General features: G+C 72.8%; 51 protein-coding genes and 5 pseudogenes (2 of these 56 running past the window's edge). 20 read left to right on the top strand and 36 right to left on the bottom strand.

Features of this window, described 5'->3' with window-relative positions; genetic code table 11:
* Positions 1–558 carry the 5' portion of an SGNH/GDSL hydrolase family protein gene (locus AB0L29_RS20765; protein WP_365829161.1) on the bottom strand. It extends 603 nt beyond the left edge of the window, so 558 of the gene's 1,161 nt are visible here — the first part of the coding sequence; its start codon is at positions 556–558; its stop codon lies off the left edge, out of view.
* 563 nt (positions 559–1,121) lie between these two features.
* Here AB0L29_RS20765 and AB0L29_RS20760 point away from each other — a divergent pair.
* From AB0L29_RS20760 to AB0L29_RS20735, 6 genes are all read left to right on the top strand, one after another.
* Positions 1,122–1,574, top strand: a complete 453-nt coding sequence (locus AB0L29_RS20760; protein ID WP_365829159.1) for an ATP-binding protein — start codon at positions 1,122–1,124, stop codon at positions 1,572–1,574.
* A gap of 198 nt (positions 1,575–1,772) precedes the next feature.
* Positions 1,773–2,075 carry a hypothetical protein gene (locus AB0L29_RS20755; protein WP_365829157.1) on the top strand — a complete coding sequence of 101 codons (303 nt, stop codon included), beginning with the start codon at positions 1,773–1,775 and terminating at the stop codon, positions 2,073–2,075.
* 300 nt (positions 2,076–2,375) lie between these two features.
* On the top strand, positions 2,376–3,623 hold the full coding sequence (locus tag AB0L29_RS20750; protein ID WP_365829155.1) for a cytochrome P450: 1,248 nt from the start codon (positions 2,376–2,378) through the stop codon (positions 3,621–3,623).
* Between the two features lie 424 nt (positions 3,624–4,047).
* Complete coding sequence (locus AB0L29_RS20745) at positions 4,048–5,247, top strand: CaiB/BaiF CoA-transferase family protein (protein ID WP_365829153.1); 1,200 nt, start codon at positions 4,048–4,050, stop codon at positions 5,245–5,247.
* 229 nt (positions 5,248–5,476) lie between these two features.
* Entirely contained in the window at positions 5,477–6,970 is a 1,494-nt protein-coding gene (locus AB0L29_RS20740) for a cytosine permease (RefSeq protein ID WP_365829151.1), read from the top strand.
* 564 nt (positions 6,971–7,534) lie between these two features.
* Positions 7,535–7,942, top strand: coding sequence for an SseB family protein (locus tag AB0L29_RS20735; RefSeq protein WP_365829149.1), 408 nt, complete (start codon positions 7,535–7,537; stop codon positions 7,940–7,942).
* On the opposite strand, the gene AB0L29_RS20730 is transcribed toward AB0L29_RS20735, so the two are convergent.
* Positions 7,896–8,336, bottom strand: coding sequence for a MarR family transcriptional regulator (locus tag AB0L29_RS20730; RefSeq protein WP_365829147.1), 441 nt, complete (start codon positions 8,334–8,336; stop codon positions 7,896–7,898). The two genes, AB0L29_RS20735 and AB0L29_RS20730, sit on opposite strands and share 47 nt — an antisense overlap.
* 542 nt (positions 8,337–8,878) lie before the next feature.
* On the opposite strand from AB0L29_RS20730, the pseudogene AB0L29_RS20725 reads away from it, so the two are divergent.
* From AB0L29_RS20725 to AB0L29_RS20700, 6 genes and pseudogenes are all read left to right on the top strand, one after another.
* Positions 8,879–9,133, top strand: a pseudogene (locus AB0L29_RS20725) (ArsR family transcriptional regulator); the annotation flags it as partial.
* Positions 9,134–9,695: 562 nt separating this feature from the next.
* Positions 9,696–10,160 (top strand): fluoride efflux transporter CrcB, encoded by a 465-nt coding sequence (crcB, locus tag AB0L29_RS20720; protein WP_365829145.1) that lies wholly within the window; start codon positions 9,696–9,698, stop codon positions 10,158–10,160.
* A 130-nt stretch (positions 10,161–10,290) separates the two neighbouring features.
* A complete protein-coding gene (gene crcB / locus AB0L29_RS20715; protein WP_365829219.1) occupies positions 10,291–10,665 on the top strand; it encodes a fluoride efflux transporter CrcB in 375 nt (124 codons plus the stop codon).
* A 285-nt stretch (positions 10,666–10,950) separates the two neighbouring features.
* A complete protein-coding gene (locus tag AB0L29_RS20710) occupies positions 10,951–11,628 on the top strand; it encodes a FadR/GntR family transcriptional regulator (protein WP_365829218.1) in 678 nt (225 codons plus the stop codon).
* A 149-nt stretch (positions 11,629–11,777) separates the two neighbouring features.
* Positions 11,778–11,996, top strand: a pseudogene (locus AB0L29_RS20705) (L-asparagine permease); the annotation flags it as partial.
* A gap of 32 nt (positions 11,997–12,028) precedes the next feature.
* A complete protein-coding gene (locus AB0L29_RS20700) occupies positions 12,029–13,051 on the top strand; it encodes an asparaginase (protein ID WP_365829217.1) in 1,023 nt (340 codons plus the stop codon).
* A gap of 355 nt (positions 13,052–13,406) precedes the next feature.
* Here the strand turns inward: AB0L29_RS20700 and AB0L29_RS20695 are convergent, their stop codons facing one another.
* The 3 genes from AB0L29_RS20695 to AB0L29_RS20685 form a co-directional block, all read right to left on the bottom strand.
* Entirely contained in the window at positions 13,407–13,838 is a 432-nt protein-coding gene (locus AB0L29_RS20695; RefSeq protein WP_365829144.1) for a DUF6234 family protein, read from the bottom strand.
* A 177-nt stretch (positions 13,839–14,015) separates the two neighbouring features.
* Positions 14,016–15,197 (bottom strand): serine hydrolase, encoded by a 1,182-nt coding sequence (locus tag AB0L29_RS20690; protein ID WP_365829142.1) that lies wholly within the window; start codon positions 15,195–15,197, stop codon positions 14,016–14,018.
* Positions 15,198–15,429: 232 nt separating this feature from the next.
* The gene (locus AB0L29_RS20685; RefSeq protein ID WP_365829140.1) at positions 15,430–15,831 is read right to left on the bottom strand and encodes a nuclear transport factor 2 family protein; all 402 of its coding nucleotides are present in this window, start codon (positions 15,829–15,831) and stop codon (positions 15,430–15,432) included.
* Positions 15,832–15,900: 69 nt separating this feature from the next.
* Here AB0L29_RS20685 and AB0L29_RS20680 point away from each other — a divergent pair, with 69 nt between their 5' ends.
* Together AB0L29_RS20680 and AB0L29_RS20675 are read left to right on the top strand one after the other, a co-directional pair.
* A complete protein-coding gene (locus AB0L29_RS20680; protein WP_365829138.1) occupies positions 15,901–16,506 on the top strand; it encodes a PadR family transcriptional regulator in 606 nt (201 codons plus the stop codon).
* A gap of 9 nt (positions 16,507–16,515) precedes the next feature.
* Complete coding sequence (locus tag AB0L29_RS20675; RefSeq protein ID WP_365829136.1) at positions 16,516–17,241, top strand: class I SAM-dependent methyltransferase; 726 nt, start codon at positions 16,516–16,518, stop codon at positions 17,239–17,241.
* A gap of 81 nt (positions 17,242–17,322) precedes the next feature.
* On the opposite strand, the gene AB0L29_RS20670 is transcribed toward AB0L29_RS20675, so the two are convergent.
* The 9 genes and pseudogenes from AB0L29_RS20670 to AB0L29_RS20630 form a co-directional block, all read right to left on the bottom strand.
* Entirely contained in the window at positions 17,323–18,144 is an 822-nt protein-coding gene (locus tag AB0L29_RS20670; protein WP_365829134.1) for an alpha/beta hydrolase, read from the bottom strand.
* Between the two features lie 388 nt (positions 18,145–18,532).
* Positions 18,533–19,276 carry a GntR family transcriptional regulator gene (locus AB0L29_RS20665; RefSeq protein WP_365829132.1) on the bottom strand — a complete coding sequence of 248 codons (744 nt, stop codon included), beginning with the start codon at positions 19,274–19,276 and terminating at the stop codon, positions 18,533–18,535.
* 129 nt (positions 19,277–19,405) lie between these two features.
* Complete coding sequence (locus AB0L29_RS20660) at positions 19,406–19,846, bottom strand: serine hydrolase domain-containing protein (protein WP_365829216.1); 441 nt, start codon at positions 19,844–19,846, stop codon at positions 19,406–19,408.
* Between the two features lie 58 nt (positions 19,847–19,904).
* Positions 19,905–20,336, bottom strand: a pseudogene (locus AB0L29_RS20655) (serine hydrolase domain-containing protein); the annotation flags it as partial.
* A gap of 80 nt (positions 20,337–20,416) precedes the next feature.
* Positions 20,417–20,566 (bottom strand): annotated as a pseudogene (locus AB0L29_RS20650) (EstA family serine hydrolase); the annotation flags it as partial.
* Between the two features lie 111 nt (positions 20,567–20,677).
* Positions 20,678–21,646 carry an acetylxylan esterase gene (locus tag AB0L29_RS20645; protein ID WP_365829129.1) on the bottom strand — a complete coding sequence of 323 codons (969 nt, stop codon included), beginning with the start codon at positions 21,644–21,646 and terminating at the stop codon, positions 20,678–20,680.
* 312 nt (positions 21,647–21,958) lie between these two features.
* Positions 21,959–22,543, bottom strand: a complete 585-nt coding sequence (locus tag AB0L29_RS20640) for a hypothetical protein (protein ID WP_365829127.1) — start codon at positions 22,541–22,543, stop codon at positions 21,959–21,961.
* A gap of 372 nt (positions 22,544–22,915) precedes the next feature.
* Entirely contained in the window at positions 22,916–23,635 is a 720-nt protein-coding gene (locus tag AB0L29_RS20635) for a ferredoxin reductase (RefSeq protein WP_365829215.1), read from the bottom strand.
* A 79-nt stretch (positions 23,636–23,714) separates the two neighbouring features.
* Positions 23,715–24,320: a sulfite oxidase-like oxidoreductase gene (locus AB0L29_RS20630; RefSeq protein ID WP_365829125.1), complete on the bottom strand. Its 606-nt coding sequence runs from the start codon at positions 24,318–24,320 to the stop codon at positions 23,715–23,717.
* Between the two features lie 334 nt (positions 24,321–24,654).
* Here AB0L29_RS20630 and AB0L29_RS20625 point away from each other — a divergent pair, with 334 nt between their 5' ends.
* Entirely contained in the window at positions 24,655–25,464 is an 810-nt protein-coding gene (locus AB0L29_RS20625) for a putative protein N(5)-glutamine methyltransferase (RefSeq protein ID WP_365829123.1), read from the top strand.
* Between the two features lie 28 nt (positions 25,465–25,492).
* Here the strand turns inward: AB0L29_RS20625 and AB0L29_RS20620 are convergent, their stop codons facing one another.
* Complete coding sequence (locus tag AB0L29_RS20620) at positions 25,493–27,574, bottom strand: SpoIIE family protein phosphatase (protein WP_365829121.1); 2,082 nt, start codon at positions 27,572–27,574, stop codon at positions 25,493–25,495.
* 258 nt (positions 27,575–27,832) lie between these two features.
* On the opposite strand from AB0L29_RS20620, the gene AB0L29_RS20615 reads away from it, so the two are divergent.
* The 3 genes from AB0L29_RS20615 (at position 27,833) to AB0L29_RS20605 (ending at position 31,163) form a co-directional block, all read left to right on the top strand.
* Positions 27,833–28,201, top strand: coding sequence for a hypothetical protein (locus tag AB0L29_RS20615; protein ID WP_365829119.1), 369 nt, complete (start codon positions 27,833–27,835; stop codon positions 28,199–28,201).
* Positions 28,202–28,563: 362 nt separating this feature from the next.
* A complete protein-coding gene (locus tag AB0L29_RS20610; RefSeq protein WP_365829117.1) occupies positions 28,564–30,579 on the top strand; it encodes an NADPH-dependent 2,4-dienoyl-CoA reductase in 2,016 nt (671 codons plus the stop codon).
* Between the two features lie 32 nt (positions 30,580–30,611).
* A complete protein-coding gene (locus AB0L29_RS20605) occupies positions 30,612–31,163 on the top strand; it encodes a PadR family transcriptional regulator (protein WP_365829114.1) in 552 nt (183 codons plus the stop codon).
* A 68-nt stretch (positions 31,164–31,231) separates the two neighbouring features.
* Here the strand turns inward: AB0L29_RS20605 and AB0L29_RS20600 are convergent, their stop codons facing one another.
* Both AB0L29_RS20600 and AB0L29_RS20595 read right to left on the bottom strand, forming a co-directional pair.
* Complete coding sequence (locus tag AB0L29_RS20600) at positions 31,232–31,771, bottom strand: hypothetical protein (protein ID WP_365829112.1); 540 nt, start codon at positions 31,769–31,771, stop codon at positions 31,232–31,234.
* Between the two features lie 364 nt (positions 31,772–32,135).
* The gene (locus AB0L29_RS20595; protein ID WP_365829110.1) at positions 32,136–33,155 is read right to left on the bottom strand and encodes a fibronectin type III domain-containing protein; all 1,020 of its coding nucleotides are present in this window, start codon (positions 33,153–33,155) and stop codon (positions 32,136–32,138) included.
* Positions 33,156–33,513: 358 nt separating this feature from the next.
* Between AB0L29_RS20595 and AB0L29_RS20590 the strand changes: the two genes are divergently transcribed.
* Entirely contained in the window at positions 33,514–34,218 is a 705-nt protein-coding gene (locus AB0L29_RS20590; protein ID WP_365829108.1) for a glycoside hydrolase family 75 protein, read from the top strand.
* Between the two features lie 222 nt (positions 34,219–34,440).
* Here AB0L29_RS20590 and dhaM read toward each other — a convergent pair whose 3' ends face one another.
* From dhaM to dhaK, 3 genes are read right to left on the bottom strand one after another with little or no spacing between them, the layout of a single operon-like run.
* Positions 34,441–34,851 (bottom strand): dihydroxyacetone kinase phosphoryl donor subunit DhaM, encoded by a 411-nt coding sequence (gene dhaM, locus AB0L29_RS20585; protein WP_365829106.1) that lies wholly within the window; start codon positions 34,849–34,851, stop codon positions 34,441–34,443.
* The gene (gene dhaL / locus AB0L29_RS20580; RefSeq protein WP_365829104.1) at positions 34,844–35,443 is read right to left on the bottom strand and encodes a dihydroxyacetone kinase subunit DhaL; all 600 of its coding nucleotides are present in this window, start codon (positions 35,441–35,443) and stop codon (positions 34,844–34,846) included. Before dhaL ends, dhaM begins: the two co-directional genes overlap by 8 nt.
* Positions 35,444–35,492: 49 nt before the next feature.
* On the bottom strand, positions 35,493–36,485 hold the full coding sequence (dhaK, locus tag AB0L29_RS20575; protein ID WP_365829102.1) for a dihydroxyacetone kinase subunit DhaK: 993 nt from the start codon (positions 36,483–36,485) through the stop codon (positions 35,493–35,495).
* A gap of 1,469 nt (positions 36,486–37,954) precedes the next feature.
* Here dhaK and AB0L29_RS20570 point away from each other — a divergent pair.
* Positions 37,955–38,164: pseudogene (locus AB0L29_RS20570) on the top strand (transposase); the annotation flags it as partial.
* 4 nt (positions 38,165–38,168) lie between these two features.
* On the opposite strand, the gene AB0L29_RS20565 reads toward AB0L29_RS20570, so the two are convergent.
* From AB0L29_RS20565 to AB0L29_RS20490, 16 genes are all read right to left on the bottom strand, one after another.
* Positions 38,169–39,398 (bottom strand): pyridoxal-dependent decarboxylase, encoded by a 1,230-nt coding sequence (locus AB0L29_RS20565; protein WP_365829100.1) that lies wholly within the window; start codon positions 39,396–39,398, stop codon positions 38,169–38,171.
* 170 nt (positions 39,399–39,568) lie between these two features.
* Positions 39,569–40,255, bottom strand: a complete 687-nt coding sequence (locus AB0L29_RS20560) for a M24 family metallopeptidase (protein WP_365829098.1) — start codon at positions 40,253–40,255, stop codon at positions 39,569–39,571.
* Between the two features lie 21 nt (positions 40,256–40,276).
* Entirely contained in the window at positions 40,277–41,491 is a 1,215-nt protein-coding gene (locus AB0L29_RS20555) for an FAD-dependent oxidoreductase (RefSeq protein ID WP_365829096.1), read from the bottom strand.
* The gene (locus AB0L29_RS20550) at positions 41,488–42,894 is read right to left on the bottom strand and encodes an FAD-dependent oxidoreductase (protein ID WP_365829094.1); all 1,407 of its coding nucleotides are present in this window, start codon (positions 42,892–42,894) and stop codon (positions 41,488–41,490) included. The genes AB0L29_RS20555 and AB0L29_RS20550 overlap by 4 nt, the downstream gene beginning before the upstream one ends.
* Positions 42,895–42,898: 4 nt before the next feature.
* The gene (locus AB0L29_RS20545) at positions 42,899–44,977 is read right to left on the bottom strand and encodes a molybdopterin oxidoreductase family protein (RefSeq protein WP_365829092.1); all 2,079 of its coding nucleotides are present in this window, start codon (positions 44,975–44,977) and stop codon (positions 42,899–42,901) included.
* The gene (locus AB0L29_RS20540; protein WP_365829090.1) at positions 44,970–46,346 is read right to left on the bottom strand and encodes a nitrate/nitrite transporter; all 1,377 of its coding nucleotides are present in this window, start codon (positions 46,344–46,346) and stop codon (positions 44,970–44,972) included. The genes AB0L29_RS20545 and AB0L29_RS20540 overlap by 8 nt, the downstream gene beginning before the upstream one ends.
* Positions 46,347–46,464: 118 nt before the next feature.
* On the bottom strand, positions 46,465–46,998 hold the full coding sequence (gene ssuE, locus AB0L29_RS20535) for an NADPH-dependent FMN reductase (protein WP_365829088.1): 534 nt from the start codon (positions 46,996–46,998) through the stop codon (positions 46,465–46,467).
* A gap of 83 nt (positions 46,999–47,081) precedes the next feature.
* Positions 47,082–47,942 carry a PAS domain-containing protein gene (locus AB0L29_RS20530; protein ID WP_365829086.1) on the bottom strand — a complete coding sequence of 287 codons (861 nt, stop codon included), beginning with the start codon at positions 47,940–47,942 and terminating at the stop codon, positions 47,082–47,084.
* Positions 47,943–47,953: 11 nt separating this feature from the next.
* Positions 47,954–48,682: a thioesterase domain-containing protein gene (locus AB0L29_RS20525; RefSeq protein ID WP_365829083.1), complete on the bottom strand. Its 729-nt coding sequence runs from the start codon at positions 48,680–48,682 to the stop codon at positions 47,954–47,956.
* A 38-nt stretch (positions 48,683–48,720) separates the two neighbouring features.
* Positions 48,721–48,960, bottom strand: a complete 240-nt coding sequence (locus tag AB0L29_RS20520; RefSeq protein ID WP_365829081.1) for an acyl carrier protein — start codon at positions 48,958–48,960, stop codon at positions 48,721–48,723.
* On the bottom strand, positions 48,960–49,532 hold the full coding sequence (locus tag AB0L29_RS20515; protein WP_365829079.1) for a hypothetical protein: 573 nt from the start codon (positions 49,530–49,532) through the stop codon (positions 48,960–48,962). Before AB0L29_RS20515 ends, AB0L29_RS20520 begins: the two co-directional genes overlap by 1 nt.
* Positions 49,533–49,832: 300 nt before the next feature.
* Positions 49,833–51,047: an acyl-CoA dehydrogenase family protein gene (locus tag AB0L29_RS20510; RefSeq protein WP_365829077.1), complete on the bottom strand. Its 1,215-nt coding sequence runs from the start codon at positions 51,045–51,047 to the stop codon at positions 49,833–49,835.
* Positions 51,044–52,660 carry an amino acid adenylation domain-containing protein gene (locus AB0L29_RS20505; protein WP_365829075.1) on the bottom strand — a complete coding sequence of 539 codons (1,617 nt, stop codon included), beginning with the start codon at positions 52,658–52,660 and terminating at the stop codon, positions 51,044–51,046. Before AB0L29_RS20505 ends, AB0L29_RS20510 begins: the two co-directional genes overlap by 4 nt.
* A 53-nt stretch (positions 52,661–52,713) precedes the next feature.
* Positions 52,714–53,775: a 2,3-diaminopropionate biosynthesis protein SbnB gene (sbnB, locus tag AB0L29_RS20500; RefSeq protein WP_365829073.1), complete on the bottom strand. Its 1,062-nt coding sequence runs from the start codon at positions 53,773–53,775 to the stop codon at positions 52,714–52,716.
* Entirely contained in the window at positions 53,772–54,743 is a 972-nt protein-coding gene (gene sbnA, locus AB0L29_RS20495; RefSeq protein ID WP_365829071.1) for a 2,3-diaminopropionate biosynthesis protein SbnA, read from the bottom strand. Before sbnA ends, sbnB begins: the two co-directional genes overlap by 4 nt.
* Positions 54,744–55,464: 721 nt before the next feature.
* Positions 55,465–56,129 carry the 3' portion of an AfsR/SARP family transcriptional regulator gene (locus tag AB0L29_RS20490; protein ID WP_365829069.1) on the bottom strand. It continues 250 nt past the right edge of the window, so only the last 665 of its 915 coding nucleotides appear in the window; its start codon lies beyond the right edge, outside the window; it ends in the stop codon at positions 55,465–55,467.

The raw sequence follows: 56,129 nt of genomic DNA, 5'->3' as shown, positions 1-56,129 counted from the left end.
GGGACGGTCGGCCTCGGCGCACTGGCTGATCGAGCTGCCGTGGTGCACCCACAGCGGCCCGCCGGCCGGCGCCCGCCGCAGCCTCGCCCCGTCGGGAACGCGCACGTCGAGCAGCTTCATGGCGGCGGCGGAGGGGAACCAGATCTCGATACGGCGTTCCTCGCCGGCCGCGCCCGGCTCGAACCGCACGGTGGCCGTGCCGCCGGGGCGAACGTCCCTGTCCGCCGTGTTCAGGTCCCAGAACAGGAGCGTCTCCGTCGCCGTCGTCACGGGCTCGCGCGGCACCCCGTCCACCACGAGGTCGAACACGCTCCCGGGGGAGGCCATGCCGGGGGGCAGCGCCCTGGTGAGTTCGACGTCCAGTTCCACCGCCCCGGCGTCGGTGAGGGCCTCCAGACGCACCCCCGACGGCATGGCGCTGGACAGGTCGAAGACGGGGTCGCCCAACCGTTCGCGGCCCCGGCGCGGCGAGCGGTGGAAGGTGACCCCGGCCGGGTCGGCGGCCACATCGACCGCGCCCACGACGCAGTCCAGGGCGGTCTCGAACACGGAACGCATCGATTTCCCTTCGCAGGTGCCTCCTTGAGGGATGTCCCGGAGCCGGCGTATCACGCCGGGCCGCCGGAAACGGGCCGCCGGAAACGACTGCCGGTAGCGGACCGACGGGAGCGGGTTCCCCCTCCCGCGGGCGGACGCCCATGCCACCGCCGGGGCGACGGCCGTGGCGGCACCCCGGCTCCCGTTCCGCCGGCCGCTCCTGGTCCCGGGCACCGCCAGGACCGGCCGTCCGGAGGAGAACCTCGCAGCGGAACGCCTCCGGCTGACTCCCGCCCACCGCACGTGCCTCGACCGTCTGTCCTCGCAGGCGTGGAGCACACCGTCGGCACCCGCGGCATCACGCACGGTCGTGACGGAACTCCACGAGACGTCCTGGCGGGCCGACATTCCGGGGAGAGCCCGCGAAGAAGGCATGAAGACCGGCAGTGTCGCCGTGTGCCGACGCGGGCGCGGGCCATAAGCGGACCAGGCGAGCACGAGGACGAACGGCGCCCCGGGAGTGACACCCATGTCCCGGGGAGACGGCCGGGCGCCGTGGGGGAACGGCGACGACGGGAGCGACCATGACCGGTGCGATGGCGGGAGGAGAGGGCAGGGGGGACCCCTCGGTGCCGTCGATACGGGCGAGGGCGGCCTTCGAGGGCGAAACGGAGTCGATCGCCGAGGCCAGACGGTTCGCCGCCGACTTCCTGACCCGGCTTCGGGAGCGGGGCGCCGCCGTCTCGCCGGGGGCCGCGGGATCCGTGCAGCTCGTCGTCAGCGAACTGGTGACGAACGCGATGAAGTACGCCCCGGGGCCGTGCCTGCTGGACCTGGAACTCGTCGGCGACCGCCTGGAGATCACCGTGTGGGACAGCAGTCCGGAGCTGCCCGTCGTGGCGCCTCCCGAGCCGGGCCGGGTGGGCGGTCACGGACTGGAGATCGTTGCGGCACTGACCCTCGGCCTGGAGGTGCGGCGGACGCCGGTCGGCAAGTGCGTCACCGGCCGGGTCGCCGTCCTGGCGGCCGGGACGTGAGCCCTGTCGGCAGGCAGGGCTCCACCACCAGGCCGCGACGGGCCGGCCGGTCGTCCCGCCGGGCCGCGGCCCCGCCGACGGCTCGCCCCTCCCGCCGACGCCGAACGCGTCGACGGCGGGCCGCAGGAGGTGGGCGGCGCCGGGCCCGCGGCCCGGCCGGAACCGCATGCCCGCGGCCCTTCGGGGAACCCGGGGGCCGTGGCGAGAACACGACGTTACGCGGTGGCGGCATCCGGCCGCTGGTGGGACGAGGAGGACGGGCGCTGGCTCCCCGCCGGGGAGGTGCACGCCTGGGAACAGGGGATGAACCAGACCGTGTGCGGCTTGTCCCTGCACCGGTCGCGGCTGTCGCGCTTCGCGTCCGTCCAGTGGGCCGACATCCTGCCCGAATCGGGCGGCGCGGCCGACGCGGTCCGGCGGGTGTGCCCTCGCTGCGCCTCCGCCGTGGGGCGGCGCGACCCGGCCGGCCGTGGCTGGCAGCGGATCAATCCCCGGCCTTAGGGCCTGTCGTCGAACTCCCGCCTGCCCCGCGACGCCCTGCACGCCCTCTCGCCGCACCGGGCGCAGACCCGAATCCCGTATGCGGGACCGCGCCCGGCACGCCGGGAGCACGCACCCGACGCCGCGGGGCCCGCCCTCCGGGCGGACGACGGGAGTTCGACGACAGGCCCTAGGAACGGCCGGCGAACCGGTGGCCCGGGCGAGGCCCCCGGCGAGTGGCGGGAGCACGGGTGCTCCTGGGGCGGGTGGGACTGGTAGGACGCAGGTGTCCCCGGGGGCGGCAGGGGAACCCGCCCCGTCATGGACGCACTCCACCGCCCCGTCGTCGACCGCTCGCTGTCCCTGCTGGCCGAGGGGTACGCCTGGCTGCCCAACCGGATGAGGCGGAGCCCGGACCAAGTGGTGCGCACCCGCCTCATGGGCCGGCCCGCGATGGCCGTGCGGGGACCGGAGGCGGTGCGGTTCTTCTACGACGAGCGGCACGTACGCCGCCACGGCGCCGTCCCCGGGCCGGTGCAGAGCACCCTGTTCGGCCACGGGGCCGTCCACACCCTCGACGGGGACGCCCACCGCGCGCGCAAGGCCCTGTTCCTGCCCCTGCTGCACGTCGACCGGATCGCCGGTGTCGTCGAGCACGTCACCGCCGCGTGGGACGAGGCGGTCTCCTCCTGGACCGGGCGTCCGCGGGTCGTGCTGTTCGACGAGGCGGGCGTGGTGCTCACCCGCGGGATCTGCCGCTGGGCCGGGATCCCCCTGGACGACGAGGAGGCGGAGCCGATGGCCCGCGACCTGGTCGCCATGGTCGACGGGTTCGCCACCCCCGGGCCGCGCCACCTGCGCGCCCGGCGCGCCCGCGCCCGGCAGGAGGCACGGCTGGCCCGACTGGTGGAGGACGTCCGGTCCGGATCGGTCGCCCCGCCCCCCGGCTCGGTCCTCGACCAGGTGTCCCGGCACCCCCACGCGACCGGTGAGCCGCTGGAGCCGAGGACGGCCGCGGTGGAACTGCTCAACGTGATCCGCCCCACCGTCGCCGTCTGCTGGTTCGTCGCCTTCGCGGCGCACGCGCTGCACCGGTGGCCGGAGAACCGGGAGCGGCTGCGGGCGGGCGAGACCGCGTACGCCGCGGCGTTCACGCACGAGGTCCGCCGTTTCTATCCGTTCGCGCCCTTCCTGGGCGGCCGGGCCGTCACGGACCTGTCCTGGCGCGGCGAGCACGTCCCGGCCGGCGGGCTCGTGCTCCTGGACGTCTACGGACAGAACCACGACGAGAAGCTGTGGGGCGATCCGTACGCCTTCCGCCCGCAGCGGTTCCTGGAGCGTCCGGTCGAGCGCGACGAGCTGATCCCGCAGGGCGGCGGCGATCCGCGGGCCGGGCACCGCTGCCCCGGCGAGGGCGTCACCGTCGGGCTGCTGGAGGCCCTCGCGACACGCCTGGCCCGCCTGGAATACACCGTCCCGGAGCAGGACCTGACGATCTCGCTGCGCCGCATCCCGGCGCGGCCGCGCAGCGGCTTCACCGTCACCGAGGTCCGCCCGCCCGCGCTCTGACGCCGAGGAGCGGACGGGACCCGACGGCATCGGGCGCGGATCCACCGACGTGCCGGCTCCCTCTCGGCTCTCCCGGCTCCCCCTCGGCTCTCTCGGCTTCCTCTCGACGAGCGCCTCCCCGGGGCCCGGCGCAGCGCCTCGGGCGGTTGCCGAGCCGGCTTCCCCGCCGAAGCCCGCCCGCAGGCGGCCCGCGCACCTGTGCACCGGCGTGCCGGACGGGGCCGTTCCGCGGGCGCGTGATCCGGCCCGTCCGCCCGCGCGACGGGCCGGACACCCGGGCCGCACCGGGTCCGCGGGCCTTCCCCCGGCAGCCCTCCGCGGCGAGCATGGTGTGATCGAGTACCGCCGCGGCGGCGCGCCCCGCACGGGTGTCCGTCCGTGCGGGCGCCCGGGGCGCGCCGCCCACGCCCCTGGAGGTCGCCGCATGACCGAACGCCCCGCGGACCTGCCGCTGTCCGGCATCACCGTCGTCAGTGTCGAGCAGGCGGTGGCCGCGCCCTTCGCCACCCGCCAGCTGGCCGACCTCGGGGCCCGGGTGATCAAGGTGGAACGGCCCGGGGGCGGCGACTTCGCCCGCCGGTACGACACCACGGTGCACGGCGAGTCGAGCTACTTCGTGTGGCTCAACCGGTCCAAGGAGTCCCTGACACTCGACCTCAAGTCCCGCCGGGGGCGGCACATCCTGGAGCGGCTGCTCGCGGGCGCCGACGTGTTCGTGCAGAACCTGGCGCCGGGCGCGGCCGCCCGGATGGGCCTGGGGGCGGACGCCCTGCGCGAGCGCTTCCCGTCCCTGATGCCGTGTTCCGTCACCGGGTACGGGTCCAGCGGGCCGTGGGCCGGACGCAAGGCGTACGACCTGCTGGTGCAGTGCCAGACCGGCCTGGTCTCGCTGACCGGCGACGAGCACGGCTGCGCACGGACCGGCATCTCGGTCGCCGACATCGCCGCCGGCATGTACGCCTGCTCCGGCGTCCTCACCGCGCTGTTCGTCCGGGCGACCACGGGCGTCGTACGGGCCGTGGAGCTGTCGCTGTTCGAGGCGCTGGCCGAGTGGATGAGCCAGCCCGCCCACTACACCCGCTACGGCGGCACCCAGCCCCCGCGGATCGGCACCCGGCACGCCACCATCGCCCCGTACGGCGCCTTCACCGCGGCCGACGGCAAGGACGTGCTGTTCTCCGTGCAGAACGAACGCGAGTGGGCCGCCCTGTGCGAGCGGTTCCTGCGGCGCCCCGGCCTCGTCGACGACCCGCGCTTCGCCACCGGCGAGGACCGCGTGGCCCACCGGCGGGAGCTCGATGCGATCGTCGCCGCCCGGTTCGGCGAGCTGGACAGCGGCGAGGTGGTGAAGCTGCTGGACGAGGCGGGCATCGCCAACGCCGGGATCAACGACGTGGCGGACTTCCTCGCCCACCCCGTGCTCCGCGAACGCAACCGCTGGCGGGACGTGCCGATCCCCGGGGGATCCGTGGTCTCCTCGCTCCTGCCGCCCGTCGACCTGGCCGGCACCACCGCGCGCATGGACCCCGTCCCCGCCGTCGGGGAGCACACCGACGACATCCTGGCCGAGCTCGGGTACGACGCGGCCGGGATCGCCGGGCTGCGGGCCGACCACGTCGTGTGACGGCCCGGCGGTGACGCCGTGACCGGGTCGGCGCGGCCCCGTCCGCGCCCTCGGCCGGCAGCCGGTCCACGGCCTCGTCCCACACGACTGCCCCTTCGCGCGGATCACGCGGTGGCGTGCCGGGTATGCACCGGTGGAACGGCACTCGCCCAGGGCCGCCGGGCCGCTCCTGACGCCCGGGACCCTCCGCCCAGCCTCCGCCCGACGCTCCCGGACAGGCAGGTCGACCATGACGGACCCTCTCGACGGCCCGCCCGCGGCCCGGCGGCTCCGGGTGGAGACGCACGGTCTGGACGTGATCGGGGACGCCGAGCGCAAGGGCACCCCGCGCACCCTGTTCTGGCCGTGGTTCGGGGCCAACGTCTCCGTCCTCGGCCTGAGCTACGGCGCGTTCGTCCTCGGCTTCGGGATCTCCTTCCCGCAGGCGCTGACCGCCGGAGTGCTCGGCATCGTCTTCTCGTTCCTGCTCTGCGGCCTCGTCGCGGTGGCGGGCAAGCGCGGCTCCGCGCCGACGATGGTGCTCGGCCGCGCCGCGTACGGGGTGCGCGGCAACCGCCTGCCGTCGGTGGTCTCCTGGATGCTGACCGTCGGCTGGGAGACCGTGCTGTGCGCCCTGGCCACCCTGGCCACCGCCACCGTCTTCGGGCGCCTCGGCTGGGGCGGCGGCACGGGGACCAAGGTGGTGGCCCTGGTCCTGGTCAGCGGGCTGACCGTCGTCGTCGGCGTGACGGGTTTCGACCTGATCATGCGGCTGCAGACCGTGATCACCGTGGTGACGGGCGTGCTCACGGCCGCCTACGTCGCGCTCGTCGCCGACCGCGTCCACTGGAGCGCCGTGAGCGCGATCCCCGGGGGCTCCGCCCAGGAGTTCATCGGCGCGCTGGTGTTCATGATGACCGGCTTCGGCCTCGGCTGGGTCAACGCCGCCGCCGACTACTCCCGCTACCTGCCGCGCACCTCCTCGTCCCGGGGCGTGGTCGGCTGGACGGCTCTCGGCGCCTCCCTCGCCCCGTTGCTCCTGCTGGTCCTCGGGCTGCTGCTGGCCGGTTCCTCCGACGCGCTCGGCACGGCCGTCGCCGCCGACCCGATCGGCGCGCTGACGACGATCCTGCCCACCTGGTTCCTGGTGCCGTTCGCCGTGGTCGCGGTGCTCGGCCTGGTCGGCGGCGCGGTCCTCGACATCTACTCCTCGGGCCTGGCCCTGCTCTCCGCGGGCCTGCGCGTCCCGCGCCCGCTGGCCGCCCTCGTCGACGGACTCCTGATGATCGCGGGCTCGGTGTACATCGTGTTCTTCGCCGACGACTTCCTCGGCCCGTTCACGGGCTTCCTGACCACCCTCGGCGTGCCCGTCGCCGCCTGGTGCGGCGTCTTCCTCGCCGACCTGGCCCTGCGCCGCCGCGCCTACGACGAGGCCGACCTGTACCGCCCGCGCGGCCGCTACGGCGACGTACCGCCCGTCCCGCTCCTGCTGACCCTCGCCGCCACCGCCGTCGGCTGGGGCCTGGTCACCAACCCGGCCGCGGGCGGGCTGGACTGGCAGGGCTATCTGCTCGGCCCGCTGGGCCTCGGCGGCCGGTCCGGCTCCTGGGCGTACGCCAACCTCGGCGTGCTGGCCGCCCTCGTCCTCGGCTTCCTCGGCGCCCTGGCGCTGCGGCGCGGCCGCGTCCGGTGGCAGGAGGAACAGGCACCGAGCGCCGCGGACGGGGAGCCGGCGAGCCCCTGAACGACGTCCCGGGCAGCCACGGACTCACCGGCGGTCCCGACGCCGCCACCGGACGGCTCACCGCCACCCGCCGTGCGGTGCGTCCCCGCCGGCCCCGGCGGGGCCCTGGCCGCACCGGCGCGGAGGCGCTCGCCGTCGCCGGGGCGTGCCGGCGCGGACGAGACGGGCCATTCCGCCCGGCACGGTCGTCACGGCCCGGCGTCGGCGCGTGCGGGCGCGGACGACGGCTTCCCCGCCGAGGCACCGGAGGTGAGGGACCCGGACCGGCCGCTCCTCCGGGTGACGGCCGTCGCCGCGGTACTCCGGCATGGGGCCGAAAAGCCCCGGCAGGCCCCGCGGTGACGGGTGCGCGCAGGCCCGTCCCGGCCGGGCCTCCCGGCGGGGCGGGACGGCCGCGACCGCCCCGGTCCGCCCCCCGGCTCCTCCACCCGTGTCCGACGATCCCTCGAACCTCATCGGTCCCGCAGGATTGCGCTACGGCCGATCGGGTACGCGAGGCGGAACGCGCCCGGCCCGATCATCTCCCGGGCGGGCCGCACGACCACCGCTACCAGGGGATCTGCCATGGAGACACCCGCCGACAACCACGGCCCCACGCCCGCCCAGCATGCTCTGGACGTGCTCGCCGGGAACACCGAGGACACGGCGGCGCTGGACGCGCTGGCCAACAGCGACGTCCTCGTCCCGGTGCCCGACGACGCGAACGAGGAGGACGCGGACGACCCCGCCCTGGTGGCGCTGCCGGTCCTGGAACAGCCGGACGGCGAGACGGTGGTGCCCGTGTTCACCTCGGAACGGGAGATGACCGGCCTGCTGCCGTTCGTCTCCCGCTACCGCCTCGTGCCGCTCGGCGCCCTCGCCGCGCAGTGGCCCGCCGACGACCTGTCGCTCAGCATCGACGGCAGCTCCGAGCACCGTCTGACGCTCACCTCGGAGGGGGTACGCACCCTGCTGGCACGTCCGCAGTACTGACGTCCCCCTCGCCCAGCGTGCGGGCCAGCGCGGCGCGCTGCAGCGGCAGCACCCGGGCGTGCAGGTCGCGGCCCTTCTGGGTGAGGGCGACGAAGACGCCGCGCCGGTCCTCGGCGCAGACGGACCGGGTGACCAGGCCCTCCTTCTCCAGCCGGGCGATGAGGCGGGACAGCGCGCTCTGACTGAGGTGGACCCGGCCTACCAGGTTCTGCACCCGGCACTGGTCGGCCTCCTCGGGCGCCGCGCCGGCGAGGATGTCCAGCACCTCGAAGTCGGAGGCGCCCAGGCCGTGCGGATGCAGCGCGCGGTCGATCTCGCACAGGGTGCGCGCGTGCACCGAGAGGATGTCCCGCCACCGTTCCTCGAGCCGCGCACCGGCCGTCTCAGCTGCCATACGGGAACGGTAACACCGGTGCGACCATTCGATGAATGTGCAACTACTGCTGGACGGCGGCCGGCCGGCGGACCGGGCGGGCGGCTCCTGCGCGAGCCCGGCGGGCAGGCGCCGGCCCGGTGCCCGTGGCCGGGCGGACCCGGCGGACGGACGACGTGACGAGCACCGCGGAGGCCGTCCCCGACGGCCGCGGCCTCGGCGTCGTCCCCGGGAGACGGCTGGGCCGCCGTTCCCGGCAACGACCGGGCCCCGTCCGCCGCCTCCTTCGGCAACGGCCTGGAGAACCGGGCCCCGTCCGGCTGCGGCGACCGGGCGCTGTCGTCGATGGCGTGGTTCGGCCACCGTTGACGACAGCACCTTCGGGGTCCGGCCGCCGCCGTGCGACCGGACCTTCCCGTGTCATCCGGCACGGGGGCCGGACGGCCCTGCTCCACGAAGCCGTCCGCTACCGGTCAAGGGCCGCCGAGTCCCGGGCGGAACGGCATTCGCCGCGCCACAGTGGGAAAAGGCGGTACGAGGAGGCCCGGACGAAGGGGGACGAGATGCTGAGGGCTCCCGTCGGTGCGGCGCGTCTGGACATCCTGGACTGGCTGAAGGAACCGGGCCCGGCCGCGGACGGCGTCACCGCGGACGCGGTCGCCGCGCGGTTCGGCATGCCCCGCCCGGTCGCCGCCACCCACCTGCGGCTGCTCGCCGCCACCGGAACGCTGCGCGCCGGCACGGTCGCGGGCCGCACCCGCTACCGGCGCGACGAGGTGCGGATCGCCGAGGTCGCGCGCATGTTCGAGAAGGGCTGGTCGGGGGCGCAGCGGTCGCACGGCGAGGAAGAGGAACAGGCACCCGTGGCCGGCTCGTCCCATCCGTCCCGCTCCGGTACGCCGCGATCGGCGGCCCTGGCCCCGGCCCCGAGGGTGTCGTCGCCGATCCCCGCGGCCGGGGGCTGACCGGTGCGGCCGACGGCCGCACCCCCCCGCCGGGAAGGCCCGGCCGATCCGGACGCGACACGCGTCGCGGCGTCGGCCGGGACCGGCGGACGGCCGCTGGGTCTCGATCTCCCGTGCGAGGCCGCCGGCCATCCGGTCCCGGGCAGCACGGGGGAGCGGGGCGTGGCGGTGTGCGAACCGCCCGCCGTGAAACGACTCGTCGGGAAGCGGCCTGCCGTGAAGCGACCTGCCGCGAAGCGACCTGCCGGGAAGTGACCCGCCGCCGCCCGGGCGGTTACGCTGTCGACCGGTCGCGATCACCGCGCGGCGCGGCGGCGGGGCCCGCCGTACCCGAACCGCGGCACCGGCGCCGCCGAGGGTCCCTACGCGCGGCGCGCCCGGCGAGCCCGTGCCCGGTGAGCAGGAGACGTACGACATGACAGCCCCGCAGGCGGAAAGCCTCCGCATCCGGCCCCGCAGCCCTGGGCGGCGGCACGCCTGGCGCGACCAGGCACCCGTCGTCGCGGTGGTCGCACTCGGCGGGGGAGCGGGGGCCGCCGCCCGGTACGCGGCCGCGCTGGGGTGGCCCGCGGGAGCGGGCGGTTTCCCCTGGGCGACCTTCTGGGTCAACGCCGCCGGCTGTGCCGTGATCGGCGTGCTCATGGTGGTCGTCACCGAGATCCGGTCCGCGCACCGCCTGGTGCGCCCCTTCCTCGGCACGGGGGTCCTCGGCGGCTTCACCACCTTCTCGACGTACGCCGTCGACGTCCAGCAGCTCGTCGAGCACGGCCGGATCGGCACGGCACTGGCCTACCTCGCCGCGACCCCGCTCGCGGCGCTCACGGCGGTGTGGCTCGCGGCCACCGCGACCCGCCGCGCACGGGGGAGGAGGCAGCCGTGACGAGGCCGGCCGGCGGGAAGCCGGTACTCCCGGACGGCCGGGGGAGACTCACCCGCGGACCCCGCCTCCGCACGGCCGGGGCCGCCCCCGCCGGCCGGGACGAAACTGACCGGAAGGACGGGAAGCCGTGGTGAACTGGCTGCTGGTCGTCACGGGCGCCATGGTCGGCGCCCCGCTCCGGTACCTCACCGACCGCGCGGTGCGGTCCCGGCACGACTCGGTCCTCCCCTGGGGCACCTTCACCGTCAATGTCGTCGGCTGCTTGGTTTTCGGCGTGCTGACCGGCGCGGCGGTGGCGGGCGCCGCGGACTCCCGGCTCCGGCTGCTGCTCGGCACCGGACTGTGCGGGGCCCTGACGACGTACTCGACCTTCTCTTACGAGACGCTCCGGCTGGCCGAGACGGGTGCCCGCGGTCACGCGGCCCTCAACGTGGTGGCGAGCACGGCGGCCGGCCTGGGCGCGGCGTTCGCGGGCGTGGCGCTGGCCCGCGGGATCTGGGCCTAGACGTCCTGCCCGGGGAGGCCGGGGAGGGAGCGCCTGGACGTGGCGCCCTGTGAGCCCGGTTCCCGCCCGCGTGCGGCGGGGCGGTCGCTCCCCGGCCGTCCCCGGCCGCCCGAGCGGAACCGGATCCCGCGAGCGTCGTCCTCCTCACGAGTGGCCGCTCCCGGATGACTTCCTTCACGCGCCTCGGCGCCCGCCTTGACAGCCGTCGCACGCCCCCCGCAGGATCACCCCGTGAACCTGTCAGACAGCCAGACAGGTGGTGCGGGACCGCGGCGCGTCAGTGCGATGGAAGCGGTGCTCGCCCACCTCCGCGGCGCCATCGAACGCGGCGAGTACGCCATCGGCGCCAAACTGCCCTCCGAGGCGGAACTGTGCCGCACCCTGGAGGTCTCCCGGCCCGTGCTGCGCGAGGCGCTGCGGGCCCTGCAGACCATGGGGCTGACCGTCTCCAGGACGGGCAAGGGCACCTTCGTCGTCGCCAGTGCCGTGGAGGACCCCACCTTCGGCGACTACGCGGCCAGCGACCTGCTGGAGGTGCGCCGCCACGTCGAGATCCCGGTCGCCGGGTACGCCGCGCGGCGCCGCACCCCGGAGAACCTCGACCACCTGACCCGCCTGCTGGACCGCATGGAGCGGGAGACGGACACCACCGCGTGGGCCGCGATGGACACCCTCTTCCATCTCGCCGTGGCCGAGGCCGCCCAGAACCCGGTGTTCCGACGGGTCATCGAGGAGATCCGGGACGCGCTGGCCCGTCAGTCCGCCTTCCTCAACGAACTGGGCGGCCGGCGCGAGCAGTCCGACCGTGAGCACCGGGCGATCGTCGAGGCGCTGATCGACGGCTGCGCGCACGACGCGGAGGAGGCCATGGCCCACCACATCGACCGTGTCGCGACGACCCTCACCGACATCGTGCGCCCGGCACGCCCGGACACCCCCGTGGAAGGCGTGTCCGAGGCGTGAGCGACCGGTTCCCGACCGAGGGCGCCGGCGAACCGGCCGGTCACGTCGACGCCGCGGACGCGGGCCACCGCGGGGCCCCCGGGGCCCGGCACACCGGCATGAGCGCCCTCATCCGCCCCCCGTTCCCCCGGCGGAACGCCCGGAGGGACGGTCCGCTCCGTCCCGGCCGCCGGCTGCCGGGCTCCCCTCGGACCGGAATCGTGACGCCGGCGTTCCCCGCCTCCGTCCCGGTCCCCCCGCACGCCGACGGCGGCGCCGGACGCACCACCGTGCTGTGCCCGCCGCCGGTCGCCGCCGCGCCGGCCGCCGGATGGTTCGGCATCCGCGGCCGTGCGGCACGTCAGTCCACCACCGGAGCCGGCGCGTGACGGACGCGCCGGCCGACACCACCCAGGCAGTGATGTACAGCATCTCCCTCCCGGACGCACCCCCTGTCCGCGAACCCCTCCACGCCCCCGTCGCCCACCTCGTACGCGGCGGTGTGGTGGAGGGCGTCCACTACGGTTCCGTCGTCGTCCTCGGCCCCGGCGGAGACGTCCGGTTCCAGCTCGGCGACATCGAGGCCGCCTTCTATCCCCGCTCCGCGCTCAAGCCCGTCCAGGCCGTCGCCATGGTCCGGGCCGGACTCCCGCTCGACGGCGAACTGCTGGCGCTGGCCGCGGCCAGCCACTCCGGTGAGGAGCGCCACCTCTCCGGCGCCCGGCGCATCCTCGAACTCGCCGGGCTCACCGAGGACGCCCTGCGCAACGTCCCGGACCTGCCGTTCGACCCGGTCGTCAGGGACGCCTGGGTGCGCGCGGGCCGCGCCCCCTCCCGCCTCGCCCAGAACTGCTCCGGCAAGCACGCGGCCATGCTCTACACCTGCAAGCTCAACGGCTGGTCCCTGGAGGACTACCTCGACCCCGCCCACCCGCTCCAGCAGGCCGTCGCCGAGATCGCCGAGGACCTCACCGGGCAGCGCATCGCCCACGTGAGCGTCGACGGCTGCGGCGCGCCCCTGTTCTCCGTCTCCCTGCACGGCCTGGCCCGTGCCGCCGCCCGCGTCACCACCGCCGCCCCCGGCACCCCCGAGGCGCGGGTCGCGGACGCCCTGCGCGAGCACGCCGAGATGGCTTCCGGTTCCGGGCGGGACGTGGCCGCGCTGATGCGGGCCGTGCCCGGGCTGCTCGCCAAGGACGGCTTCGAGGGCGTCCAGGTCGCCGCGCTGCCCGACGGGCGGGCCGTCGCCGTGAAGATCGCCGACGGTGCCGACCGGGCGCGGATCCCGGTGGCCGCGGCGGCCCTCGCCCGGGCCGGGGTCGACCCGGCCGCCCTCACCGGGTTCGCGGGGGCGGCGCTGCTCGGCGGTGGCCGTCCGGTCGGGAGCGTGCGGCCGGTCAGCGCCCTCGATCCGGCCGTGCGGCCCGCCTGCGCCACCGTCTGAGAGCAGGCCCGCACCGTCGTGGCCGCCGCAGCCACCCGCAGCGGGCACGACCGGCTCGGCGACCGCACCGAGGCCCGCGCCGGCCTGCTGCGGCCCGGGCCGTGGAGGCCGGCCGGGCGCCGTCCTGCCCCCGCGTCGTCCCCGGGGACCGTCCTGCCCCCGCGTCGTCCCCGGGCGCCGTCCTGCCTCCCCGCCATCCCCCGGGCGTCGTCCTGACCCCCCGTCGTCCCCGGGCCCCGCACGCGCGGCGTGCGGCGCCCGGGGACGGACGAGCGGGGCGAGCCGGTGGCGGGCGTGGCCGCCCTGGACCGCCCCGCGACGCCGGCCGGACCGCCGGTGTTCCGGCGCCCCGGCCTCACGACCCGTCGCACCCGCCGTCGTCCCCGCCGGACGGGCACTGCGCGTGCGGTGCGCTGTGGCCGGGTCCGGGAGCCGGCGGGTGGTCCCGCCGGGACCACTCGCCCTGCGCGACGCCGGTCACGACGAGCAGGGCGAGCCCGGCCAGGGCCTGGACGACGGCGGTGACGTACGCCTTGCCCCGTCCCGCGAGGAACGCCGTCCCCAGGACGAGGGCGGCCACCAGGGCGAGCGTCACGGCGACCGGGGCGAAGCCGGCGTCCGTCTCGCCGCCGCCGAAGGACCGGTGGCCGGCCGCGCTCATGCTCCACAGCAGGGCCACCACCGCCACCACGGCGTCGGCGGCGAGCAGCAGGAGCGCGAGGAGCACGTCCGCCACGGGGTGCGGACGACTCCACTCGGGACCGGGTGCGTCGGGACGCGCGCTCATGCCCCTGGATTCACCTCCCATCGGCCATGTGTCCTGGGGAGAAGCCCTCGGCCTTCTCGGGGGAGCGACCCCGCCCCAGGCCTCTGGACCCGGCGGACCCGGCGACGGGCCGGGCGTGGACGGGTCTTTGGGCGGTGGCCCTCACGCCTGGATCCCCGAACCCGCCCGGTCGGCCGGTCAGCTCGCCGCGACGCGACAGCCCATGAGGCGCAGCGCCAGTGCCACCGCGCCCGCACCCAGCGCGGCGGCCCCCGCGATCGCCCCCGCCGCCGCCCAGCCGGCCCCGTCCTTCTTCGGCGGCACCGCGGGGACGGCGGACACGGCCTGCGGTCCCGGCCGCGGCCGGGACCGCAGGCCGTCCAGCGAGCCCACCGGATCGACCCGCCCGGACGCGGCGAACCCCCAGTCGAGCAGCGACCGGGCCTCCTCGTACACGGCGAAACCGCCGCCCTGCTGGGGGTTCATCACGGTCACCACGAGTGTGCGCCCGTCCCGGCGGGCCGCGGCGACGAGCGTGTGGCCCGCCTCGCTGGTGTAACCGTTCTTGACACCGATCAGCCCCCGGTACGGCCGCACCCCGTCGGCGCCGGTCAGCAGCCGGTTGGTGTTGCGGATCGGGTACGACCAGCCGCCGCCCCGGCCCGGGAACCGGGCCTCGACCGTGGCGCAGTACCGCGCGAAGTCGGGGTTGCGCAGCCCCGCCCGGCCGAAGACCGCCAGGTCGTACGCGGACGACACCTGGCCCGGCGCGTCGTAGCCGTCGGGTGACAGGACACGGGTGTCGTGGGCGCCGAGCGAGCGGGCCTTGGCCTCCATCCGCTCGGCCGTGGCCCGCCGGCCGCCGCTGAGCGTGGCCAGGACCTGAACGGCGTCGTTGCCGGAGTTGAGGAACACCCCGTGCCACAGGTCCGCGACCCGGTACGTGTGTCCCTCGGCGACCCCGACCAGGCTGCTGCCGGATCCGATGCCCTTCAGTTCCTGCTCGCCGACCCTGTGCCGGATGCCGGCCGGCAGCACCGGCAGCACGGTGAGGGCGAACAAGGTCTTCAGGGTGCTGGCGGGCGGCAGTCTGCGGTGCGCGTCGTGCGCGGCGAGCACCTCACCGGTGCGGGCGTCGGCCACCAGCCAGGACAGCGCGGAGACACGCGGCACCCCCGGCGCACCGGGGCGCGGCCGGACGTGCGTGCCCGGGCGGTACAGCAGTGAGGACCGCGGTACCGCGGTCCGGGGCCCACCGTCCGGCGCTCCGGGATCCGCCCCCGTGCGGGCGGCCGCCATGGCGGGGGAGAGCGCCAGCAGGCCCGCCACGCAGAGCGCGCAGGTGGACACGGCAGCCCGGGAAGTAAGTCCGATAGTCATACCGCAAACGTAGGAAGGGACCCGCCGAACACGTCCCTGCCCGGGCCGTAGGGTCCGCACGAACACCCGGACGGGGGATGCGGCGACGGCCCGTCGGTCGCCGGACGGCAGTTCCTCGTGCCTCGTGCCGGGTGCCGGGTGCCGGGTGCCGGAGGCCGGAGGCGGTGAGGCCGGCGGCCGGGAACACGCGGCGTGGGGCGCGGCCCCACGCCTCACGGCCGTGCCTTCGCCTCTATCGGCCCCCTCGCGTCTGCGCCTCCTCGGCGATCCGCTCGAACCGCGCTCCCATCGCCTCCGCCAGCGCCTGCGCGCCGGACAGCGGACGGACCATGACCATGAGGTCGTCGATCAGGCCGTTCTCGTCGACGTGGAGGAAATCGCAGCCGGTGAGCGTGCGGTCGCCGACCCGCGCGGTGAAGACGAGTGCGTGGTCGCGGCCGTCCGCCCCGCCCATCTCGCGCACGTAGCGGAAGTCCTCGAAGACCTGCGCGACGGCACGCAGGATCGCCGCCGTGATCGCCTTGCCGGTGTACGGCTTGAACACGACCGGACTGGTGAAGACGACGTCCTCGGCCAGCAGTGCCTCGACGGCGTCGAGATCGTGTGCCTCGACCGCCTCACGGAATGCCCGCACCGAGCCCCCCATAGTAAATTTGTTGAATAGGTGCTGAGTAGAATAATCAATGGTCGATAGCATGTCCACATGTCTCTCAAGTACGCCGTCCTGGCCGCCCTGCTGGAAGGCGAGGCATCGGGTTACGAGCTGTCCAAGGTCTTCGACGTCTCGCTCGCCAACTTCTGGGCCGCGACCCCGCAGCAGCTCTACCGGGAACTGGAGCGCCTGGCGCGGGACGGTCTGATCGAGGCCCGGATCGTGCGCCAGGAACGGCGGCCGGACAAGCGGATGTTCACGCTCACCGAGGCCGGCCGCGCCGATCTGCGGGCCTTCGCCGCCGAGCCCCCCAGGCGGCCCACCGCCATCCGGGACGAACTCCTGATCAAGATCCAGGCCATGGACGGGGCCGACCCCGAGGCGACCCGGGAGCTGGTCGAGGAGCGCATGGCGTGGGCGCGCGGCAAACTCGCCCGCTACGAGCGCGTACGCCAACGCCTGCTGGACGGCCGGACCGAGGAGGAGTACCTGCGCGAGGCCGACCGGGTCGGGCCGTACCTCACCCTGATGGGAGGCATCGGCTTCGAGCGGGAGAACCTGCGCTGGTGCGAGCGCGTTCTCGCGGTCCTGCGGCGGCGCGCTCCCCTGGAACCCGTCCTCGGGGCGGACGACGGGGACGCGCCGGACAGGCTCTAGGCTGGGCCGGTGTTCAGCCCCGAAGGCCCCAGTCTGCGCGAACTCGCCGTCCAGGCGCTGTCGTCCGTCGAACGCGGCTACGACCTCCTCGCGCCGAAGTTCGACCACACCCCCTTCCGGACGCCCGGTGCGGTGCTCGACGCGGTGGCGTCGGCACTGGAGCGGATCGGTCCCTTCGGCACCGGACTCGACCTGTGCTGCGGCACCGGCGGGGGCGTCGACGTACTGGCGCGGGTGTGCCGGGACGGCGTCACCGGGGTCGACTTCAGCGCGGGCATGCTCGCCGAAGCGCGGGAACGCCCCCGACCGGCGGGGCCGCCGGTCTCCTGGGTCCGCGCCGACGCCCGGGCCCTGCCCTTCGGGCCCGCCTTCGACCTCGTGGTGAGCTTCGGGGCGTTCGGGCACTTCCTGCCCCGGGAGCTTCCCGGGCTGTTCACGCAGGTGCACTCCGTCCTGCGGCCGGGCGGCCGCTTCGCCTTCCCCGTGGTCGCCCCGCCCCGCCCGGGTTCCGCCGGGTACTGGATGCTGCTGGGCTTCGACGCGGTGATGAGGGTGCGCAACGCGGTGTGGCGGCCGCCGTTCGTCATGTACTACCGGACCTTCCGGCTCGGGCCGGTGCGGCGGGAGCTGGCGCGGGCCGGGTTCTCCGTGGAGCTCCGGGCGCTGCCCGAGTTCGGGACACGGCAGGACGGCAGCCCGCGGGTGCGGCTGGTGGTGGCCCGGCGCCAGGACTGACCCCCCGCTCCACCGGCGCGCTCGACGGCGCCCCCGGGGGCGAGGGGCGTCCGGCGGGCCGGACCGCCGCCCCTCCGTGCCTCAGCCGCGCAGGAACTCCAGCAGATCGGCGTTGAAGGCCTGCTCGAAGTCGCCCACCAGACCGTGCGGTGCGCCCGGGTAGACCTTCAGCGTCGCGTTCCGGACGAGCTGAGCCGTCTTGTGGGCCGAGGCGCCGATCGGCACGATCTGGTCGTCGTCGCCGTGCGCGACCAGCGTCGGCACGTCGATGCGCCGCAGGTCCTCGGTGAAGTCGGTCTCCGAGAACTGCTCGACGCAGTCGTAGGCCCCCTTCAGCCCGACCTGCATGCTCCACGACCAGAAGGCGCGCCGCATGCCCTCCGACTCGGTGGCGCCCGGCCGGTTGTAGCCGTAGAAGCTCTCGCTCAGGTCCCAGTAGAACTGCGACCGGTCCGCCGCCACACCCGCGCGGATCCCGTCGAAGACCTCCTTCGGCGTGCCCTCCGGGTTGGCGTCGGTCCGCACCATCAGCGGCGGCACCGCGCCCAGCAGCACGGCCTTCGCGACCCGGGCGGTGCCGTGCCGGCCGATGTAGCGGGCCACCTCGCCGCCGCCGGTCGAGTGGCCCACCAGGACCACGTCGGTGAGGTCCAGCGACTCGATCAGTTCGGCCAGGTCGTCGGCGTACCGGTCCATGTGGTTGCCCTGCCACGGCTGCCCGGAGCGGCCGTGGCCGCGCCGGTCGTGCGCGATCGCGCGGAAGCCGTGCTCGGCGACGAGGCGGGCCTGCCCGTCCCACGTGTCGGCGTTGAGGGGCCAGCCGTGGCTGAACACCACGGGCTGTCCGCTGCCCCAGTCCTTGTAGTAGATCCCGGTTCCGTCGGACGTCGTGAAGATGCTCATGGAAACCCTCTCTCCGGAGGTACCGCGCACACAGCCGTGCGCCGGTCGGGCCGGGCGCCGCGCGGACGCCGGGGCGGTGCCCGCGCCCTCCGGCCCGCCACGGTCGATGGTCGGCGCGCGGGCGCGGTCCTGCATCTCGGCGCTCCCCACGGCCCCGGGACCGCGCGGCCGCCGGGATCCGCGGGAGCGGCCCGCCGAACGGGTGGCCGGCGACCGGCGGACGGATGGCCGGCGGCCACCGAACGGGTGACCGGCGGCCGCCGAACGGGGCACCGGCACGCACCGGACCCCGCCCCCGCCTCCCCGGCGCTCCGGGCCCGCACCCCGCGTGAACCGGGCCGGCCGGGGCGGCCGGGCCGGCAGCCCCGGCGTGCGCCGCCCCGCGCGGTCAGCTCGCGGCCGGCAGGGTGAACTCGTAGACCAGGGCCTCCTGCTGGGCGTTCACGAACAGGTCGGTGATCTCCAGCAGCCGGTCGTACTGGTCGTGCACCCGCCGGGTGACCCGCACCGACGGCGTGCCCGCCAGCGGCGTGATGCAGTCGCGGTGGTGCAGGGTCAGGCCCGCCCGGCGCATCCAGTCGTAGACCCGCCGCAGCTGAGCGCGGGCCGCCCCGTCGGCGCGGTCGCGGTAGCGGGCCAGCTCCTCGACCTCGGCGAGCGCCACGGTGGAGAACGTTGTCAGGGCCGTGCGCAGGACGTGGCCGTCGGCGGTCGTGGAGCGGTAGCGGTGCACCAGCGCCGGCCGGTCCGGGGCCAGCCCGAGGGCCTCGGCGTGCTCCGGCGGCGGGGGCTCCCAGGCGACGGTGGCCCGGGCCGCGGCGCCGGGATCCGCGGCCCGGGCGCCGACCGGGAAGGTGAGGAAGGCCGGGGACTCCACCGGCAGGCCGGGCAGCGTGGCGTGGCTGCCCCGCCGGTCGGTGGCGACCAGGCCGTCGCGGCGCAGCAGCTCCAACGCCTGCCGCACGGTCTCCCGGCTCACCCCGAAGTGCTCGGCCAACCGCCGCTCGGCCGGCAGCCGTCCACCGGGTGGGACGGTGCCGTCGTGCAGCTCCGTGAGCAACTGTGTCGCGATCCGCCGGTACAGCGGCCCTCCTCCGGTCGGCGAGTGGTCGTGCGGGGTGGTGCGGGCCATGCCGCGCCTCCTGGTGGTCACAGGCGGTAGCCGTGCGGGCTCATTGCGCCACCAGATCTAGCATTGGTCTAAACCACCAGGGAAGGGCGGGCCGCCGGTTCGGCCGAAACGCATCCGCCCGACCGGGCGTCAGAGCGCGCTGTACACCGCGTCGACCAGGGCCCTCTTGCGGGGGTCGTCGGCGATGTGGGGCCCCATCCGGTTCATGACGTAGCCCAGCGAGACGCCCGCCTCCGGGTCGGCGAGGCCGCAGGAGCCGCCGAAGCCGTCATGACCGAAAGCGCGCGGGTTGGGCCCGTACGAACCGTTGGGGCCGCTGAGCCACAGGCCCAGCCCCAGCTCGGTCTCGCCCTCCAGGCCGTCGCCGAGGACCAGGTCGCGGCACCGGCCCTGCCCCTCGCGCGCCCGCTCGGCCGCCTCGGGGGAGAGGATCCGGTGGCCGTCGTGCGTCCCGCGGCCCGCGAAGACGGCGTAGAGGGCGGCGACGGCCCGTGCCGTGCCCGTTCGCGGCCGGTATCTCGGCGGCCCGCCACTCGGGCGTGTTGGCGTCGGCCGCCCCCACCGGCGGATTGGTCAGCGTGGCGGCCGCGGCGGGCTCCAGCCGGCTGAGGACCGCCGCCCGCCCGTCGGCCGGCGCGGCCGGCGGCTGCACCAGCTCGGCCGCCCGTCCCGCATCCTTCCCCGGCAGTCCGACGGTGAAGTCGATCCCGAGCGGCCCGGTCACCTCCCGCTCCAGGAACGCCCCGGGCAGCAGCCCGGACACCCGTCGGACCACCTCGCCGACGAGGTGCCCGTACGTCAGCGCGTGATACCCGGACCGGGTCCCCGGCTCCCACCACGGCTCGGTCGCCGCGAGCCGCCGGGTCGTCAGCTCCCAGTCGTAGAGCTGCGCGAGCGAGTGCGGCTCGCGCAGGCCGCACAGGCCGGCGCGGTGCGACAGCAGGTGCCGTACGAGGACCTTCTCCTTGCCCGCCGCGGCGAACTCCGGCCAGTACGCGGCCACCGGCGCGTCGAGGTCCAGCGGCCCCAGGTCGGCCAGGACGTGCGCGCACAGCGCCACCGGCCCCTTCGACGTCGCCACACGTTGACCAGGGTGTCCCGCTCCCAGGGTCGGGTGCGGGCCGCGTCGGCCCAGCCGCCCCACAGGTCCGCCACCGTCACGCCGCCGACCGTGACGGTCACGGCGGCGCCGAGCTCCTGCCGTTCCCGGAAGTTCTCCTCGAACGCCGTGCGCACCGCCGCGAAACGCGGGTCGCAGTGGCCGTGGACCGCCGCCTCGTGCTCGGACATCGCCCCTCCCCGGACCGTCTCGGCACCGGGTCGCGCTGCCGCGCCGCGGGCGTCCAGAACGTACCGACTGGTCGGACCAGGAGGAAACCCCGCCGGCGGAGAAGGTCCGGATCAGGCGTACGACCGCATCCAGCGCAGCTTGGCCGCCTCCTGGAAGGGGCCGCCGCCCTCGTGGTCGTTGAAGTCGTACACCTCGATGGCCTTGTCGTCGTGCGCCCAGGCGTTGAAGGCCGCGAACACGGTGGAGGGCGGGCAGGTCTGGTCCTCCAGGGCGGCCGAGAACAGGGCGGGGGCCCGGCCGCGCGCGGCGAAGTGCACGCCGTCGAAGTAGGAGAGGGTGCGCCGGGCGTCCTCGGCGCGACCGCGGTGCGTCTTGAGGTAGAGGCCGATCTCCCGGTACGGATGGCGGTCCGTGAGGGTGGTGGCGCGCGGGAAGTCGCACAGGAAGGGCACGTCGGGGGCGACGGCGGCCAGGTCCGGGACCAGGCCGCCCACCGCGATCGCGATGCCGCCGCCCTGGCTGGCGCCGGTCGCCACCGTGCGCGCCGGGTCGGCCAGCGGGTGCGAGCGCGCCGCCTCGACGGCCCGTACCGCGTCCGTGAACACCCGGCGGTAGTAGTAGTTCTCGGGCGCGTCGAGGCCGCGCGTCATGAACCCGGGGTACGAGGGCGCGCCACCGACCGGATCCGCGGTGCCGCCGCCGGCGCCCCAGGCGCTGCCCTGCCCCCGGGTGTCCATCACGAAGTGCGCCCGGCCGCTGGACGCCCACAGCAGGTGCTCGTGCGGCAGGCCGCGTCCGCCCCCGTAGCCGATGAACTCCACGACCAGGGGCAGCGGGGCGCCGGCCCCGGCGGGCAGCGTCAGCCAGCCCTTGACCGGGTGCCCGCCGTACCCGGCGAACGTCACGTCGAACACCTCGACCGTGGCCAGGCCCGTGTCGACCGGGACGAAACGGGCGTCCAGGTCGTGTTCGCGTGCCTCCCGAAGGGTCTTCGACCAGAACGCGTCGAAGTCCTCCGGCTCGGTGGAGGCGCTGCGGTACGCGCGGAGTTCGTCCAGCGGAAGGTCGAACAGGGCCATCTGGGACCGCCTTTGCGAGGAGACAGCGCGGATGATCACACCGTACGGGGGCGGTCGGAGGGCTCGCCAGACTCGTGCCGCACTCCCGCGGGGCGGCGCTGCCCGGGCGTACGCGGCCGGAGCGCAGGCCACGCACGTGTGACCGCCCGCCGTGGGGAGCGGGCGGCGGGGTGTGGGCGGTGCGGCGGCGAGGCCGGGTGACCGGGCCACCCGCGCACCGCCCGGGACGGGGCCGGGGCGGATCACCGGCGTGCCGCCCGGGACGGGGCCGGGGCGGATCACCGGCGTGCCGCCCGGGAGCCGGCGCGCGGGTCACGCCCGGCGGTGGGACCACCGGGGCTCCGTGCGGGCCCACTCCCGTTCCCACTCGGCCAGTCGGCGGCTCAGGGCCACCCGGCGTACGGCGGCGTGCCCGAGGAGCACCACGGCCGTGGCACCGACCGCGACGCACACGCCGACGGTCACGGTGTGCTGCCAGACCGCGGAGCCGTCCACCGGCGGGGGGACACCGCGGCCCCGGGAGTCGAACCACACGTCGACGACATCGCCCTGCCGCGTCCCCGCGGGCACCCGCGCGACGGCGGTGCGCTCCGCCCCGCCCGGCTCGGTCCAGCGCACCGCCGCGCGGTACGCGTGCCGGCCGTCCGCCTGCATCGACGGCGGCGTGCCGGAGTCCCCGCCGACCACCTCCGCCCGCACACGGTGCCGCTCGGCCCGCTGCTCGGCCGCCGTCGCCCGCGCCTCGCCCTGGGCCCACCAGGCGGCGGCCGCCCCCGCCAGGGGCGCGCCCACCAGCAGCAGAACGGCGACGGCCAGTACCGTCCACGCCTCCACCACGTCCGACCGGCGCCGCAGCGGACTGCGCCGCCAGCGCCAGCCGCGCACTCGGGTTCGCATGTCGACCTCCTCGCCGCCACCCCGGCCGCAGGACCGGACAAGCCGTACGGGGTGGCACCGCCGTGCCCTTCGCGCCACGCGTGCGAGCGCCCGCTCCCCTTCCGGTACCCCGTCCGGCGGGCCCCGACCGCCTGCGGTGCGGCCCGGGCGGGCGCGACGTGGGCGACGCCCGCCGGACGGAGGGGGCGGTGCGCCGGGTGCCGCCGGACCGCGGGGGAACCGGGCGGCCGGGACGTGCGGGGCGGCCCGTGTGCGGAGGGGCGCCACGGGGCACTGCCCCGTGGCGCCCGCCCGGGGGCTCGGGCAGGCGCCCGGCCCGGCACGGCGGCACACCGGGCCCGGGGCGCGGCGGGGCCCCGGGCGCCGTGGGCGTCAGCCGAAGCGCTCGATGCGGATCCGGTCCACCGGCTGGCCGGCCGCCACCAGCAGCCGCGTGGCGTGCTCGGCGAAGGAGTTGGAGCCGCACACATAGGCCTCCCACCCACCGGCAGGGCGCTCGGCCAGGAGCGGCGCCACATGTGCGGCCGTCATACGTCCCACGGGCACACCCTCCGGGGCGCTCCGGGTGAACACCCGTGTGGTCTCCGCGCCGAGCTCCCGCGCGTAAAGGAGTTCCTCGGGGCTGCGCGCCGACACCAGCAGCCGCAGCGGCACCGACAGGCCCCGCGCCCGGTGGTGCCGCACCATCGACATCAGCGGGACGACACCGGAGCCTGCGCCGATCAGCAGCGCCGGCCGGTCGCCCGGCCAGGCGAAGAAGCCGCTCAGCGGGCCGCGCACCGCCACCTGGTCACCGGGCCGGGCCACCGTGTGGAACCACCCGGAGACCTCGCCGCCCTCGACGTGGTCGAGGGTCAGCTCGATGTGCCCGGAGTCGTCGGGCGCCGACGCGATCGAGTAGTGGCGCTGGGCCGTGTAGCCGTCCCCGGCGGTCAGGCGCAGCATCAGGTGCTGGCCGGGCAGGTGCCCGGGCCAGCCGGGCACGGCGAACCGGAAGGTCGCGGCGCGCGGCGTCTCGCGGCGGATCCCGGTGAGCGTGGCGGTCCGCCACACCGAGGCGGCCTGCTCGCTCACGGCGATCCGCCCGGGCACGGCGAACCGCGTCGGGGGCGTGAAGGGCTCCGCCTGCGCCTGTGCCTGCGTCCGGGGCCCGGTGGCCGTCGTCTGGGTCTCAGTCACCGGAGTACCGCTGCTCCTCCCAGGGGTTGCCGCGCGCGTGGTAGCCGTTCTGCTCCCAGAAACCCGGCTCGTCGTGGTCGAGGAGCCGCAGGCCCGCGATCCACTTGGCGCTCTTCCAGAAGTACAGGTGCGGCACCAGCAGCCGCGCCGGGCCCCCGTGCTCGGCCGGCAGCGGCCTGCCGTCGTACTCCCAGGCGATCCAGGCGCGCCCGCCGGTCAGATCCGCCAGCGGGAGGTTGGTGGTGTAGCCGGTGTGCGAGTAGGCGACGGCGTGTGTGGCCGACCCGTGGGGCCGGACCACATCCAGGAAGGCGTCCAGGGACACGCCCGTGAACCGCACCCCGAACTTGGACCAGCTCGTCACGCAGTGGATGGCGCCCTCGTACGCCGACGCCGGCAGCCGGTGCGCCTCCTCCCAGGTCCAGGTGCGGGGCTCCGCCACCAGTCCGTCGATCCGGAAGGTCCAGTCGGCGGGCGACAGGTCGGGAGTGACCTCGGCGGACAGGACGGGCCAGTCGTCACCCGCGTCGTACTGCCCGGGCGGCAGCCCCGGGTTGTCGACGCGGGGGCGCCCGGTGAAGCCTCGGGTGACGTTCATGCGGGGAGTGCCTCCGTACGTGTTTGCACCTTCAACCGTAAGGGGTCGCCCGGTCCGCCCCCGCCTCCGGTCCGTCCCACGGCCGTGAAGACCGTATGAAATCCTCCGCCCCGGTGGGGAGGGCCGGGGGCCGCCCCGGACCGGGGGCCGGTGGACGGGCGGGGCATCGGGTAGTGTGCCGTCCGGCTGTGGACGGTCCCGGCCGCCGGAAGCCGGGGAGGTGAGACCCATCACCGCTGTGTCGGCTCGGGCGCTCTCCCTTCGAGGCAGCGCGGATCACCCGCGGTAGGTGACCGCCGGGGCGCCCTTCGCTCCCGAAAGGCTCTTGGCTTCCATGCCCTCTCCCTCCTCCGTCTCCCCTTCCTCCTCCTCGCCGTCCTCCCGCGACCGCGTCGTGGCCGAGCTGCGTGCCGCCGGCTGCGTCTTCGCCGAGGACGAGGCCGAGTTGATCCTCGCCGCCGCGCGCACCCCGGACGAGGTCGCCGCCCTGGTGGCGCGCCGCGTCGCGGGGCTGCCTCTCGAACTCGTCGTCGGCTGGGCCGAGTTCCGGGGCCTGCGCGTCACGGTGGAGCCCGGTGTGTTCGTGCCCCGGCGTCGCACCGAGTTCCTGGTGGAACAGGCCCTCGCCCAGGCCCCCGGCGCGACCGTCGTCGTGGACCTGTGCTGCGGCTCGGGCGCCGTCGGCGCGGCGCTGGCCGCCGCGCTCGGCCGGGTCGAGCTGCACGCCGCCGACATCGATCCCGCCGCCGTGCGCTGCGCCCGCCGGAACCTGGCCGCCGCCGGCGGGCAGGTGCACACCGGCGACCTGTTCGAGGCGCTGCCCGGCGAGGTCCGCGGCCGCGTCGACATCCTGGCGGCCAACGTGCCGTACGTGCCCAGCGACGAGATCGGCCTGCTCCCCGCCGAGGCGCGGGACCACGAGCCGCGGGCCGCCCTCGACGGCGGCACGGACGGCCTCGACGTCCTGCGCCGGGTCGCCGCGCAGGCGCCGCGCTGGCTGGCGCCCGGTGGCTGCGTCCTGGTGGAGACGAGCGGGCAGCAGGCGCGGGCGGCCGTCGACGCCTTCGCCCGCGCCGGGCTGACGACCCGTCTGGCGTTCTCCGGCGACCTGCACGCCCATGTCGTGATCGGCGTCCGGCCGTGATGCGGCGTCCGGCCGTGATGCGGGCGCCTCACCGGCCGGGTTCGACCACCCGGGCGATGAGCAGCGCCACGTCGTCGGAGTTGTCGGGCTCGTGCAGGGTGCGCAGCAGGAGGTCGCAGACCTCCTCCAGCGGGCGGTCGGGACCGTCCAGCAGGGTCAGCAGGGTGGCGAGCCGCTCGTCGAGCAGGTGCCGGCGGGTCTCGACGAGGCCGTCGGTGTAGAGCACCAGCCGGTCGCCGGGCTCCAGGTCGACGGTGGTCGTGCGGAAGCCGACGCCGCCGACGCCCAGCGGCACCCCGGTGGGCAGCTCCAGCAGCTTCGGGGGGCGGCCGGCGCGCACCCGGACCGGCGGCAGGTGCCCGGCGTTGGCGATCCGGCACTGCCGCAGACGGGGGTCGTGGACGGCGTACACGCAGGTGGCGATGGCGTCGTCCAGGCCGGCCGTGATCCGGTCCAGGTGCTCCAGGAGCAGCGCCGGGTCCAGGTCGAGGGAGGCCAGGGTGTTGGTGGCCGTACGCAGCCGCCCCATGGTCGTCGCGGCGGCGATGCCGCTGCCCATCACGTCGCCCACGACGAGCGCCGTCTTGCCGCCGTCCAGCGGGATCACGTCGAACCAGTCGCCGCCGACCTCGCTGGTGGCCCCCGCGGGCTGGTAGCGGGAGGAGACCTCCAGACCGCCCGTCGTCGACGGGTGACTGGGCAGCAGGCTGCGCTGGAGGGTGAGGGCGATGTCGCGGGCGTTCTGGTACCAGCGGGCGTTGTCGATCTGCACGGCCGCGCGGGCCGCCAGCTCCCGGGCCAGCAGCAGGTCGTCCTCGCTGAACGGCAGCGGATTGCGGGTGCGCTTGAGGTCGAGGGCGCCGAGCACCTCGCCGCGCGCGATCAGCGGCACGGCCAGGTAGGAGTGCACCCCCGCCCGGCCGAGCAGCTGCGCCGCCTCGGGGGAGCGGGCGATGCGGGGCAGGTCCTCGTCCTTCACCCGCGGCAGCATCACGGGGCGGCCGGAGCGCACGCACTCGGTGACGAGGCGGTCGGGGGCGTACCGGGCCACCCGGCCGGGCGGATCGGCGGCCCGCACCGCCTCGGGGGATTCGTCGCCCTGCACGGCCAGTGCCCGGATCACCGCCGGCTCGGCCGGCCCGAAGCTGCTGCGACGGCCCTTGACGACCGCGTCCAGCAGGTCCACGGCCGCCACGTCGGCCAGCTCCGGGACGGCCACGTCGGCGAGCTCCCGCGCGGTGCGGTCCAGGTCCAGCGTGGTGCCGATGCGCGCGGAGGCGTCGGCGATCAGGGCCAGGCGGCGGCGGGCGGCCTCGGCCTCGACGCCCGCCCGGTACTGCTCGGTGATGTCGGCGACCGAGACGGCCACGCCCAGTACGTTGCCCAGGGTGTCCTCCAGCCGGTACATGGAGACCGTCCAGGCGTGCTCCCGGTCGGGGTCGGCGTGGGTACGGCCGATCGTGGACTGCTCCAGGAGCGGCCGGCCGGTCTCCAGGACCTGGCGGGCGGCGGCCTCCACGGCCGAGGAGTCCACCAGCGGCAGCACCTCGTGGATCGTGCGGCCCAGGTGCTCCTCGGCGGAGACGCCGTTGATCCGCTCCAGCGCCGGGTTGACCGTGACGTACCGCAGGTCGGTGTCCAGGACGGCCAGCCCCATCGGGGCTTGCGCGATCATGCGCGTCGACAGCGCCACGTCGCGCTCCAGCCGGCGCACGGTCGACTGGTCGGCGGCGAGTCCCAGGGCGTAGACGTCGCCCCGGCCGTCCAGCAGCCGCATGTTGCGGAACTCCACGAGCCGGGTGCTGCCGTCCTTGCGGCGGATGGGGAAGGCCCCGGCCCAGTTCCGGCCGGTCTCCATCACCTCGGAGAACAGCTTGACCACCATGTCGAGGTGCTGCTCGTGCACCATGATCCGGGCGGCGTAGTGCCCGAGCGCCTCCTGCGCCGTGTACCCGAACAGCTCCTCGGCCTGAGGGCTCCACAGCACGATCCGCCCCTCGGCGTCGAGGACCACCGAGGCCATGCCCAGCACGTCGAGCAACCCGCTCGGCTCCACCGGCCCGCGCATCGGCTCGTCATCCCCGGCCGTGGGAGACCCGGCTGCACTCATCGCACGCCCGCCTTCGCCCGTTCCTCGCGGCACGCCGTCACGGTGCCGACTCCCCTTGTTGTACCGCGCCAGGAGCCGTTCCTCCGACGCCTGTGCCGTCTCCTTCCACCATCTCCCAACACGGCGGCCGTCGCGCTGCAGAGCCGGCGGGGCGGTGGTGCCGCGCGGCCCGCGCCGCCGGTAGTGCTTCCCGGAAGGTGGTGCTTTGCTGGGGTGGGGGCGGGGCAGCGCAGCGCGGCCACGAGAGGAGCGACCACGATGGACAGCGAGCGACCGCACCCGGAGTCCGTCTCGGTGGAGATCAGCGGATGCAGCAAGCACGACGCCCGGACCGTGTTCGACGCCCTGTGCGCCTGCTTCGCCTCCGACCGGTGCTCCGACGACGTACCGGAGGAACTGCACAGGACTCGTCCGACGGTGTGGCTCGGCACGTTCGACGTCGCCGACGCGCACGAGGGCGCCCGTCCGGTCCGGCTGGGGTCCTCCGTCGTCGCCGACGCGCACGGCGGGTACTGGGCGATCGACCGGTTCCGCAGGACCCTGGACTCCCTGTTCACCGTGCACGACCTGAGCACGGTGCCCGGTGACCAGGAGAAGGAGCTGCACGTCCGGCTGGAGAGCCGGTAGCGGCCCCGGCGGCCGGGCGGGTGAGGAGCGGCCGCCGGCGTGACCGGTGTGCCGGCCGCCGGGGCGCCCGTGCCGGGCGGGCCGGCCCGGCGGTCCCCGGCCCTGGCCGCCTTCTCCCGTGAGGCCGCGACGAGCGGGGCGGCGGCGCGGGAGCCCTTCGCCGGTGCCCGGGAGCCCAACCCGGTCCGGCGGGTGCGCGGACCCGGCCCGCGCGCCCGCCGCCGGCGAGGCGGCGCGGACGTCCCGTCCCGGTTCCCCGGCCATAGCCCCGCTGTGCCCTCCGTCACCTTTGTGCAACTAGTTGCATAAACAGTCGGGCGTCCTCTACAACTACAGGGACGACACCGCGCACGGAGGGCCCGATGACCCGTTACCCGCACCTGCTGAACCCGCTCGACCTGGGGTTCACCACCCTGCCCAACCGGGTCCTCATGGGCTCCATGCACGTGGGTCTGGAGGAGGCCGAGAACGGCTTCGCGCGCATGGCGGAGTTCTACGCCGAGCGCGCCCGCGGGGGAGTGGGCCTGATCGTCACCGGCGGCATCGCGCCCAACGAGGAGGGGCGGCCGTACGAGGGCGGCGCCAAGCTCACCACCGAAGCGGAGGCGGAGCGGCACCGGGTCGTCACCGAGGCCGTGCACCGCGCGGGCGGACGGATCGCGATGCAGCTCCTGCACTTCGGCCGGTACGCCTACCACCAGGACCTGGTCGCCCCGAGCCCGCTCCAGGCGCCGATCAGCCCCTACCCGCCCCGCGAGCTCACCGACGACGACGTCGAGCGCACCATCGACGACTACGTCCGCGCCGCCCGCCTGGCCCGGCGGGCCGGCTACGACGGCGTCGAGATCATGGGCTCCGAGGGCTACCTGATCAACGAGTTCGTCGCCGCCCGGACCAACCACCGCACCGACCGCTGGGGCGGCTCGTACGAGAACCGCATGCGCTTCCCCGTGGAGATCGTGCGCCGCGTGCGCGAGGCGGCCGGCGAGGACTTCATCCTCATCTACCGGCTGTCCATGCTGGACCTCGTACCGGGCGGCTCCACGCTCGAGGAGGTGATCGCGCTCGCCAAGGCCGTCGAGGCCGCCGGGGCGACCCTCATCAACACCGGCATCGGCTGGCACGAGGCCCGCATCCCCACCATCGCCACCTCCGTGCCGCGCGGTGCGTACACCTGGGTGACCAAGCGGCTGATGGGCGAGGTGTCGGTCCCGCTGGTCACCACCAACCGCATCAACACCCCCGACCTCGCCGAGCGACTGCTCGCCGAGGGGTACGCCGACATGGTGTCGATGGCCCGCCCGATGCTCGCCGACCCCGGCTTCGTCGCCAAGGCCGCGGCCGGCCGCCCCGAGGCGATCAACACCTGCATCGGCTGCAACCAGGCCTGCCTCGACCACACCTTCAGCGGGAAGATCACCTCCTGCCTGGTCAACCCGCGCGCCTGCCACGAGACCGAGCTGGTCCTCTCCCCGGCCCGGCGGCGCAAGCGCGTCGCCGTCGTCGGCGCGGGCCCGGCCGGCCTCGCCTGCGCCGTGAGCGCCGCCGAACGCGGCCACCGCGTCACCCTGTTCGACGGCGCCGGCGAGATCGGCGGCCAGCTCAACGTCGCCCGCAGGGTCCCCGGCAAGCAGGAGTTCGACGAGACGCTGCGCTACTTCCGCACCCGGCTCGCCGAGGAGGGCGTGGACGTCCGCCTGAACACCTGGGCGGGCGCGGACGACCTGGCCGACCACGACGAGGTCGTCGTCGCCACCGGCGTCGTCCCGCGCGTCCCCGACATCCCCGGCGTCGACCACCCGAGCGTCCTCGGCTACCTCGACGTGCTGCGGGGCGCCGCCCCCGTGGGCGACCGCGTCGCGATCCTCGGCGCGGGCGGCATCGGCTTCGACGTCGCCGCGTACCTCACCGACGGAGGCGACAGGGCCCACGAGGACCCGGCGACGTACTTCCGCCACTGGGGCGTCGACCTCGACTACCGCGCGCCCGGCGGCCTCACCGCGCCCGCGCGTCCCGTCCCGCCGCGCACCGTCCACCTGCTCCAGCGCAAGGCCACCAAGGTCGGCGCCGGACTCGGCAGGACCACCGGCTGGATCCACCGCACCGAGCTCAGGCACCGCGGCGTCACCATGGTCCCGGGCGTGCGCTACGACCGGATCGACGACGCCGGACTGCACGTCACCGTCGACGGCGAGAGCACGGTGCTGGAGGTCGACACGGTCGTCCTGTGCACCGGGCAGGAGCCGCGCCGGGACCTCTACGAGGAACTCCTCGCCGCCGGGCGCCGCGCACACCTCGTCGGAGGCGCCGACGTGGCCGCCGAACTGGACGCCAAGCGCGCCGTCAAGCAGGGCACCGAGCTGGCTGCGGCCCTGTAGGGGCGGGGCCGGCGCGTCCCTAGGATGACCGCATGTCACTCCCGCACGCGATCCTCACCGCCCTGCTCGAGAAGCCGTCGTCGGGGCTGGAGCTGACCCGCCGGTTCGACAAGTCGATCGGCTACTTCTGGTCGGCGACGCACCAGCAGATCTATCGCGAGCTGGGAAAGCTGGAGGCCGGGGGACTGATCCGCGCCCTGCCGGCCGAACAGCCCACCCGCGGCCAGAAGAAGGCCTACGAGGTCCTGCCCGCGGGCCGCGCCGAACTGGCCCGCTGGACCGCCGCCTCCCAGGACCCCAAGCCGCACCGCGACGCGCTGCTGCTGCGGCTGCGGGCGGCGGCCGTGGTCGGCACCGCGGGCCTGGAGGCCGACCTTCGGCGCCATCTCGAACTGCACGAAAGGCAGTTGGCGGAGTACCGGGAGATCGAGAGGCGCGACTTCCCGCCGGGCCGGGACAGCCCCCAGGACCGGCTCCAGCACCTGGTGCTCCAGGCCGGCATCGACCTGGAGACCTTCTGGACCCGGTGGCTCGGCCGTGCCCTCGCGGAGTTCGCCGACCTGCCCGGCCACGAGCCGGGCTGACGCCGCGCGGCCCGCGCGCCCCTGCACCCGCGCGCCGCAGGGGCGCTCGGGCGTGGTGCGGACGTCGTTCACAGCCGGTACGGCTTGTTGCGCCGGCGCAGCAGGTACAGGGCCGTGGCGACGAGCCCGGTCCCGACCAGCGCGCCGCCCGCCACCAGCGTGACGGTGCCGTAGTCCTTCGAGGCCCCGCCGAGCCCGCCCATCACCCCGCGCGAGGGCGAGGCCGTCGGGGACGCGGTCGGCGTGTGGGGCGCGGAGACGATGACGGCCTGGCTGCCCGCGGTGTTGCCGTTGGAGCACATGACGACGACGGTGTACGTGCCCGGGCTGACGTTGGACCAGGCGGCCGACTGGTTGCCGGCCGACCCCGACAGCGCCACCTGGCGTCCCTGCGAGAAGGCCGCCTGGCCGCTGGTGAGCAGCGAGGCGAGGCCCCAGCTTCCGTTGACCTGGGTGCACGCGCTGGTGGTGACCGAGACGGTCGTGCCGGTGGTGCTCACCGAGATCCCCGGAGCCGAGGCGGCCGGGCCGGCGGTCAGGGCGAGCGGAAGCGCGGCGACGGCCGCCACGGTCAGCCCGGAGCGGAGAAGTGGCGATGAGTTGCGCATGTGACTGCCCTCCGGCGGCACGGTTGGCGGTACATCCCTTGCGCCGCCGGGGGTCGGGGAACGCCCGTGCTGCCTCGAGGCCAGCCAATGCTCCAGGGCGCCTTCCCGCACTCCGGCCGCCGCCGGGCAGGTGACGGATTCCCGCCTCCGGAGGATCGCGGCCGGGCTCCCGGACGACGCTTCCCGGGTGCCGGGTGCCGGGTGCCGGGTGCCGGGTGCCGGGTGCCGACGCCGGACGCCGGGTGCCGGGCGGTGCGTCCCGGACGCCGGGTCCGCCCGGACGCCGGGTCCGCCCGGCGCCGCGCTCACCGGGTGCCGGATCCGCGGGACGCCGAAGCCCGGACGGCGGCCCGCGGGAGGTGCGTCACCGCGGCTGCCGCCCCGTAGCCGCCGTCCCCGTGGTCACCGTCCGTTCCGCGGAGAAGCCGCCCCAGGTGCCGTCCGGCAGCCTGGGGCGCAGCCGCACCCGGTGGCTGACGCCCGCCTCGCGTCCCACGTAGAAGCTGTACGTCGCCCGGTCGCGCGGCGGCTTCCCGCCGAACACCAGGGAGGTGGCCGGCCGGCCGTCCAGGTGGACCTCGTACTCGGTGATCACCCCGTCCGTGCGCGGCGGCACCCAGCTGAGGTCGATGTAGTACGCCCCGTCGGACCGGCGGCTCGCCGCCCGGAAGCCGGTGGGCGCGGCGGCCCGGCCGTCGTCGCTGCCCGGAGTGGTGAGACGGACGACGGCGCCGGCCGGCGAGACGTTGTCGGCGGCGTCGCGGGCCCGCACGGTGAAGGCGTAGCGCGTACCGGGGCGCAGCCCCGTCACCACGGTCGCCGTCTGCCCCCCGCCCACGCTGTGGATCTTCACCCCTCCCTGGTGGACGTCGTACGACACCACGCCCCGGTCGTCCCTCGACGCCGACCACGACAGCTGGGCCGCCCGGCTCCCGACCGCGCGTCCCCGGAGCGCCGAGGGGCGGGTCGGGGCGGAGCGGTCGGCCGCGGCGGCCGCGGGGGTCCTCGCCCGGACCTCCCGGCTGCTCGGTCCGAGCCGCCCCTCGGTGTCCCGCGCCCGTACGGTGAAGACGTACGTGGTGGACGGCTTGAGCCTGGTGACGTCCACCATGTGCTCCGAAGCCGGGACTTCCTTCACCTTCGTGGTGCCGCGATATACCTCGTACCCGTCGATCCCGTCGCCCGCGGTGACCGCGTTCCACATGACGTGCACGCTCGTCGCGCTGCCGGCCTCGGCGGTGACGCCCGTGGGAGCCGCGGGCAGCCGGCCGCCGTCCTCGCCGCCCGTGCCTCCCCAGCCGCAGGAGGTGGCCAGGAGGAGCGCGCCGCAGAGCGCGGCACGGCGGCGCAGGGGAGCGGGGACGGAAAAGGGAACGCCTCGCACGGCTCTGCCTCCCCAGGCCTGGATCGAATGGTCCGGACCAATATGACGCCGCTGACGCGATCACATCAAGGGGGTCGTCGTGGTGACCGCGCGCGGGGGTTACGTATCCTGAAGTTCCTCATGGCCGAACTCCTCACGAGGGCTGGGGAGTTCCCGCCTGCGGCGCGGGCCGCTGTCGTCGCAGACCCCGCGCCGGCACGGTGGCCGGGCGGCCCGAGCCCTTCCCGGACTCGGGTTCCCGGCCCCTGTCGGCGGCCCGGGCCGTGCACCGTCCGGCCCCCCAGCGGTGGCCTCCCGTGCGCTTCGGCACCACATTGGGCCGAGTGTCGTCGAGTCTCCCGGAAGAGGCCTGTCCATCGTGTGTGCCCCGTTACTGACACTGGCCGCGGCCGGCGCCGTCCTGCTCGCCCCGGCGACCTTCCCCGCCGCCGGACCGCCCGGACACCGGCTGGGCGCGGAACCCGTCGCGTGGCGCGAGGGGACCGTCCGCGCCGCCGACCTGCTGGCCGAGGTGCGGGACTGCGCGCCCGTCTCGCGCGGCCACTACCGCAGCGACAGCGGCGCGCCCGCGTCCATCCCGGTCTGCGGCACCCCTGACGCCGTCTTCTGGAAGGCCGACATGGACATCGACTGCGACGGCCGCCCCGGTCCCCGCTGCAACAGCGCCACCGATCCGTACTTCTCCGCGGGCACGGCCTTCGCACAGTCCGACGGCCGCCCGCTGAGCGCGGAGAGCCTGCCCTTCGTCGTCGTGCCCGCCCCGGGCCCCGTCTGGGACTACCGGGCCCACGGCCTGCGGGGCGGGTCGGTCGCGGCCGTGGTCTACCAGGACCGGGTGCAGTACGCGGTCGTCGGCGACACCGGCCCTCAGGACGTCATCGGCGAGGCGTCCTACGCCACCGCCGAGGCACTCGGCATACCCCCCGACCCGCAGGGCGGCGGCACGCCCTCCGGCGTCACGTACATCGTCTTCAAGGACTCCCGGGTCACCCCCATCGAGGACCACGCGGAGGCCGTGGCGACGGGGGAGCGGCTGGCACAGCGGTTCGTCGCGGACGACTGAGCCGCCGCGGAGGCGCCGGCCGGCCGTCGCCGGCCCGCGGACCGGCACGGCGACGGACCGGCACGGCGACGGCACGGGCCGGAGACGGCACGGACCGGCGCCGCCGCGCCCGGTCCGCGCCGTCGCACCGGAAGGACCGCCGTGACGGGAGGCGGCGGACGCTCCTGGACGTCCCGCCGCCGTCCGCCTGGTCCCGCAGCCGTGAAGCCGCCCGGCGCGTCCTCACACCTTCCGGTACGCGTACGCCTCCGTCGCCGCCGCCTCCACCGCTGCGAGGTCCGCTCCCGCCGCCGCCGTGACGACCGCGGCCACCGCACCCTCCACGAACGGCGCGTCGACCAGACGGGTGCCGTCCGGGAGCTCGTCGCCCTCCGCGAGCAGCGTCTTCACGGTGAGCACCGCGCTGCCCAGGTCCGTGAGGACGGCGACCCCGGCGCCGCGGTCGACCGACGCGGCGGCGGCCGATATCAGCTCGGCGCTCGTGCCGATCCCGCCGTCCTCGGTGCCGCCCGCCGCGGCGACGGGCACCGAGGCGCCGCCGCCCGCCAGCGCCTTCGCCAGTTCGGCCACGGACCGGGCCACCTGCGCGCTGTGCGACACCAGTACGATCCCCACCTGCTTTCCGTCACTCATCGGCGGCCTCCGCGAGTGCGGCGACGAGCAGCGCCGCCGAGGTGGCGCCGGGATCCTGGTGCCCGATGCTGCGCTCGCCCAGATAGCTCGCCCGGCCCTTGCGGGCCTGCAGCGGGATGGTCGCCTCGGCGCCCCGCTCGGCGGCGGTCCGCGCCGCGGCGAAGGAGTCGCCGAGCGCGTCCACCGCCGGGACCAGCGCGTCGATCATGGTCTTGTCGCCCGGCGCGGCACCACCCAGCGTCATCACCGCCTCCACACCGGTGCGCAGCGCCTCGGCCAACTGCGCCTCGCCGACCTCGGGGGCGTCCCCGAGCGCCTTGCCGGTCCGGCGCAGCAGCGTCCCGTACAGCGGCCCCGAGGCGCCGCCGACGGTCGAGATGAGCAGGCGGCCCGCGAGGGTCAGGACCGCGCCGGGCGTGGCGGGCGGCTCCTTCTCCAGGGCGGCGGTCACGGCCGTGAACCCGCGCTGGAGATTGCTGCCGTGGTCGGCGTCCCCGATGGGGGAGTCGAGGGCGGTGAGCCGTTCCGCCTCGCGGTCCACGGACGCGGCGGCCGCCGTCAGCCAGCGGCGGAAGAAGTCGGCGTCTAGCACTGGGTCTCCTTGCCTGCTCGGTACGTCGTGGTTCCTGTCCGTCCGCGTGTCACATGCCCCAGCGCAGCCCCGGCGTCTTCACCGGCGCGTCCCACAGCCGCAGCAACTCCTCGTCGACCTGGCACAGGGTGACCGAGGCACCCGCCATGTCGAGGGAGGTGACGTAGTTGCCGACGAGTATGCGGGCGACGGGGACACCGCGCTCGCCCAGGACCCGCTGCACCTCGGCGTTGAAGCCGTACAGCTCCAGCAGAGGGGTCCCGCCCATGCCGTTGACCAGCACCAGGACGGGATTGCGCGGGGTGAAGTCCGCCAGGATCGCGTCGACGGCGGCCTCGGCGATCTCACCCGAGGTCATCATCGGCCGCCGCTCCCGGCCGGGCTCGCCGTGGATGCCGATGCCCAGCTCCAGCTCGCCGCTCGGCAGGTCGAAGGTGGGGGTGCCCTTGGCGGGCGTGGTGCAGGCGCTCAGCGCGACACCGAAGCTGCGGGAGTTCTCGTTGACCCGGCGGGCGATGGACTCCACCTGCTCCAGCGGCAGGCCCGCCTCCGCCGCGGCGCCCGCGATCTTCTCCACGAACAGGGTGGCGCCGGTGCCGCGGCGTCCGGCCGTGTAGAGGCTGTCGGTCACCGCCACGTCGTCGTCGACCAGCACCCGGGCTATCTGGATGCCCTCGTCCTCGGCCAGTTCGGCGGCCATGTCGAAGTTGAGCACGTCCCCGGTGTAGTTCTTCACGACGAACAGCACCCCGGCCCCGCTGTCGACGGCCGCCGCGGCCCGCACCATCTGGTCGGGCACCGGCGACGTGAACACCTCACCCGGACAGGCCGCCGACAGCATCCCGGGGCCCACGAACCCGCCGTGCAGCGGCTCGTGCCCCGAGCCGCCGCCGGACACCAGGCCGACCTTTCCGGCCACCGGCGCGTCCCGCCGTACGATCACCCGGTTCTCCACGTCCACGGCCAGCTCCGGGTGGGCCGCCGCCAGGCCGCGCAGGGCGTCCGCGACCACGGTCTCCGGGACGTTGATGAGCATCTTCATGAGTACCTCCTGGTGAGGTCGGCAGGTGAGCCTGTGACCTCTGTTTCGGCTGGTCAAGGGATGTATCGCGAGCTGTGGATCCTGGCGGTCCACTGCGGTCGGAAACGGGTTGCGGCGGCGCTGATGCTGACTTGTCGCTGACTTCGGTGACGGCTCGTCGGATGCGCGGGTCGGTCGGGTGCGGGTCGGCGGGAGTGCTGTTATCGGCAGTATCGACCTTGCGGCAGCGAAGGTCACATGCGCAGACGCTCAGGTATGTGCTCGTGTGCCTGGCGCTGCCCTGCCGACTACGTCCCGAGGCCTGCCGCAAGGAAGGGCGGCACGTGTACGAGGCCGGCTCAGTGGGGCAGCGACGGGTGAGGGAGTTTGTCGTCAAGCGGTCCAGATGAGGGCACGGGCCTGCGCTTGTGTGGCTGCGCCCGTGGCTGACCTGGGCAGACAAGTCTTTCAGCGTCTTTCACGGGCGTGCCGCCTCACGCGGCCGACACTCCCCGCGCGCTCCCCGGCGATGCGGATACCCCCGGATTCTCCCCAGGGGAAGGCGTCGTCGCTACCGCGGCGAACCGCGAACCACCATCGCTGCGGGCAGGCTGGGTGATTACTGCGAGCGGGTGCTCCGTCGGCGGCCTTGCTCGTGGTCAGTTGTCCCAGAAGAGACCAGTGAACGCGGTGACCTGCGGAAACAGGTGGTCGAAGGTAATTGGCCCACGCGAGTGGCCTTTCAGCCCTTTCACGAACGTGCCCGTTGACGCAGCCGGAAGTCCAGAAAAGTTCCAGGGCACCGACTCCCACGGCCGACCGCCGTTCCCTCGGCGCATGCAGCCGCCTATGGGTGCGGTGGGGGCTGTTGCACATGCGTCGGTGACCGACAGGGCCGCCGCGCGACTGTGCTGCCGCCTTCCGCAGCGCCGACATGGGCTGGAACGGGCGCGAGGCCACGCGCAGGTGACCGCTCCTTCGAACCGTGTTCGGGAACGTGGCCCCTCTCCACGTAATCCCATCCCCGGCGAGCTGAGGCCGTATGCGCGGGAATGGAGTTCTTGCGGGCCTGGTCGGCGGGCTGGGCCATGAGGTGACGGGACGAGCGGCCCGTCGACTCGGCCGGCTTCCGCGCATCATGTGGAGTGCGCTGCCATTCTTGGACCCTATGCGAAGAGCGGACCCGCAGGCCGACTCCACCTGCGGGACCAGCTCACCTCCGCTCGCACGGAGAGCACCCTTCCTGACCTGCAGCGCTAGATCTGCTCTGCCACCTCTTTGCTCGCCCTCTCGAAGGCGATCAGCGTAAGTCCGTCGAAGTCCACCGGCGTACGACGTCGCGCTCCTGCCGTGCGTAGGCGGAGAGGGCGATCATCGAGGCCGTAGCGGTTGTATCTCCGGGTGCAGGGTTGTCATGTGCCGGCTGCGTGGTCGGCTCCTCCGGGGAGGGCGCCGACCACTGGGTCCCAGAGATCGACCAGTTGTTCTTCCGACCGGTCATCGCCGAACGAGGCCGGCCACACGGCTCTGGCCTGGGTATCTTCCGCCACGTGGTCGAGCGCACGATCGCCTGGCTGCACGGCTTCCGCCGACTGCGGATCCGCTGGGAGAGACGCGACGACATCCACGAAGCCTTCCTCGGCCTCGCCACCTGCCTCATTACCCACCGCCGCGTCCAACGCTTTTGTCAGGACCTCTAAGCGACTACAAGACGTCCAGCACGCGCCGCACCACTGTGCAGGAGTCTGCGTGCGGATTGGCGGCCACTGACCGGAACCAGCGCTGTCCGTCAATATCAGCCGTGCTGACCCAGGCAGCGTCCAATCGATCACGCACTGCTTCGGTGTTGCGGTCAGTCGGCCGCCAGTTGACAACTCCAGTGCGTGGAGGCCGCCACAGGGTGAGGCGCGATTCGGCTGTGACCAAATCTGCGAGAGAGTCCGCAGTGGTCAGACAGGCGTCGATGCGTTCGGTGATTCCCCGGGTGCCCCAGGCGAGCAGCGTGACAGCGAGGGGAAGAACCGAGGCTCCTCTGGAACCCAGCAGCCCGATGTTCGGGGCAGCCAGATACTCCCCGCTGAAACTGATCGCTCGTTGTGCTTCAGCGGCTCTGGCGAAGAGCACCATGGCGCTGCCTTTGGGCTGAAAGAACCATTTGTGCAGCGAGATGCCGACCGAGTCGGCCAGGTCCATCCCTTCCAGCACCTCGGCACGCGAGGAGAAACGTAGCGCTCCGGCCCATGCAGCGTCCACGTGACGCCAGGCCGCGCTCCGGCCGGCGGTCAACGCGTCCACTGCGCCGGTGGCGACCGTCCCAGCGGTCAGCACCAGTACGCTGCGCGACAGATCGTCGGGGAGCAAGTCCTCGCGCAGGCTCTGCCGATCGTCGACGGGCACTTGGAGGTAATCCATGCCCAGAATACGGGCGGCTTTGGCGACGCTCAGATGCGCAACCGAGGAGGCGACCACTCGTGTTGCACCCGTCAGTTCCCTGGCCGCCCAGAGCGCGGTGAGGTTGGCAATGGTGGAGCCCGGAACGAAGTGGCCTCCGTCCATTCCGTATGCGGAGGCCATCCACCGCATCACCCGATCCTCCAGCGCACGCGCTGCGGGGGCAGTATCCGGGTGCAGGAGATTCTGGTTGGTCGCCGCTGCCCACATCACGGCCGCCCAGGCGTGCCACGGCGTGGGAGGGTCCATGTGTGCGAAGAAGCCCGGGTGGTCAAGGCGGCTGGCCTTCTCGAATGCCGTGGCCGACAGTGCGTTGAGCGCGGCGTGGCCGCCGATGCCGTCCCGGGGCAGTTCATCCGGCAGGTCGACTGTTATGTCTGGGGCGACGTGCGGTACCCCTGGATTCCGCAGCTCGTGCAGCAGTGTGTGCACCGCATGGGTCAGTCCCGATTCGTCCGGGAGGAAATCACTGTCAAAGTTCACGGCCGCTCTGCTCCCTTCCTGGTGGAGTTGCTCGATCCGGCCTGCTCCGCGCCATGAGCGGGTCGTCGGCACACCGGTTCAGCAAGGAGTCCCATTGATGCGGTCCTGCAGTACGCGGCGGGTACGGGACCGGCATCCGCCTCTGCGTGAGCGCCGCACATCACCTTTCCTCACAAGTCCAGGAGATCTTCGTAGAACCCGCCGAAGCCGCCACGCCGATCGATCAGGTGGATCTCCAAGATCCAGTGGCAGACCCGGCCCGAGCGGTCCCGCCGGCGTAGCGGCAGGTCGTTGCCGGGTGTGATGTATGACTGGACGAGTGCGTCCTTGATGCGTTCGTGCGGGAACTCCCCCACCAGGTGCCCGGCGTGCCAGCCGCCCAGCTCCCACCCGGAATCCCGGGCGAGCTGCTTGATCTCCGCGTACAGGCGCGCTGCCGTCATCCCAGGGCGGCTGTCGAAGAGGCGCTTGCCCTCGGCGAACAGACCGGGAAGGGCATCGCGGAGTCGCAACCGGGCGGCGTCGTTGCCAAGCACATATGTACGTCCGAAGTCAGCTTCCCACTGGTCGAAGATCGGCCCGAAGTCCACGAAGGCAATGTCGTCGGCACCGATCACTCGATCGGGCGGATTGTCCTCGTACGGCCTGAGGGTGTTAGGTCCGCACCGCACGATTCGCTTGTGCCAATACCGTGTAGTGCCGAACAGATCGTGCGCCAGGTCCCGAACCTCGTCGCTGGCAGTGCGCTCCCGTTTGCCAGGCGTGATCAGTCCTCGGGCACTCACTTCGGTGAACAGTTCGGCGGCCTGTGCCCGGGCTTTCAGCAGCTGTGCCGCACGGGCGGACTCATCGAGCATGGGTGTCCTCACAGGTATCGGCTAGAGCGACGGATCGGGGAACAGCACGCGCTCCAGGTCGGCGGCCGGCGGTCGGCCAACCAGGGCGGCGAGGTCGGTCCGGGAGCCTGTCTCCCCCGCGAGCATTCCACCGAGCAGGGCTCCCGTGTCTCGGCGCAGAAAAATCTTGGCGTAGCGGGAGACACCTTCTTGGAAGGTCATCTCAACGGCACTGCCGCCCTCATTCGACGTACTCCCGAACGTCGCCACGTGTACGCCGAGCAGTTTCAGCTCGGTGGAAGTGTCCATGGTGTCGAGCGGCTCGCTGGGACGGCCTGTCAGTTGACGGGCGACGCTCTGCGCCATCCGGTATCCCGGTGCGACCAAGCCATAACAGCGTCCTAGCACGGCCGCGCACTCTCCGACGGCCCAGATGCGGTCGTCCGAGGTCCGGCAGAAGGCGTCTGTGAGATACCCGCCATGGTCACCGAGCCGCAGAGCCGGAGCGATCGGCAGGTCGTCCCGGGGGCGTACCCCGACGGCAAAGACGACCAGGTCGGTATCGAGCGCGGTGCCATCGCTCAGGGTGACGGACCGCACCGCGCCGTGCGACCCGGCGTTCACTGTCGTGACCGTGGTGCCGCAGTGCAGTTGCAGGCCTAGGTGCTTGGCCCTGTGCTGCAGGACGTGTGCGGCTTGCGCGTCGAGTTGCGTCGGCATCAGGTGGGGCGCGGCCTCCACGAGGTGTGGTCGCATTCCCAGCAACTGCAGTCCCTGCGCCGCCTCCAGCCCCAGCAAGCCGCCGCCGACGACGACCGCAGGCCGTCCCGGTCGAACCGCGGCACGCAACGCCTCAGCGTCCTCCAGCGTCCGCTGGACGAAACAGTTGCCGAGTTCCCGGCCGGGCACAGGCGGGACGAACGGATGTGAACCGGTGGCTAGCACCAATGCGTCGTACGGGAGTTCGTTGCCGTCGGCCGTCCGTACCGTGCGTGCTTGCCGATCGACATGGACAGCCGGCGTTCCGGAGTGCACTTCGATCCGTGGGTCCGCCAGGAACCCGGTTGTGACAAGGCTGAGTTCTGCCTTGCTGCGGCCTCCGAGGTAGGTGGACAGCCGCACACGGTCGTAGGCCGGTTCCCGTTCCTCGCCTAGCACAACCACGCGCCACTGGCGATCCCGGTCCAGCTCGCGGAGGGTGTCCACGAGCCGATGACCGATCACCCCGTGCCCGATTACGACCAGGGTGGCTGTCATGGTGTCGGCTCCAGCTCCTGTCCGGCGGAATCTGCCCAGCTTGCACAGAGCCTTTCCAACCGCTCGGTGCAGCTGCCGCAGCCTGTGGTGGCACGAGTGGCCCGAACCAGAGCGGGAACTGTCCGAGCGCCGAGTTCCCAGGCGCCAGCGAGTTGTCGTTGGGAGACGTGGTTGCACAGGCACACCATGGAGTCCGTCCGATTGGCGTCCTCGACTGGGGGGAAGTCCTGCCGGATACCCAGAAAGAGGCTCAGTCGGTCGGAGGGGACGGGCAGGCCGCGCCTGTGCAGATGGCTGACAGTGGCGATCGCATCCGACAGGCCGAGCAGCACGGCGGCGGTGATCCGGTCGCCGTCCAGCGCCAGCCGCGCATAGCGTCGGCCTACGGGGTCGGACAGGCCGACGATCCGGATGTCGCTGTGCTGGAAGGCGGCGGGTGGCCCGATGCACGCCACGTCCACGGCATGAGTGCGCAGGCGCAAAACAGCGGGAGTGGGCCGGTGTGTCACCTCACGGCCGGTCAGCACTGCGGTGAGGGTGTCGGCCTGCGCGAGCGCGGACTCATGGCCTGCCACGGTGCGGCCCGCGTGCTCGGCACAGTCCCCGATGGCGTAGACACGGCTGTCACTGGTACACAACGCATCGTCCACGACGATTCCGTGATGCACCCTGATGCCGGCCGCGCGGGCGAGCCGGACTTCGGGTTCCACGCCGGTGCACAGCACCAGACTGTCGGCCGCCGCCTCGGTGCCGTCGTCGAGTAGCAGGCGGCCCGGCTCGCGACGTACGGCCCGGCGCCCGCCGAGGACGCTGACGCCGGCCTCTTGCAGTCGTGCGGTCAGTAGTGCCGCACCGCTACCGAGCCGTTCGTGCAGCGGGTGGGGTCCGGAGCAGACCAGGGTGGTCACGGTGCCCCGTAGGGCCAGCGCACTCGCCGTCTCCACGCCGAGCGGTCCGCCTCCGAGTACCGTCACGGCTGTGCCCTGTATGCGGTCACAGTCGGTAATCTCGCGCAGTGTGGTGACACCCGGCGCGAGCCGCCCGGTCCGGTCTCTCGCCCCGGGGAGCGGGGGGATCACCGGACGGGCGCCGCAGGCGAGTACGAGGACGTCGTAGGAGTGTGTGGTGACGGTGTCCCCTTGTCGGGCGTGCACCACGCGGCGGGCGGTGTCGACGGCGGTCGCGACGGCTCCGGTCAGCACACGGGCGCCGGGGTCGGCTTCCGGGCGGAGCATGTCGGCATCGAGCCGGCCCTGCAGGACGGTGGTCAGCAACGGACGGTGCTGGACAGGGTGGTACTCCGCGGACAGCACGGTCACGGTTCCGTCGTGCCCGTGACGCCGCAACCCACTCAGCAGCCGGTGAGTAGCGGGGCCATGACCGATGACAAGGATGTGGCTCACGGCGTCACTCCGGGAGGGGGTCGAGCCGGACAGCGCTGACCTTGAATTCGGGCATGCCGCTACGAGGGTCCAGAGCAGGGTTGGTGAAGAGGTTGGCTCGGCCGTCCCCGCCGAAGTGAAAGGGGACGAACACGGTGTCCGGTCGCAGCGTGGGATCGAGCCGGACACGGGCGGTCATGCCGCCTCGGACCGAGGTCACCCGTGCCAGGGCTCCGTCGGCCAGTCCGTGACGGGCCGCCGTGTCCGGGTGGACCTCCACAAATGCTTCGGAGGCGACTGCGGCGAGTTCGGCCACGCGGCGGGTCTGCGCACCTGACTGGTAGTGGGCGAGGATACGGCCGGTGGTGGCGTGCACGGGGTACTCCGCGTCGGTGCCTTCGGCCGGTCCGTCGTGCTCGACGTCGGCGAAACGCGCACGTCCGTCGGGGTGGGCGAATTTGTCGAGGAACAGGCGGGGGGAGCCCGGATGTGAGGTGTCGGTGTCCGGGCACGGCCAGTACAGAGCCTCGCCCGCGTCCAGTCGGTCGTAAGTGATGCCTGAGTAGTCCGCACGTCCACCCCTGGAAGCGGCGCGCAGTTCCTCAAAGACCTCGCGGGGCTCCGTCGGATAGTGCTCGGCCGGTTCACCGAGCCGTACGGCGATGTCGTGCAGGATCTCCAGGTCGCTGCGAACCAGCGGCGGTGGACTGAGCAGGGCACGCCGGCGCAGGACCCGGCCCTCCAGATTGGTCAGGGTGCCCTCCTCCTCCGCCCACTGGGTTACCGGCAGGACCACATCGGCTGCCCGCGCCGTCTCGGAGGGGACGAAGTCGGCCACGACCAGCAGGTTCAGTGAGGCGAGGCGCGCCGCGATCCGCGCCGCGTGCGGGGCGGAGACCACCGGGTTGGAGCCCAGGACGAGCAGCGCGCGAGGTCCGTGCTCCTCACCGAGTGCGTCGAGCAGTTCGTACGCCCGCAGTCCGGGTCCGGGCAGCCGATCGGGCGGCACCCCCCAGACACCGGCAACGTGGGCGCGGTCCGCGGGATCGGTCAGCGAACGGTAGCCCGGCAGTTGGTCGGTCTTCTGTCCGTGCTCGCGTCCGCCCTGGCCGTTGCCCTGGCCGGTGAGACAGCCGTAGCCGCCGCCCGGAGTGCCCGGCAGGCCGAGGGCCAGCGCGAGGTTGATGAATGCCGCCGCTGTCGCCGCGCCCTGCCGGTGTTGCTCGACACCGCGGCCGGTCAGGATGTAGCTGTCGCGGCTCTCGGCGAGCAGATGGACGGCCGTGCGCTGGGCGTGCGCGGAGACGCCGGTGACGGCCTCGGTACGCTCGGGCCACCATGCGGCGGCGCGGGCCGCGACGGTCTCGAACCCGCGGGTGCGTTGGTCGATGTACGCCTTGTCGACCAGTCCGTCGGTGATGGCCAGGTGCAGCAGTCCCAGCGCGAGGGCCAGGTCGGTGCCGGGCGCGGGTTGCAGATGCAGTGTGGCACGGCGGGCGGTGGCGCTGTGGCGCGGGTCCACGACGATCAGCCGGGCTCTGTCGAGATGTTGCATCAGGGGAGGCATGGTTTCGGCGACGTTGGCCCCGGCCAACAGCACGGTCTGCGCCCGCGCGAGGTCGGTGACGGGAAAGGGCAGGCCCCGGTCCACGCCGAAGGCGTCGTTGCCGGCCGCAGCGGCGGACGACATGCAGAAGCGGCCGTTGTAGTCGATATTGCTCGTCCTCAAGGCCAGCCGGGCGAACTTGCCGAGCATGTAGGCCTTTTCGTTCGTCAGGCCGCCCCCGCCGAAGACGGCCAATGCGTCCGGGCCGTACCGGGCTCGGACGCGGCTCAGGCCATCGGCGACGGTGTCCAGAGCGCTGCCCCATGAGGCGGTCAGGAGCCTGCCGTCACGGCCCCGCACGAGGGGAGTGGTCAGTCGGTCGGGTGCGGTGAGGACTTCTTGCGCGGTCCAGCCCTTTTGGCAGAGTCGGCCGCGGTTGACCGGGAAGTCGGCGGGCTCGACGGTCACGGCTGCGGCACTGCGGCCGGTGATCCGGGTGCCGCATTGCAGAGCACAGTACGGGCAGTGTGTCTGGATCGTGGCGAGGGCGTCAGGCACGGCTGGTCTCCCGTATCCCGTCCTGTGCGGTCGAGTCCTGGGCCGCCTCCTGGCGGAGGTAGACGGACCGGATGATCAGGACGCACACGCTGTAGTAGACGAGGAAGGACAGGAAGGCGGGTGTTCCGGAGCCGGAACCGTCCGCGTAGGAGACCGTGAAGGCGACGTTGATGGCCGCCCCGCCCAGCGCTCCCACAGCGCCGGCGATGGAGATGGCCGCGCCGGACAGCCGGCGGGCCCGTGCGAAGGCCTGGGTGGCGTCGGCGCCGCCGGTCACGGCGACCTCCGCGCGCCGGGCGAAGACGCCGGGAATCATCTTGTAGGTGGACCCGTTGCCCAGGCCGCTGAGGACGAAGAGCGCGGTGAATCCGCCGACGAACAGCCCGAAGGAGCTGGTGAGGGAGGCGACGACGAGCAGCGTGGTTCCGGTGGCCATACCGAGGAAGTTCCAGAGGGTCACACGCGCTCCGCCCAGCCGGTCGGCCAGCCGGCCGCCCAGTGGCCGGAAGAGGGAACCGAGGAGCGGGCCGAGGAAGGTGTACCCCATCGCCTGCACGGGTGAAGTGCCGAACTCGTACTGAAGCACCAGTCCGAAGGCGAAGCCGAATCCGATGAATGAACCGAACGTGCCGATGTAGAGCAGGGAGATCCACCAGGTGTCCGGGCATCGGGCGGCCTCGCGCTGAACCTTGGGGGCGGTGCGGACGGCGTCCACGTTGTCCATCAACCGTGCTGCCAGGACCGCGACGACGATGATGAGCGGCAGGTAGACGGCCGCGACGTACTCCGGATGGTCACGTCCGGTGGTGTGGATCACCGCGAGGCCGATCAGCTGGACCGCCGCGACCCCGAGGTTGCCGCCTCCGGCGTTGAGTCCCAAGGCCCAGCCCTGGTGTCGTTGCGGGAAGAAGGCGGTGATGTTTGTCATGGACGAGGCGAATGTGCCGCCGCCCGCCCCGCCGAGGGCGCCGATGAGCAGGAACACCCACAGCGGTGTGCCGGGCTGTCCCACGAAGTACAGGACGAGTGTGGCGGGGACGAGCAGGATCAGCGTGGCGAACACGGTCCAGTCGCGCCCGCCGAAACGGGTGACTGCGTAGCTGTAGGGCAGTCTCAGCAAGGCTCCGACGATCGTGGGGGTAGCCACCAGCAGGAACTTTTCGCCGGGCGTGAACGCCAGTCCGGTTTCGGGGGTCATGAAGAGCACAAGGACGGACCACAAGGTCCACACCGAAAAACCGATGTGCTCGCTGAGAACGGACAGGGCGAGATTGCGGTGGGCCACGCGACGACCGCTCTGGTGCCAGGCGTCCTCGTCCTCGGGGTCCCAGCCGGTGAGCCATGTGCGCTTCGAGTTCTTTTCAGCCATGGTGTGGGTACTCCGGACCGCGCCTTTTGGTTCGGCGCGGACTTGGGGCTGCGGTGGGGGCGGGACGACGGTGTCCGAGCGCGGGCTACGGTGGTTCAGATGTCGCTGGGCGGTGCGGTCAGACGCGTGCGACCAGGGCCTTGCGGAACTGCTCGATGACGCCGTCCAGCAGGTCGGCGCTTTCGGGCCGGATGTCCAGGCCGCCGTCGAGCCGGGTCAGGTGCGTGTCGAGCAGGAAGAAGCTCTGTACGACGTGCCGGGCACCGAGCGAGTGCGCCACCGGGCGCAGTGCGTAGTCCAGTACCAGCACGTGTGCGGTGCTGCCGCCGGTGGCCAGTGGAAGGACGACCTTGTGTGTGAAGCCGTGCTGGGGAAGCAGATCCAGGAACATTTTCAGCAGTCCGGAAAAGCTCGCCTTGTAGGTCGGCGTGGCCAGGACGATGCCGTCGGCCAGGGCGACCTGATTCAGGGCCTCGGCGATCTGTGGGTCTGCGATGTCTGCCCTGAGTAGCGGTTCCGCCGGGAGGTCGCGTACTTTCAGATGCCCGGCGTGCCATTCGTCCTCGGCCAGCCGCCGTGCTACGTAGTCACCGACGAGTTCGGTCCGGGAGATCGGGGAAGGGCTCCCCGAGATCACCAGCACGTGGGACATGGTCACTCCCATGGAGGGGCGGGTTGAGGTCGTCTGCGGTCCGGGAGGGGGCCCGGTACGGGCGGGCCCCCTCCCGGCGTGGTTCAGGACGGCCAGCCGAAAGCGCTGACGGTGTCACGGGCGCGCTGCGGCTCGGGGTCGTTGAAGACGAAGCAGCGCGTGTTGGAGACGCTGCCGCCGGCCGCCTGCGCCGTGGAGAAGATCAACACCGGCTTCGGGGCGCCGTCCCGGGTGACGAAGTTCGCCCGGAAGTTGATGATCGGCGAGTCCTCGTCCCACCGGGAGAGGAAGTCGTCCAGCAGGCCCTGGTCTTCGTAGATCTTGCGGATGTGCTGGCCGACGTACTCCGTCGGCTGTCCGCTGTACTCGACCAAGGCGACGTCGGCCGGGTTGGCGTGCATGACCTGGCCGTTGACGCCGATCAGGTGGATGGCCACCGGCGCGACCTCGTAGAACTCGCGCAGCACCGACTCGTGTTCCTTGGTCGGGGCCAGGACCGGGTTGCTCCGTTCGTCGACCGCGCGGATCCAGGCGGCGGCGTCGGAGGTGGGGTCCACGTCGCTGGTGCTGGGGACCGGCAGCCGCTGGCCGAGTTCCGGTCGGCTGACCCAGTGGATCCTGGCGTTGTCACCTGCGCCGGCGACTACGGCGTTCACTGCGGAGGCGCGCTCCTGCGTGCCGTCGGCGCTGAGGTAGGTGACTCGGGCGTTCTCGATGCGGCCGTTCTTGTCCAGGTCTGCCAGCAGCTGCGGGAGCGCGTCGTTGCCCGCGGCCCGGATCCGGCCGCCGAGGTGGTCGGCCTCTCCGTGCATGAGGACGGACTGCGCCTTGTTGTGCAGCAGGACGGCACCGGTTCGGTCGGTGATCGTGATGCCGACGGAGCTGTTACCGACCACGTCGATCAGCTGCTCGATGGTGGGTGCGCTGGGGTGCTCGGCTGTCATGTTCGACTCCTTCATGTGGGTGGTGAGGCAGGTAGGGGGCCGCGGCGGCCGTCCACCAGGTCGGTAAGGACTCCGGCGACGGCAGCCCGGTTGGAGAGGTAGTAGTCGTGTCCGCCGGGAAAGGTGAACGTCCCGAGGAGCGGGCCGGTGGTGAAGGAGGCCCATGGGGCCATGTCGGCGGGCCGGGCGAAGGGATCGTCCGCGCCGCTGAACAGCGCGATCGGTGCGCGGACCGACCGGTGGGTGACACGGTGTTCCCGGCGCATCCGCACGTCCCGTGCCAGCCATGTACCGCCTGGGCCGTCGTCCTGGCCGGTGGTGTGCTGCAGTGCCGTGAACGCTGCGGCCACGGCGGTGCGCGAGGTGTGGCCGGGCTCCCGGGCGCCGGAGACGGACAAGCTGCGAACGGCGTACCGGGGGTGGGCCTCGAGCCGGATGACCAGTTCGTAGGCGGACAGCGCGCCGAGGCTGTGTCCGAAGAGGTGCAGTCGCCGTCCGTGCGGCAGCAGTGCGGTGATGTCGTCCAGCCAGCGATCGACGGCGGCCGTCACGGATCCGGGTTCCTCCTGGCCGGCCAGTCGGCCGCGCCCGGGCATTTCGCAGTGGAGGGCGGGCAAGGTTTCCGGCAGGTACTCTCCGACGGAGAGGTAGGGCGACTCGACACTTCCGGCGGGCGGAAGAAACAGCACGGCATCGGTCGTTCCTTGAAGGCTGCCTTGTATCATGACGGCCCGTTCCACTATGCCACCTCCTCGCATCGCGGCACGACTGTTCTCACCTATACGGAGAGGAAGTTTTTTTCGATGTCCTTGAGGGTGCGGAAGGAGTCGAGGTCGACGGCTGTGAACTCCATCATTTCGCCGCGCAACTCTTCGATGTGCAGGACAAGTTCCACGAATTGCAGTGAACTGATGATCCGTGACTCGATGATGTCGGTTTCCGGATTCACGTCGTCCTCGGTGAGTTCGGGGTTGCGGCGAAGGATCCAGGCGCGTACGTCCCGCCAGGTGGCCGCCATCACAGAATCTCCGAGCCGGCCAGTTGTGTGACGAAGGCGTTGAACGCCGCGACCCGGTCGGCGACCTCTGAGATGAGCGCCAGGTCGGAGGGACTGATCGGGCCACGCCGGTGCCCCTCGCCGCGCAGCGCGATCAGATGGCCCCCGTGCACTCCCCGGTAGGTCATGGGCAGGGCCACAGCCGACTCCGCCTGCCACTGGTGCAGCCGCGTCAGGTGCCCCGGGTCGGTCTGCTTCACCAGGCCTTCGTGTGCGCTGATCACGATCTTTTCGGTGTCGTTCTCGGAGAGGAGGTTCCGCACCCCCTCCAGTGCCGTGGAGTAACCGGTCGGCGACTGGACGACGAGCTGGGAGTGGGTGGCCAGGGCCCCCAGGGAGATGGCGGAGGCGAAGAACGGGACACAGGCCTTGGCGACCGCCGGCACGACCTCCTTGAGCTGAGGGGTCTGCTGCACGGTTGCACTGATGTGGGCGAGGAATCCGAGGGATTCCTCGGCGGCTTTGCGGCCCGCAATGTAGCGCAGTGCGGTGTTCCAGTTTTCGGTCGAGGTTTTCTGGTCGTTCTCAGGCATGAATATCCCTCAGTGGCGAAGGTGCTGGGGAGGTCGCAGTGCGGGAATTTGGAGAATTCATCCGCACGATTGCCAGGAGATGAGCAGCTCCAGTCGTGCTGGCTTTTTCGCACTTTGACCCTAGCAGTGGCATTCGCGCGCCGCAACACCTTCCCCTTTTCCTGGACCATTACCGGGAATAGGGTCGGCAAAGAAGCGCGCGTATATCCGTGAAACGGTCCGGCTGTTATTCCGTGACGGAATTGCGTGAACCGTGGGGTGATGTGTGCGCCGTAGTGGGCCGGTGGCGGCCTACCAGGGTCAGACGAAGCGGACGTCCGGGTCGAGCAGGCACAGCTGCCCGTCAGCGAGGTGCAGCCGGTCGTTGCTGTAGTTGAGCGCGGCCGACCGCAGGTCCCGCAGGCTCTTTTCCAGCCGTGTCGGCGAATCCTGCAGATATCCGTGGCGCAGACCTACGGCGTCCACCAACTCGTCGACGGCCCGGTAGCACTCCTCGGAGGCGGTGATCTTCAGACTGTTCAGTTGGAGCTGACTGCTCGCGTCGGACAGGTCGACGTTGCTCGCCACCAAAGTCTCAGTACGGCGGAGCAGGGCGTGGACCGTGTCGAGGCGCTGCCTCACCCGGGAGAGCCGGGTCATCAGCAGTTGCGAGCTCAGGTCGAAGCGTTTGCGGCCGGCCGGGTCGCGTAGCAAGCGCACCACTCGGGACAGGGCCCCGGCCGCGGTGCCCAGCCATACCGCTGACCAGCCGATGTGGGCCAGTGGTCCGAACACGGACTGTGCGATCTGGTGGAAGGCGCCGTGTTGACCGATCACCTGGTGTGCGGGGATGGATCCGGTGAGCGTCAGGGGCAGGCTGTGGCTGGCGCGCATCCCCATCGGGCACCACTCGCCGGTGCCCTCGATCCGCAGCTGATGCCGGTGGGCGTAGACGAGGGAGACGTGGTGGTCGGCGGTCGCGTGCGGGCTGCGCATGGTGATGAGGAATCCATCCGCCGCGGCGCCGCCCGTCACGATCGGCGCGACCCGGTCGATCATCAGGGTGCCGTCGCTCTCCTGCAAGGGCGCGTACGAGCGGAACAGATGACCGCCCTTGCCTGGTTCGGTGGTCACCGAGGCCAGGTACAAGTCGCCGGCGGCGAGTTGGGCGAGCAGTTCTTCACGCAGTGGTGAGGCGGCGTACCGGACGATCGCCTCGGACTGCTGGCAATGCATCGCGAAAATCATCCCGACGGACATATCGACACGGCCGAGAGCCATGCTGGCGTCCACCAGATCGGTGAGGGTGCCCGAACAGCCTCCGTGTTCGGCGGGTACGAGCAGCCCCAGCAGTCCGGTGCGGCGCATCTGCGCGAGGGCCTGCTCGGGGAAGACGGCGTCGCGATCGGTGGCCTCCAGGTGCTCCTCGGCCACCCGTGCAACGGAGGCGACACGCTCGGCGAGACTCGTCGCTGCCCCCTCCTGGGCCGACGCGGACGTCTGCGGTGGTGTGACCTTGGCCGAAGTAGTCGTCACGATGCCTCATTCCGGTGGACGGCGGACGTGTGCAGCGACCGGTGGTCGATCTTTCCGTTGTGGGTCAGGGGCAACGCGTCCCACTCCCGCCAGCGCCTGGGCACCATCGCGGCCGGCAGCTGCGCGTTCAGCGCCTCTTGCAGTACGGTCGCGGAAACCGGGGTGCGTACGCTGTAGTGGGCGACCAGTTCACCGTGCTCGCCCTCGCCGGAGACGACGACCGCGCACTGGTCCACGGCCGGGTGCCGGCTGAGTACCACCTCGATCTCACCCAATTCCATCCGGACTCCGGACACCTTCACCTGGCGGTCACTGCGGCCGAGGTAGTACACGACGCCGTTGTCGACGCGGGCCAGGTCGCCTGTCCGGTACAAGCGGCCGGTAGCGGAAGTGGCGTCGAAGGGGTCGCGGAAGAAGGCTCGATTCGTGGCGTCGGGGTCGTTGAGATAGCCCAGGCCCACACCCGTGCCGCCAACGAACAACTCACCGCTTTCGCCCGGTTCCGCCGCCCGCCACCGGCCGCTCTCGGTCTCCTCGACCAGTACGTACAGCGCGGTGTTGGCGACAGGGATGCCAACGGGCAGTCGAACACCGGTCAGGTCAGCGGCCGTCACGACATGGTGGGTCACGTCATCCGAGCACTCCGTGGGACCGTATGCGTTGACTATGGACACGTGAGGCAGGACTCCCAGAGCACGTTCGGCGACCGCCGGATACAGCTCCTCCCCGGTGGACAGCAGCCACCGCAGTGAGGGCAGTCCCCTCTCGCCGCCGACGCGGCTCAGATGGTCCGCGAGCCAGCCGATGACGGTGGGGACGAGTTCCACGACGGTGACGGCCGCAGTATCAAGGACGTCGATGAGCCAGCGGGGCAGACGCATGGCATCGTCGCCCACCACTACCAGCCGTCCGCCGACCAGCAGTGGGCACAGCATCTGCCAGACGGAGATGTCGAAGACCAGCGGAGCGGTGAACGCGACCGCGTCGTCCGGGCCCAGGTCCAGATCGGTCGCCTTGGCCCACAGATGGTTGAGCATGCCCTGGTGCTCGACCACGGCCCCCTTGGGCCGGCCGGTGGTGCCGGAGGTGAAGATCGTGTATCGGACTTCGTGGGAGCGGTCGCCACTGCGGCTCGGCAGTGTGGCGGCCTGGGCGTTTGACTCCGGCAGGAGCAAAATGTCGGTCTTCCCGGTCACGGCGGCCGCCCGCGCCGCGTGCGCGGTGCCGCCGCTGTAGTCCACCAGTAGCCTGGCCCGGCTGCGACCGAGTACGTCACGGACACGAACTTCGGGCCAGTTCTGGTCGAGCGGCAGATACGAGGCGCCCAGGGCTTCCAGCGCGAGGAAGACGACCGGGGTGTGGACGCTGCGGCTTCCGACTGTGGCCACGACGTCACCGGGTCGCACCCCTGCGGTGCTCAGCGCGTCCCGCGTCGCCGCGACGCGGCCCAGTAACTCTTGGTAGCTCACGGTTCGATCGCCGTCGACAACGGCCGGGCGGTCGGGGTCGCGTTCGGAGTGACCGATGACATGGTCCAGCAGGGCGGTCCCGGTATCGAGCGCACGGGTATGGCGCAGGGCGAGCTTTCGCGCTCGGTCAACGCTGTCGGGCATCAGGGGAAGTTGTGCCCGCACCGGGGTTGAGGTCGTGTGCGTGGGGAGGGAAGTCATCGCTGGCCCCCTTCCGAACCCGGGGCGCTGTGCCGGTCGAGGTCGTGGAAGAACCCGTCGACCGGCCTCAACCGGCCGCCTTCCTGGGCGCGTGTGTGCACATGTTGCCCGACCGTCAGATCCAGAACGCCGAGCCCGAACGGCGAGAAGACCACCGTGCGGTCGGCCGGTGCCTTCAGCGCCCCGGTGAGTACGTCATACAGAGTGCCGTCCAGGAAATCCCGTCCGCCGGTGCGCTGTTCGGCGAGGTGGACCGACGTGGCCGCCTTGAGGACGTGCTCGATGTCATCCACCACGTTGAAGCTGTCCAGGATGACGTCCGTGCCCAGGTCGCGCAGCGACACATGCAGCACCAGCGGGTGGTGGGCGAACCAGGACGGATCGAGCAGGTGTGGTGTTGCTGCGGTGGTCGCGCAGACGATGACGTCGCTGGAGCGGACCAGTTCCTCCGCGGAGTCCAGCACATGGACCGACGCGCCGTCCTTGGTGGTGCGCAGGTGGTCGGCGAATGCGTGCGCGTACTCGGTGGACAGGTCGTGGACGGCGTACTCGCGCGGGGTCCGGTCCAGTGCGGCCAGGTAAGAATGCACATGCCGCGCGATGAGTCCGGTTCCGAGGTAGCCGACGCGCCCGGGCGCGGGCCGGTTCTCACCGAGGGCACGGGCTGCCACGGCGGCGGAGGCGGCCGTCCGCACAGCACTGATGATCGAGCTCTCCAAACAGGCGTATGGATAGCCGGTGGTGGGGTCATTGAGGATCAGGACCGCGGATGCGCGAGGGATGCCGTAGTCGAGGTTGGAAGGGAAGCTGGAGATCCACTTGATGCCGTCGACCGGCTGGCCGCCACCCACCGACGCGGGCAGGGCGATGATGCGGGCTGTGGGCCGGTCGGGGAACCTGAGGAAGTACGACGGAGGGTTGACCGTGTGGCCCTCCCCGTGCAGGCGGTAGGTGGCCTCGACGAGGTCGATGACCTCCGTCTGCCGTCCGTCGAGCACCTCGTGCACGGTGCTTCCCGGAACCACGCAGAACTGGGGGGCTTTGGTCTGCTCGCTCACGATGTCTCCAGGATCTTGTCCAGGCCGTCCTGGCCGTAGTAACGGCCGACCCATGTGTCGTTGTAGATGGTGTTGATGTAGCGCTCTCCCAGGTCGGGCGCTATGGCCACAGCTGTGCGCGTGGCGCCCCCGTGGTGCGAGAACCACTGCGCGGCGGCAGTGATCACCGTTCCGGAGGAACCCCCGAGGAGAAGTCCGCGGGCGGCGAGCCTGCGGCAGGTGTGGATGGTGTCCACCTCGTGGATGCGGATGACCTCATCCACGAGATCGGAGTCGATCAACGGCATAGGCGCACTGGCGCCGAGCCCCGGGATGTGCCGCGGCCCGGGGGCGCCGGCGAAGCTCACAGAGCCCACGCTGTCGACTGCGATGATGCGGATCTCCGGCCGGTGCTCACGGAAGTAGCGGGCGCAGCCCATCAAGGTTCCCCCGGTGCCTGTTCCGATGAAGAGGGTGTCGAGATCGGGGAAGTCCTTGGCGAGGAGGGTTGCGGTGTTCTCGTAGTGGGCTATCCAGTTGGCCGGGTTTTCGTACTGGTTGAGCCAGACGTGATGCGGGTTGCGTGCGCAGTTGCTGCGAACGTACGCCTTGCGGGCAGCGAGGTAGCTACCGGAGGCATCGGGTTCGTCCACGACGACGACCTCGGCCCCGAAAGCTCGTATCAGCGCCATGGTGGCCGGGTTGCAGTTCGGGTCGGTGACGCAGATGAACTTCATCCCCTTGGAAGCCGCGATCACGGCGAGCGCCACACCGAGATTCCCGGAGGAGGACTCGACAAGAACCGAGTCCGGCCCGATCAGCCCGTCGCGCTGGGCTGCCTCTACCATCCGGACGGCGGGCTGAATCTTGATGGAGCCTGCGAAGTTGAAACCCTCACACTTGAGATGCAGCGGAAGCCCCAGGCTGGTGCGCAGGTCGATGTACACATCGCCGTCGATGAGTTCGTGCGCTGCGGAGATGACGGTCATGAACAGTCTTCACTTCCGTTCATCGGCGCGGTCCGGTGGCGGGCCGTGCCGAGGGGGTGGGGAACCGACGAAGCGGATGGCGCAAGGTAGTGGCAACGGCCCCTCGCGGACCGGCTCGGTGTCGTGAGCGCGAGGTCCGGGGCCACGGGTTTACGGGTGGGGGGGGGGAACCGCGGGTGCCGGCCGGGCCCGGGAGATCCGGCGTTGGGCCGGTGGGACGTGTCCTCCAGTCAGCCATGTGCATCCCGTCGAACAGGCAGGGCTCGGTCGGCAGAGACTGGGCACGTACTCGCCGCGGCCGCGAGGATGCGGGGCGGGTAGGCGCGGTGCCCTGCCTCTGACCTCACACTGACACCGGTGTGTCGAGAGTCATGACGAGAAACGCTCAAGAGCCAGGTGGCACTTGGTGCGGGGGTTGCCGGAATGTGAACACGGCCTCCGTCTGGTCCTGTGCTCCGATGGAGGGGAAGCGGTCGACCAGTACGAAGGCCGTAGGAGCGTGAGTTTGCTACGTCACGGTGTCCGGCTGCTGGTTCCAGCCAATGCGCCGGCTAGCCCTGACCGGTTGCTCTGTCACGTCTGTGGCCGTAGGGAACACTTATCGGACGGGGGTGCTTACACCTGCCCTGCCCGACTCGTACGCCGAAACACGACCGGCCCCGGCCTCGGCGGTCATTACGGGCGTAGCCGCATCGGCAGCGGCTTCTGGGAGAGGCAGGCCTCACAGCTGACGATGGCCTCTTACTTCGTTGGGGTTTCCGGTCGTACCGAGCGCGAGATCCGTGTATGCGCTCTTGTGCGAGTTCAGTATCGTGGTCTGCAGTTGCTGCAACGGGTAACCCGGTTCAATTCCAATCTCGTCTATGAGCCGGGTACGCAGGCGGACGAACACCTCGAGGGCAGCAGCACGGCGCCCATTGAGGGCTAAAGCGCGCATGTACTGAGCGTGCAGTCCCTCATGGTAAGGATGCTCACTCGTCAGTGAGGCGAGTTCGGCGATCACCTGCTGGTGCAGGCCGGCCTCGATGCGAGCGTCGATCAGTGCCTCGATCGTGTCCAGCCGGGACTCCTCCAGCATGAGCCTGCGCGCCTCCAGCACGGCTCCGGCGGGCACGTCCGTGAGGACGCTGCCGCGCCACATGCCCAGCGCCTGCTCGAGTTCCTGAATGCCGGTGTGACTGTCGCCGTCGGCGAGAGCATGGCGCCCCTGGTCGGCCAGCTGCATGAAGTCCAGCCAGTCCAGGCGCAGGTCGGAGCTGTGCAGGCGGTAGCCGTTGTCCTGGGTGACCAGCAGTTGGTCCGCGACATCCTCGGCCGTGAGTTCGGTGATGCCGGCGAGCGCCTTGCGGATGTTGAAGATGTACGTCTGCAGGGTCCGCAGGGCGG

The sequence above is a fragment of the Streptomyces sp. NPDC052701 genome, assembly GCF_040678355.1.
Lineage (GTDB): Bacteria > Actinomycetota > Actinomycetes > Streptomycetales > Streptomycetaceae > Streptomyces.
This window is presented reverse-complemented; position numbering and strand designations above follow the sequence as displayed.

Bases quoted from the DNA above. Each gene is read 5' to 3' on its own strand.
- AB0L29_RS20505 (WP_365829075.1), bottom strand. From the start codon at position 52,660: ATGCCCGACAGCGTTGACCGAGCGCGAAAGCTCGCCCTGCGCCATACC.
- AB0L29_RS20560 (WP_365829098.1), bottom strand. From the start codon at position 40,255: ATGCTCGATGAGTCCGCCCGTGCGGCACAGCTGCTGAAAGCCCGGGCA.
- AB0L29_RS20610 (WP_365829117.1), top strand. From the start codon at position 28,564: ATGACCCGTTACCCGCACCTGCTGAACCCGCTCGACCTGGGGTTCACC.
- AB0L29_RS20530 (WP_365829086.1), bottom strand. From the start codon at position 47,942: ATGACAGCCGAGCACCCCAGCGCACCCACCATCGAGCAGCTGATCGAC.
- dhaK (WP_365829102.1), bottom strand. From the start codon at position 36,485: ATGAAGATGCTCATCAACGTCCCGGAGACCGTGGTCGCGGACGCCCTG.
- AB0L29_RS20745 (WP_365829153.1), top strand. From the start codon at position 4,048: ATGACCGAACGCCCCGCGGACCTGCCGCTGTCCGGCATCACCGTCGTC.
- crcB (WP_365829145.1), top strand. From the start codon at position 9,696: ATGACAGCCCCGCAGGCGGAAAGCCTCCGCATCCGGCCCCGCAGCCCT.
- AB0L29_RS20760 (WP_365829159.1), top strand. From the start codon at position 1,122: ATGACCGGTGCGATGGCGGGAGGAGAGGGCAGGGGGGACCCCTCGGTG.
- AB0L29_RS20615 (WP_365829119.1), top strand. From the start codon at position 27,833: ATGGACAGCGAGCGACCGCACCCGGAGTCCGTCTCGGTGGAGATCAGC.
- AB0L29_RS20645 (WP_365829129.1), bottom strand. From the start codon at position 21,646: ATGGCCCTGTTCGACCTTCCGCTGGACGAACTCCGCGCGTACCGCAGC.
- AB0L29_RS20605 (WP_365829114.1), top strand. From the start codon at position 30,612: ATGTCACTCCCGCACGCGATCCTCACCGCCCTGCTCGAGAAGCCGTCG.
- AB0L29_RS20630 (WP_365829125.1), bottom strand. From the start codon at position 24,320: ATGAACGTCACCCGAGGCTTCACCGGGCGCCCCCGCGTCGACAACCCG.
- AB0L29_RS20740 (WP_365829151.1), top strand. From the start codon at position 5,477: ATGACGGACCCTCTCGACGGCCCGCCCGCGGCCCGGCGGCTCCGGGTG.
- AB0L29_RS20680 (WP_365829138.1), top strand. From the start codon at position 15,901: ATGTCTCTCAAGTACGCCGTCCTGGCCGCCCTGCTGGAAGGCGAGGCA.
- AB0L29_RS20665 (WP_365829132.1), bottom strand. From the start codon at position 19,276: ATGGCCCGCACCACCCCGCACGACCACTCGCCGACCGGAGGAGGGCCG.
- AB0L29_RS20620 (WP_365829121.1), bottom strand. From the start codon at position 27,574: ATGAGTGCAGCCGGGTCTCCCACGGCCGGGGATGACGAGCCGATGCGC.
- AB0L29_RS20735 (WP_365829149.1), top strand. From the start codon at position 7,535: ATGGAGACACCCGCCGACAACCACGGCCCCACGCCCGCCCAGCATGCT.
- AB0L29_RS20600 (WP_365829112.1), bottom strand. From the start codon at position 31,771: ATGCGCAACTCATCGCCACTTCTCCGCTCCGGGCTGACCGTGGCGGCC.
- AB0L29_RS20750 (WP_365829155.1), top strand. From the start codon at position 2,376: ATGGACGCACTCCACCGCCCCGTCGTCGACCGCTCGCTGTCCCTGCTG.
- AB0L29_RS20540 (WP_365829090.1), bottom strand. From the start codon at position 46,346: ATGGCTGAAAAGAACTCGAAGCGCACATGGCTCACCGGCTGGGACCCC.
- AB0L29_RS20695 (WP_365829144.1), bottom strand. From the start codon at position 13,838: ATGAGCGCGCGTCCCGACGCACCCGGTCCCGAGTGGAGTCGTCCGCAC.
- AB0L29_RS20690 (WP_365829142.1), bottom strand. From the start codon at position 15,197: ATGACTATCGGACTTACTTCCCGGGCTGCCGTGTCCACCTGCGCGCTC.
- sbnA (WP_365829071.1), bottom strand. From the start codon at position 54,743: ATGACCGTCATCTCCGCAGCGCACGAACTCATCGACGGCGATGTGTAC.
- AB0L29_RS20670 (WP_365829134.1), bottom strand. From the start codon at position 18,144: ATGAGCATCTTCACGACGTCCGACGGAACCGGGATCTACTACAAGGAC.
- AB0L29_RS20555 (WP_365829096.1), bottom strand. From the start codon at position 41,491: ATGACAGCCACCCTGGTCGTAATCGGGCACGGGGTGATCGGTCATCGG.
- AB0L29_RS20730 (WP_365829147.1), bottom strand. From the start codon at position 8,336: ATGGCAGCTGAGACGGCCGGTGCGCGGCTCGAGGAACGGTGGCGGGAC.
- AB0L29_RS20625 (WP_365829123.1), top strand. From the start codon at position 24,655: ATGCCCTCTCCCTCCTCCGTCTCCCCTTCCTCCTCCTCGCCGTCCTCC.
- AB0L29_RS20520 (WP_365829081.1), bottom strand. From the start codon at position 48,960: ATGGCGGCCACCTGGCGGGACGTACGCGCCTGGATCCTTCGCCGCAAC.
- AB0L29_RS20640 (WP_365829127.1), bottom strand. From the start codon at position 22,543: ATGCGAACCCGAGTGCGCGGCTGGCGCTGGCGGCGCAGTCCGCTGCGG.
- AB0L29_RS20710 (WP_365829218.1), top strand. From the start codon at position 10,951: ATGGAAGCGGTGCTCGCCCACCTCCGCGGCGCCATCGAACGCGGCGAG.
- AB0L29_RS20700 (WP_365829217.1), top strand. From the start codon at position 12,029: ATGTACAGCATCTCCCTCCCGGACGCACCCCCTGTCCGCGAACCCCTC.
- AB0L29_RS20515 (WP_365829079.1), bottom strand. From the start codon at position 49,532: ATGCCTGAGAACGACCAGAAAACCTCGACCGAAAACTGGAACACCGCA.
- dhaM (WP_365829106.1), bottom strand. From the start codon at position 34,851: ATGAGTGACGGAAAGCAGGTGGGGATCGTACTGGTGTCGCACAGCGCG.
- ssuE (WP_365829088.1), bottom strand. From the start codon at position 46,998: ATGTCCCACGTGCTGGTGATCTCGGGGAGCCCTTCCCCGATCTCCCGG.